The 53314-nt window shown below is 70.1% G+C and carries 59 protein-coding genes and 6 pseudogenes (1 of these 65 cut by a window edge); 26 read left to right on the forward strand and 39 right to left on the reverse strand.

The genetic code is table 11. The features are described from left to right. Window positions 1-766 precede the first annotated feature (766 nt). Entirely contained in the window at window positions 767-1810 is a 1044-nt protein-coding gene (locus tag ACWD5D_RS25065; RefSeq protein WP_451374982.1) for a LacI family DNA-binding transcriptional regulator, read from the reverse strand. Between the two features lie 398 nt (window positions 1811-2208). Here ACWD5D_RS25065 and ACWD5D_RS25070 point away from each other — a divergent pair, with 398 nt between their 5' ends. The 5 genes from ACWD5D_RS25070 to ACWD5D_RS25090 all read left to right on the forward strand — a co-directional run bounded on the left by ACWD5D_RS25070 (window position 2209) and on the right by ACWD5D_RS25090 (window position 7475). After that, window positions 2209-3432 carry an ABC transporter substrate-binding protein gene (locus ACWD5D_RS25070; protein ID WP_451374983.1) on the forward strand — a complete coding sequence of 408 codons (1224 nt, stop codon included), beginning with the start codon at window positions 2209-2211 and terminating at the stop codon, window positions 3430-3432. Further along, window positions 3432-4430, forward strand: coding sequence for a carbohydrate ABC transporter permease (locus tag ACWD5D_RS25075; protein ID WP_451374984.1), 999 nt, complete (start codon window positions 3432-3434; stop codon window positions 4428-4430). Before ACWD5D_RS25070 ends, ACWD5D_RS25075 begins: the two co-directional genes overlap by 1 nt. Beyond that, entirely contained in the window at window positions 4430-5254 is an 825-nt protein-coding gene (locus tag ACWD5D_RS25080) for a carbohydrate ABC transporter permease (RefSeq protein WP_451374985.1), read from the forward strand. Before ACWD5D_RS25075 ends, ACWD5D_RS25080 begins: the two co-directional genes overlap by 1 nt. A 71-nt stretch (window positions 5255-5325) precedes the next feature. Continuing rightward, complete coding sequence (locus ACWD5D_RS25085; protein WP_451374986.1) at window positions 5326-6306, forward strand: glycosyl hydrolase family 32; 981 nt, start codon at window positions 5326-5328, stop codon at window positions 6304-6306. Beyond that, a complete protein-coding gene (locus ACWD5D_RS25090) occupies window positions 6303-7475 on the forward strand; it encodes a serine hydrolase domain-containing protein (protein ID WP_451374987.1) in 1173 nt (390 codons plus the stop codon). The genes ACWD5D_RS25085 and ACWD5D_RS25090 overlap by 4 nt, the downstream gene beginning before the upstream one ends. Before the next feature lie 285 nt (window positions 7476-7760). Here ACWD5D_RS25090 and ACWD5D_RS25095 read toward each other — a convergent pair. The 3 genes and pseudogenes from ACWD5D_RS25095 to ACWD5D_RS25105 form a co-directional block, all read right to left on the reverse strand. Then, window positions 7761-8239: pseudogene (locus ACWD5D_RS25095) on the reverse strand (universal stress protein); the annotation flags it as partial. Between the two features lie 246 nt (window positions 8240-8485). Beyond that, window positions 8486-8989, reverse strand: coding sequence for a hypothetical protein (locus ACWD5D_RS25100; RefSeq protein ID WP_451375084.1), 504 nt, complete (start codon window positions 8987-8989; stop codon window positions 8486-8488). A 276-nt stretch (window positions 8990-9265) separates the two neighbouring features. Further along, window positions 9266-9397 (reverse strand): annotated as a pseudogene (locus tag ACWD5D_RS25105) (IS5/IS1182 family transposase); the annotation flags it as partial. Window positions 9398-9832: 435 nt separating this feature from the next. On the opposite strand from ACWD5D_RS25105, the gene ACWD5D_RS25110 reads away from it, so the two are divergent. Next, window positions 9833-10435, forward strand: a complete 603-nt coding sequence (locus ACWD5D_RS25110; protein ID WP_451374988.1) for a cysteine hydrolase family protein — start codon at window positions 9833-9835, stop codon at window positions 10433-10435. A gap of 10 nt (window positions 10436-10445) precedes the next feature. Further along, window positions 10446-11354, forward strand: coding sequence for a GlxA family transcriptional regulator (locus tag ACWD5D_RS25115; RefSeq protein WP_451374989.1), 909 nt, complete (start codon window positions 10446-10448; stop codon window positions 11352-11354). A gap of 131 nt (window positions 11355-11485) precedes the next feature. Here ACWD5D_RS25115 and ACWD5D_RS25120 read toward each other — a convergent pair whose 3' ends face one another. Continuing rightward, entirely contained in the window at window positions 11486-11617 is a 132-nt protein-coding gene (locus ACWD5D_RS25120; RefSeq protein ID WP_451374990.1) for a hypothetical protein, read from the reverse strand. A 479-nt stretch (window positions 11618-12096) separates the two neighbouring features. Between ACWD5D_RS25120 and ACWD5D_RS25125 the strand changes: the two are divergent. Then, window positions 12097-12343: pseudogene (locus ACWD5D_RS25125) on the forward strand (ABC transporter permease); the annotation flags it as partial. Window positions 12344-12472: 129 nt separating this feature from the next. On the opposite strand, the gene ACWD5D_RS25130 reads toward ACWD5D_RS25125, so the two are convergent. Together ACWD5D_RS25130 and ACWD5D_RS25135 are read right to left on the reverse strand one after the other, a co-directional pair. Next, the gene (locus tag ACWD5D_RS25130; protein WP_451374991.1) at window positions 12473-13243 is read right to left on the reverse strand and encodes an alpha/beta fold hydrolase; all 771 of its coding nucleotides are present in this window, start codon (window positions 13241-13243) and stop codon (window positions 12473-12475) included. Beyond that, on the reverse strand, window positions 13240-13929 hold the full coding sequence (locus tag ACWD5D_RS25135) for a flavin reductase family protein (protein WP_451374992.1): 690 nt from the start codon (window positions 13927-13929) through the stop codon (window positions 13240-13242). The genes ACWD5D_RS25130 and ACWD5D_RS25135 overlap by 4 nt, the downstream gene beginning before the upstream one ends. A gap of 124 nt (window positions 13930-14053) precedes the next feature. On the opposite strand from ACWD5D_RS25135, the gene ACWD5D_RS25140 reads away from it, so the two are divergent. The 3 genes and pseudogenes from ACWD5D_RS25140 to ACWD5D_RS25150 all read left to right on the forward strand — a co-directional run. Continuing rightward, window positions 14054-14602 (forward strand): TetR/AcrR family transcriptional regulator, encoded by a 549-nt coding sequence (locus tag ACWD5D_RS25140; protein WP_451374993.1) that lies wholly within the window; start codon window positions 14054-14056, stop codon window positions 14600-14602. 24 nt (window positions 14603-14626) lie between these two features. Continuing rightward, the gene (locus ACWD5D_RS25145) at window positions 14627-14980 is read left to right on the forward strand and encodes a hypothetical protein (protein ID WP_451374994.1); all 354 of its coding nucleotides are present in this window, start codon (window positions 14627-14629) and stop codon (window positions 14978-14980) included. Between the two features lie 53 nt (window positions 14981-15033). Then, a pseudogene (locus ACWD5D_RS25150) lies at window positions 15034-15285 on the forward strand (NF041680 family putative transposase); the annotation flags it as partial. Between the two features lie 192 nt (window positions 15286-15477). Here the strand turns inward: ACWD5D_RS25150 and ACWD5D_RS25155 are convergent. Both ACWD5D_RS25155 and ACWD5D_RS25160 read right to left on the reverse strand, forming a co-directional pair. Then, complete coding sequence (locus tag ACWD5D_RS25155; protein ID WP_451374995.1) at window positions 15478-15930, reverse strand: DUF4442 domain-containing protein; 453 nt, start codon at window positions 15928-15930, stop codon at window positions 15478-15480. Window positions 15931-16074: 144 nt separating this feature from the next. Then, window positions 16075-16245, reverse strand: coding sequence for a DUF4442 domain-containing protein (locus ACWD5D_RS25160; protein ID WP_451374996.1), 171 nt, complete (start codon window positions 16243-16245; stop codon window positions 16075-16077). An 80-nt stretch (window positions 16246-16325) separates the two neighbouring features. Between ACWD5D_RS25160 and ACWD5D_RS25165 the strand changes: the two genes are divergently transcribed. From ACWD5D_RS25165 to ACWD5D_RS25175, 3 genes are all read left to right on the forward strand, one after another. Next, complete coding sequence (locus ACWD5D_RS25165; RefSeq protein WP_451374997.1) at window positions 16326-17279, forward strand: hypothetical protein; 954 nt, start codon at window positions 16326-16328, stop codon at window positions 17277-17279. A 67-nt stretch (window positions 17280-17346) separates the two neighbouring features. Next, on the forward strand, window positions 17347-18357 hold the full coding sequence (locus ACWD5D_RS25170) for a hypothetical protein (protein WP_451374998.1): 1011 nt from the start codon (window positions 17347-17349) through the stop codon (window positions 18355-18357). 66 nt (window positions 18358-18423) lie between these two features. Continuing rightward, entirely contained in the window at window positions 18424-19746 is a 1323-nt protein-coding gene (locus ACWD5D_RS25175; protein ID WP_451374999.1) for an MFS transporter, read from the forward strand. On the opposite strand, the gene ACWD5D_RS25180 is transcribed toward ACWD5D_RS25175, so the two are convergent. Continuing rightward, window positions 19708-20553, reverse strand: a complete 846-nt coding sequence (locus ACWD5D_RS25180) for a spermidine synthase (protein WP_451375000.1) — start codon at window positions 20551-20553, stop codon at window positions 19708-19710. The two genes, ACWD5D_RS25175 and ACWD5D_RS25180, sit on opposite strands and share 39 nt — an antisense overlap. Before the next feature lie 122 nt (window positions 20554-20675). After that, window positions 20676-21854: an elongation factor Tu gene (gene tuf / locus ACWD5D_RS25185; protein WP_451375001.1), complete on the reverse strand. Its 1179-nt coding sequence runs from the start codon at window positions 21852-21854 to the stop codon at window positions 20676-20678. 498 nt (window positions 21855-22352) lie between these two features. Here tuf and ACWD5D_RS25190 point away from each other — a divergent pair, with 498 nt between their 5' ends. Both ACWD5D_RS25190 and ACWD5D_RS25195 read left to right on the forward strand, forming a co-directional pair. After that, window positions 22353-23504, forward strand: a complete 1152-nt coding sequence (locus tag ACWD5D_RS25190) for a glutathione-independent formaldehyde dehydrogenase (RefSeq protein ID WP_451375002.1) — start codon at window positions 22353-22355, stop codon at window positions 23502-23504. Window positions 23505-23701: 197 nt separating this feature from the next. Continuing rightward, window positions 23702-24490 carry a TVP38/TMEM64 family protein gene (locus tag ACWD5D_RS25195; RefSeq protein ID WP_451375003.1) on the forward strand — a complete coding sequence of 263 codons (789 nt, stop codon included), beginning with the start codon at window positions 23702-23704 and terminating at the stop codon, window positions 24488-24490. A 48-nt stretch (window positions 24491-24538) separates the two neighbouring features. Here ACWD5D_RS25195 and ACWD5D_RS25200 read toward each other — a convergent pair. Further along, window positions 24539-24664, reverse strand: a pseudogene (locus ACWD5D_RS25200) (steroid 3-ketoacyl-CoA thiolase); the annotation flags it as partial. 128 nt (window positions 24665-24792) lie between these two features. On the opposite strand from ACWD5D_RS25200, the gene ACWD5D_RS25205 reads away from it, so the two are divergent. Then, entirely contained in the window at window positions 24793-25668 is an 876-nt protein-coding gene (locus ACWD5D_RS25205; RefSeq protein ID WP_451375004.1) for an undecaprenyl-diphosphate phosphatase, read from the forward strand. Window positions 25669-25896: 228 nt separating this feature from the next. Beyond that, window positions 25897-25995 carry a hypothetical protein gene (locus ACWD5D_RS25210; protein WP_451375083.1) on the forward strand — a complete coding sequence of 33 codons (99 nt, stop codon included), beginning with the start codon at window positions 25897-25899 and terminating at the stop codon, window positions 25993-25995. Window positions 25996-26059: 64 nt separating this feature from the next. On the opposite strand, the gene ACWD5D_RS25215 is transcribed toward ACWD5D_RS25210, so the two are convergent. From ACWD5D_RS25215 to ACWD5D_RS25245, 7 genes are all read right to left on the reverse strand, one after another. Then, on the reverse strand, window positions 26060-26488 hold the full coding sequence (locus ACWD5D_RS25215; RefSeq protein WP_451375005.1) for a hypothetical protein: 429 nt from the start codon (window positions 26486-26488) through the stop codon (window positions 26060-26062). Between the two features lie 11 nt (window positions 26489-26499). Continuing rightward, window positions 26500-27420 (reverse strand): JmjC domain-containing protein, encoded by a 921-nt coding sequence (locus ACWD5D_RS25220; protein WP_451375006.1) that lies wholly within the window; start codon window positions 27418-27420, stop codon window positions 26500-26502. A gap of 89 nt (window positions 27421-27509) precedes the next feature. Then, window positions 27510-27788, reverse strand: coding sequence for a hypothetical protein (locus tag ACWD5D_RS25225; protein WP_451375007.1), 279 nt, complete (start codon window positions 27786-27788; stop codon window positions 27510-27512). Between the two features lie 240 nt (window positions 27789-28028). Then, window positions 28029-28220 carry a hypothetical protein gene (locus ACWD5D_RS25230; RefSeq protein ID WP_451375008.1) on the reverse strand — a complete coding sequence of 64 codons (192 nt, stop codon included), beginning with the start codon at window positions 28218-28220 and terminating at the stop codon, window positions 28029-28031. Continuing rightward, complete coding sequence (locus ACWD5D_RS25235; RefSeq protein WP_451375009.1) at window positions 28217-28384, reverse strand: hypothetical protein; 168 nt, start codon at window positions 28382-28384, stop codon at window positions 28217-28219. The genes ACWD5D_RS25230 and ACWD5D_RS25235 overlap by 4 nt, the downstream gene beginning before the upstream one ends. After that, the gene (locus ACWD5D_RS25240; protein ID WP_451375010.1) at window positions 28381-28704 is read right to left on the reverse strand and encodes a hypothetical protein; all 324 of its coding nucleotides are present in this window, start codon (window positions 28702-28704) and stop codon (window positions 28381-28383) included. The genes ACWD5D_RS25235 and ACWD5D_RS25240 overlap by 4 nt, the downstream gene beginning before the upstream one ends. Further along, window positions 28701-29096, reverse strand: coding sequence for a hypothetical protein (locus tag ACWD5D_RS25245; protein WP_451375011.1), 396 nt, complete (start codon window positions 29094-29096; stop codon window positions 28701-28703). Before ACWD5D_RS25245 ends, ACWD5D_RS25240 begins: the two co-directional genes overlap by 4 nt. A 192-nt stretch (window positions 29097-29288) precedes the next feature. Here ACWD5D_RS25245 and ACWD5D_RS25250 point away from each other — a divergent pair, with 192 nt between their 5' ends. Next, window positions 29289-30518 (forward strand): helix-turn-helix transcriptional regulator, encoded by a 1230-nt coding sequence (locus tag ACWD5D_RS25250; RefSeq protein WP_451375012.1) that lies wholly within the window; start codon window positions 29289-29291, stop codon window positions 30516-30518. Here the strand turns inward: ACWD5D_RS25250 and ACWD5D_RS25255 are convergent. The 3 genes from ACWD5D_RS25255 to ACWD5D_RS25265 form a co-directional block, all read right to left on the reverse strand. Beyond that, window positions 30499-31161: an HAD family hydrolase gene (locus ACWD5D_RS25255; RefSeq protein ID WP_451375013.1), complete on the reverse strand. Its 663-nt coding sequence runs from the start codon at window positions 31159-31161 to the stop codon at window positions 30499-30501. The two genes, ACWD5D_RS25250 and ACWD5D_RS25255, sit on opposite strands and share 20 nt — an antisense overlap. 304 nt (window positions 31162-31465) lie before the next feature. Then, entirely contained in the window at window positions 31466-31672 is a 207-nt protein-coding gene (locus ACWD5D_RS25260; RefSeq protein ID WP_451375014.1) for a hypothetical protein, read from the reverse strand. Window positions 31673-31689: 17 nt separating this feature from the next. Next, window positions 31690-32550: an endolysin gene (locus ACWD5D_RS25265; protein ID WP_451375015.1), complete on the reverse strand. Its 861-nt coding sequence runs from the start codon at window positions 32548-32550 to the stop codon at window positions 31690-31692. Between the two features lie 271 nt (window positions 32551-32821). Here ACWD5D_RS25265 and ACWD5D_RS25270 point away from each other — a divergent pair, with 271 nt between their 5' ends. Beyond that, complete coding sequence (locus ACWD5D_RS25270; protein WP_451375016.1) at window positions 32822-33001, forward strand: hypothetical protein; 180 nt, start codon at window positions 32822-32824, stop codon at window positions 32999-33001. A 107-nt stretch (window positions 33002-33108) separates the two neighbouring features. Here ACWD5D_RS25270 and ACWD5D_RS25275 read toward each other — a convergent pair whose 3' ends face one another. The 4 genes and pseudogenes from ACWD5D_RS25275 to ACWD5D_RS25290 all read right to left on the reverse strand — a co-directional run. Further along, window positions 33109-34290 (reverse strand): acyl-CoA dehydrogenase family protein, encoded by a 1182-nt coding sequence (locus ACWD5D_RS25275; RefSeq protein WP_451375017.1) that lies wholly within the window; start codon window positions 34288-34290, stop codon window positions 33109-33111. Between the two features lie 165 nt (window positions 34291-34455). Further along, window positions 34456-35721, reverse strand: a complete 1266-nt coding sequence (locus ACWD5D_RS25280) for a CaiB/BaiF CoA transferase family protein (RefSeq protein ID WP_451375018.1) — start codon at window positions 35719-35721, stop codon at window positions 34456-34458. A 361-nt stretch (window positions 35722-36082) separates the two neighbouring features. After that, entirely contained in the window at window positions 36083-36982 is a 900-nt protein-coding gene (locus tag ACWD5D_RS25285) for a LysR substrate-binding domain-containing protein (RefSeq protein WP_451375019.1), read from the reverse strand. A 62-nt stretch (window positions 36983-37044) separates the two neighbouring features. Continuing rightward, window positions 37045-37290: pseudogene (locus ACWD5D_RS25290) on the reverse strand (DUF4291 family protein); the annotation flags it as partial. Between the two features lie 98 nt (window positions 37291-37388). Here ACWD5D_RS25290 and ACWD5D_RS25295 point away from each other — a divergent pair. After that, a complete protein-coding gene (locus ACWD5D_RS25295; protein WP_451375020.1) occupies window positions 37389-37898 on the forward strand; it encodes a nuclear transport factor 2 family protein in 510 nt (169 codons plus the stop codon). A gap of 80 nt (window positions 37899-37978) precedes the next feature. Continuing rightward, complete coding sequence (gene lnt, locus ACWD5D_RS25300) at window positions 37979-39544, forward strand: apolipoprotein N-acyltransferase (protein WP_451375021.1); 1566 nt, start codon at window positions 37979-37981, stop codon at window positions 39542-39544. Here lnt and ACWD5D_RS25305 read toward each other — a convergent pair. Both ACWD5D_RS25305 and ACWD5D_RS25310 read right to left on the reverse strand, forming a co-directional pair. Continuing rightward, window positions 39462-40373 carry a Gfo/Idh/MocA family protein gene (locus ACWD5D_RS25305; RefSeq protein WP_451375022.1) on the reverse strand — a complete coding sequence of 304 codons (912 nt, stop codon included), beginning with the start codon at window positions 40371-40373 and terminating at the stop codon, window positions 39462-39464. The genes lnt and ACWD5D_RS25305 overlap by 83 nt on opposite strands. Before the next feature lie 11 nt (window positions 40374-40384). Next, a complete protein-coding gene (locus ACWD5D_RS25310) occupies window positions 40385-41560 on the reverse strand; it encodes an FAD-dependent monooxygenase (protein ID WP_451375023.1) in 1176 nt (391 codons plus the stop codon). 84 nt (window positions 41561-41644) lie between these two features. On the opposite strand from ACWD5D_RS25310, the gene ACWD5D_RS25315 reads away from it, so the two are divergent. The 3 genes from ACWD5D_RS25315 to ACWD5D_RS25325 all read left to right on the forward strand — a co-directional run bounded on the left by ACWD5D_RS25315 (window position 41645) and on the right by ACWD5D_RS25325 (window position 43419). Next, window positions 41645-42253, forward strand: coding sequence for a TetR/AcrR family transcriptional regulator (locus tag ACWD5D_RS25315; protein WP_451375024.1), 609 nt, complete (start codon window positions 41645-41647; stop codon window positions 42251-42253). Window positions 42254-42297: 44 nt separating this feature from the next. After that, entirely contained in the window at window positions 42298-42810 is a 513-nt protein-coding gene (locus tag ACWD5D_RS25320; RefSeq protein WP_451375025.1) for a DinB family protein, read from the forward strand. 123 nt (window positions 42811-42933) lie between these two features. After that, window positions 42934-43419, forward strand: coding sequence for a hypothetical protein (locus tag ACWD5D_RS25325; RefSeq protein ID WP_451375026.1), 486 nt, complete (start codon window positions 42934-42936; stop codon window positions 43417-43419). Between the two features lie 151 nt (window positions 43420-43570). On the opposite strand, the gene ACWD5D_RS25330 is transcribed toward ACWD5D_RS25325, so the two are convergent. From ACWD5D_RS25330 to ACWD5D_RS25380, 11 genes are all read right to left on the reverse strand, one after another. Beyond that, complete coding sequence (locus ACWD5D_RS25330; protein WP_451375027.1) at window positions 43571-44092, reverse strand: hypothetical protein; 522 nt, start codon at window positions 44090-44092, stop codon at window positions 43571-43573. Window positions 44093-44320: 228 nt separating this feature from the next. Further along, window positions 44321-45004: a uracil-DNA glycosylase gene (gene ung, locus ACWD5D_RS25335; protein WP_451375028.1), complete on the reverse strand. Its 684-nt coding sequence runs from the start codon at window positions 45002-45004 to the stop codon at window positions 44321-44323. Between the two features lie 96 nt (window positions 45005-45100). Further along, a complete protein-coding gene (locus ACWD5D_RS25340; protein WP_451375029.1) occupies window positions 45101-46678 on the reverse strand; it encodes an ABC transporter substrate-binding protein in 1578 nt (525 codons plus the stop codon). A gap of 219 nt (window positions 46679-46897) precedes the next feature. Continuing rightward, a complete protein-coding gene (locus tag ACWD5D_RS25345; protein ID WP_451375030.1) occupies window positions 46898-47659 on the reverse strand; it encodes an SDR family oxidoreductase in 762 nt (253 codons plus the stop codon). 29 nt (window positions 47660-47688) lie between these two features. Next, window positions 47689-48450 (reverse strand): 3-oxoacyl-ACP reductase FabG, encoded by a 762-nt coding sequence (gene fabG, locus ACWD5D_RS25350; protein ID WP_451375031.1) that lies wholly within the window; start codon window positions 48448-48450, stop codon window positions 47689-47691. A 141-nt stretch (window positions 48451-48591) separates the two neighbouring features. Next, on the reverse strand, window positions 48592-49041 hold the full coding sequence (locus ACWD5D_RS25355; protein WP_451375032.1) for a DUF3037 domain-containing protein: 450 nt from the start codon (window positions 49039-49041) through the stop codon (window positions 48592-48594). Next, entirely contained in the window at window positions 49038-49802 is a 765-nt protein-coding gene (locus tag ACWD5D_RS25360; protein ID WP_451375033.1) for a HipA family kinase, read from the reverse strand. Before ACWD5D_RS25360 ends, ACWD5D_RS25355 begins: the two co-directional genes overlap by 4 nt. Before the next feature lie 186 nt (window positions 49803-49988). Then, window positions 49989-50477, reverse strand: a complete 489-nt coding sequence (locus ACWD5D_RS25365) for a DUF3224 domain-containing protein (protein WP_451375034.1) — start codon at window positions 50475-50477, stop codon at window positions 49989-49991. Between the two features lie 8 nt (window positions 50478-50485). Continuing rightward, the gene (locus tag ACWD5D_RS25370) at window positions 50486-50827 is read right to left on the reverse strand and encodes a hypothetical protein (RefSeq protein WP_451375035.1); all 342 of its coding nucleotides are present in this window, start codon (window positions 50825-50827) and stop codon (window positions 50486-50488) included. Window positions 50828-50888: 61 nt separating this feature from the next. Beyond that, window positions 50889-51566 (reverse strand): helix-turn-helix transcriptional regulator, encoded by a 678-nt coding sequence (locus tag ACWD5D_RS25375; protein ID WP_451375036.1) that lies wholly within the window; start codon window positions 51564-51566, stop codon window positions 50889-50891. 180 nt (window positions 51567-51746) lie between these two features. Beyond that, complete coding sequence (locus ACWD5D_RS25380) at window positions 51747-52001, reverse strand: hypothetical protein (protein WP_451375037.1); 255 nt, start codon at window positions 51999-52001, stop codon at window positions 51747-51749. A gap of 486 nt (window positions 52002-52487) precedes the next feature. On the opposite strand from ACWD5D_RS25380, the gene ACWD5D_RS25385 reads away from it, so the two are divergent. Further along, window positions 52488-53314, forward strand: the 5' portion of a protein-coding gene (locus ACWD5D_RS25385; RefSeq protein ID WP_451375038.1) for a hypothetical protein. The gene runs 64 nt beyond the window's last position; 827 of the gene's 891 nt are visible here — the first part of the coding sequence; it begins with the start codon at window positions 52488-52490; its stop codon lies beyond the right edge, outside the window.

Below are 53314 nucleotides of genomic sequence, written 5' to 3' on the forward strand. Positions count from 1 at the left end.
GTCAACGATACGACGTTGCTGCTCGGTCTCGACGGGGTGTCCGTCGCGAGGATCGAGTCACTGCCCGACGGGACGCGTCGGGTGCACCTGATCACCGCAGACGAGGCGGCGCGGGCCTGCCCGTCCTGCGGGGTCCTCGCCTCCCGGGTGAAGGGGCCGGCGGTGACCCGGCCGCGTGCGCGTCACCAGCTGATCAGTGAGCCTGCTGTTGTGCGGGTCATAGGTGTTGGTGATCCAGGCTTCGTTGGAGCCCGTGCCGATGGTCTCCTGCTGGACCCGGTCGAAGGCGTCGTAGGCCGTGGTCTGGGCGTAGCCGGAGGTGCTGCCCAGTCTGTAGGGCAGATCGAGAGCGCCGGAGTAGGCGTGGGTGACGGTCTCGGAGGGCAGGCCGTCGGCCCGCGGGGTAGATGTCGCGGAACGGCAGACCGGTGGTCGTGGTGTAGGTGTGGCGGAAGGTGCAGCTGGTGCCGAGTGTGCTGGGCGTCGTAGGTGAAGCTGATGGTCTTGTTGCGGGAGTCGGTGGCCTGGGTGAGGTTTCCGGCGTTGTCGTACTACAGGGTGGTGTGGCGGGCGCTGCAGGCCGGTGCGCAGCGCCTCCCCAGACCGTGCGCTGTACAAGCACCCGCTCGCGGGGCGGCTGACCGGCCGCCACTGCCCGGCACTTCGGCAGCGGCCGGTTCACTGCTCCGCCGCACCTGATCCGTAGCGCCGATGGCCAAGGGGCCACCGGGAGAGACTCGCAGCCGGCACTCGAACGAGCTGGCTCTCAGGCAGTCGCATGATCGAGCGGATGGGCCCGGACCGATGACCGCTCGATCACCGGCATGGGAATCAGGCGGCTGCCGGACGGTGCGCCGGGGGAGAGGAGGATTTCGACGGAGGCACGGCCCATGGCCTCGTGTGGCAGTCCGACAGTTGTGAGGCCGGGCCGGAGGTAGGAGGCGAGTTCGTCGTTGTCGAACGAGACCACGGAGATATCTTTCGGGACGGTCAGACCGTGATCGGCCAGGGCCTGGTACGCGCCGAACGCGAGGCGGTCGTTCATGCACAGCAGGGCTCGGATGTCGTTCCGGCGTTCGAGGAGCGCGTGGGTGACGTCGTAGCCGTGGTGGGGCTCCCAGTCCCAGCACGACTCCTCGGTGGCGAACTGCAGCCCTTGTCTGGCCATCTCCGCGCGGATGCCGGAAATCCGCTGCTCGACGGTGGTGGACCGGAAGAGCCCCTTCTCGGCCTCCGCGTTGTGCCCGATGAGGGCAATTCCTTCACGGTGGCCGGCGGCAGCGAGAAGTCTGACTGCTGAGGCACCTCCGGCGTGTTCGTCGGGAAGCACGGAGACGGGGTGCCTCTTGTTCGTGGCGTTGAGCATGACGACGCGAGTGGTCGACGGGATCTCGGGCACGAACAGTTCCCGGGCGCGCATGACAGCGAAGATGATTCCGTCCACCTGACGGTCAAGTACAGCGCCAATCGCCTCCGACTCACGTGCTGGGTCGCCTCCGGTCTCCAGCACGAGCATGACATGCCCCGCCCGCTGCGCGGCGTCCAGTGCTCCTCGGATCAGGCCGCTCGCGAAGCGGGTGGTGGCGACGACGTCGGAGATGAACCCGATGGTGAGGCTCTTGTCGGTTCGCAGGCTGCGCGCCGCGACGTTCGGCCGGTATCCGAGTTCGGCGGCCGCCTCGTGGACCCGGGCATGCGCGTCGGCGGAGAGCCGGGAGTCGGGCCTGCCGTTGAGGATCATCGACGCGGCGGTCGGGGACAGCCCGGCACGGCGGGCGACATCGGCGAGCGTGACGCGCTTGGGCGGCATGACTTCCTCTCGTGCGGGGCGACGGGACGGCGTGCGTGCCGGTCCCAAGACAATCACAACGTCCTGACCTCTGACTCCTTGACAGGGGGCATCCGGCATCCCAATATGAGCAGCGCTAAATGCTTTTAGCAGACAGTTTAGCCCGTTTGGCGGGGGTGTCGAACCCCGACCAGTGGCGGCACCCGCTTGTGGTGCGCAGAGGCATCTTCCACGAAGCACGCTCAGACCACGGAGTCTTGTACATGGCACACAAGTCGATCCGCCCCGGTGAGGGACGCAGAGCCGTATCACTCATGAGCCGGAGGCGGGCTGTCGCGGCCGCGGTCGCCGTCAGCGGGTTTGTCCTGGCCGGGTGTGCGCCGGGATCCCCGGAAGCGAGCCCGACCGCATCGGGCAAGGTGAGCCTGAAGCTCCCCTCCGACAAGATCACGATCAAGATCCAGGACGAAGCGGGCTTCCCCGTCACCGACAACCTGGCCGACGAATTCACCAAGCAGCACCCGAACGTCACCTTCAAGGTCGTCCGGGACAGCTTCGCCAACCTCACCGCCAACGCGCCACGCCTCCTGGCCAGCGCCGACGCGCCCGACCTCATCCGGCTTCCCACCATGGGGGACACCGTCAAGGACGGGCTCCTGACCAACCTCGACCCGTACTTCAAGGGCTACGGGTGGGACAAGTTCTCCGCCGGCCAGCTGGCCGCGTCCCGGATGAGCGCCGAGGGAGTCAGGGGCGAGGGCTCTCTGTACCAGATGGGCCTGGGATACAGCGTCACGGGCATCTACGTGAACCAGAAGTACGCCAAGCAGCTGGGGCTCTCCGGTGCGCCGTCGACCCTCGCGGAGCTGGAGCAGTGGATGGCCAAGGCCAAGGCGGCCAAGATCCTTCCCGTGCAGATCGGAATGCAGGACGGCGTGGGAACGTTCGCGCTCCAGTCGCTGATCAACCAGTACGGGGACAAGGCGGACCTGGTGAACTGGATGTTCAACAAGCCCGGTGCCACCTTCGATACCGAGGCCAGCCTCAAGGGCGCCACGACCTTCAAGAAGTGGGCCGACGCAGGGTACTTCCCCTCCGACGTGAACGCGATCAACTACACGACGATGGTGTCCAACTTCCAGGCGGGCAAGGGTCTGTTGATGTTCGACGGAAACTGGGACGCCGCGAAGACCGACAAGGCGATGGGGGAAGGCGCGGCCCGGTTCGTCCTGGTGCCTCCGGCTACCGCCGGTGGTGCGCACGTGGCGATGGGCGCTGCGAACTCCTTCGCCATCCCGGCCAAAGCGAAGCATGCCGACGCGGCGGCGTTCTTCCTGGACTGGATCCACACCGACCCCAAGGCCCGTCAGATCGTGGTCGACGTCACGGGCGCCTCCCCGGGTGGAGATCCCTCGCAGAAGCTGCCCAAGGTGAAGGACGGTTCGCTGATCGCGCAGGCCCTCACGGCGTCGGCGAAGGTCGGATCCGATGACGGGTTCGTCGACTTCATGGCCAACACCACGGCGGGCATCTACGCGGGCGCCTTCCAGCCGGACGAGCAGAAGTTGCTGACCCGGCGCATGGAACCCAAGGCTTTCGTGGCGGCGATCCAGGAGTACTACGCCAAGGAGTTGGCGGGCTGATGGTCAACGATGTCTGTAAGCATGAGGACCCGAAGCCGACCGCGGCACTGCGGCAACCCGACATGGGCGCTCATGCTGCGGGCGTCGGAAGGTCCTCCGGTCAGGCCGGCCGGCCCTCCGTACGAAGGGCGGCCCGCCACCGGAGCGTCATCGGCTGGCTCTTCGTCCTGCCGGCACTGGCGTTCTTCTGCGCCTTCGTGGTCTACCCGTTGATCACCGCCGTGCAGTACTCGTTCTACCGCTGGAACGGCATCGGCGCGTCGACCTGGGTCGGCGTCGACAACTACGTCCGGGTCTTCACCGATCCGGAGCTGTTGATCTCGATCGTCAACGCGCTGGTCCTCATCGTCTTCTTCACGGTGATCCCGGTTGCCAGCGGCCTGGCCCTGGCGACCCTGATCCGCACGATGCGGCCCGGTCCCTTCGCCACGGTCGCCCGCACGGTGCTGTTCCTTCCGCAGATCATCCCGCTGGTGGCCGCAGGTATCGCCTGGTCGTGGATGTACGCGCAGACCGGCACGATCAACACCATTCTCGACTCCGTCGGCCTGGGCTTCCTCTCACGGTCCTGGCTGGCGGGCTTCGGGACCGCTCTGCCCGCCGTCGGCCTCATCGGCTCCTGGGTACTGACCGGCCTGTGCACCATCCTGCTGCTCACCGGCATCGGAAAGATCGCCACCTCCCTCTACGAGGCGGCACGGCTCGACGGGGCGGGCTGGTGGCGAGAATTCGCGACGGTCACCCTTCCCGGGCTGCGGCAGGAGATCGTGGTGCTGGTCACCATCACTGTCATCGCCGCGCTGAGCAGCTTCGACATCATCTACACCACCACCAAGGGCGGTCCGGGAACCAGCACGCTCGTCCCCGGCATCTCGATCTTCCGCCTCGCCTTCACCCAGAGCGAAGTCGGCCTGGCGTCCGCCTTCGGCATCATCCTCCTCGCACTCGTCCTCCTGGCGGTGCTGCCGATCCAACTGCTGGGAAGGGAACGCGACTGATGGTCGTCAACAAGACGGAAGCGGTCATCGGACGCATCGTCCTCGTCCTCGTACTGATCCTCACTCTGCTGCCGCTCGCCGGGATGCTCTCCGGAGCCCTGCAGCCCGCGGATCGCATCCCTGACGGATTCTCCTGGCCCAGCGATCCCCAGTGGGGCAACTTCGTCGTCGCCTTCCAGACCGCGCATGTCTGGGAACTCCTCGGCTCCAGCACCCTGATCATCCTCGGCGTCGTGCCGCTCAGCCTGCTCCTGTCGACGCTGGCCGGCTACGCCCTGGGCAACCTGCGCATTCCCGGCGGGAGATTCGTGTTCGTCCTGCTCCTGCTGGGGCTGACCATTCCCTTCGAAGCGATCATCATCCCGATCTACTACGAGATCAGCGCCATGGGACTGCTCAACACCCAGTGGGCGATCATCCTTCCGCTGATCGGGCTCTACATGCCCTTCAGCGTCGTCTGGATGCGTGCGCACTTCGTCGGCGTCCCCACCGAACTCTCCGAAGCGGCCCGGATCGACGGGGCGAGCACCTTCCAGGAGATCCGCCGCATCCAGATTCCACTGGCCATGCCCGCCCTCTCCGCCCTGGCCATCCTGCTGTTCCTGTGGACCTGGAACCAGTTCCTCCTCCCTCTGGTCCTGGTCGACGATCCCGACAAACGCACCATGGCCGGAGCCCTGGGAGCGTTCCAGGGGCAGTACCTCAACCAGCTCCCCCTGCTGTTCGCGGGCGCGCTGATCATCATGCTGCCGACGATCGTGATCTACGTCATCTTCCAGCGCCAGTTCATCAAGGCGCTTCTCCAGGGCGCGGTCAAAGGCTGAAGCGCACCTCCTCCATCCCTCCCATCGATCCGGCCTGCTCACGACGACAGCCGCAGCCACAAGGACAATGCATGGCATTTCGCCTCGACCACGCCTGGGTGTGGGACTTCTGGTTCGCCGATGACGGCGACACCTTCCACCTGTTCTACCTCCACGCACCCAAGAACCTGGGCGACCCGGAGCTGCGCCACCGCAACGCCCGGATCGGGCACGCCACCTCCGTCGACCTGGTCGACTGGCAGGACCACGGACGGGTCTTCGGCCCCGGACAACCCGGCACTTTCGACGAGACCGCCACGTGGACGGGCAGCGTGCTCCGCGGACCCGACGGCGTCTGGCGGATGTTCTACACCGGAGCCCGCTTCCTCGACGCCGGGGGCAACGTCGAAACCATCGGCGTGGCCACCTCCCCGGACCTGCACACCTGGACGAAACAGCCCGGGCCGCTCATCGAGGCGGACGGGCGCTGGTACGAGAGGCTGGGAGACTCCAGCTGGCCGGAGGAGGCATGGCGCGATCCCTGGGTCTTCCCGGACCCGGCCGGTCACGGCTGGCACATGCTCATCACGGCCCGGGCCAACCACGGTGCTGACGACGACCGGGGCGTGATCGGGCACGCGACATCACCGGATCTTCAGGCATGGACCGTCCGGCCACCGCTCAGCCGCGTGGGCGCCGGCTTCGCCCACCTGGAGGTCCCCCAGATCATGACCGTCGACGGCGAGTCCGTACTGCTGTTGTCCTGCGACACTCCACGACTGTCCGCCGCACGGCGCAAAGCCGGCCAGGTCGGAGGTGTCTGGAGCGTTCCAGCCGCTGCGGTCCTGGGCCCGTACCCGGTGGAGGACGCCACGTTGGTCGTCGAGGAATCCCTCTACAGCGGGCGCCTCATCGAAGACCGAACCGGCAGAACCGTGATGCTCGCCTTCGACAACTCCACTGTCGACGACAGGTTCGCCGGCTCGATATCCGACCCCATCCACGTGAGCTGGTCACCGGAGCGGCACGGCATCGCCCCCTTGGCCCTCCAGAGCAAAGGCACCCCGGAATGAGCACCCGCATCGAGGGCAGCACCGCCCCAGGCTTCGCGCCCCTCGCGGAAGCCTTCTCCACCGCTTTCACCGGCCATGACGCCATGGGCGCGGCACTTTGTGTCCGGGTGGCCGGCGAGACAGTCGTTGACCTGTGGGGCGGGATTGCCGACCCGCGCGACCGCTCGCCCTGGACGAAGGACACCACCAGCGTCATCTTCTCCTGCACCAAGGGCCTTGTCTCCATCCTCGCGGCGCGTCTCGTGCAGGACGGCCTTCTCGACTACCAGACTCCCGTCGCGACCTACTGGCCCGAGTTCGCCACCGAAGGGAAAGAAAAGATCACGGTCGCCGATCTTCTCGCCCACCGGGCCGGGCTCTCGGCACCACGCGATCTCCTGAACGTCGAGGACGTCATCGACTGGGATGTCGTCACGGATCGCCTGGCAGCCCAGCAACCACTGTGGACCACCGGCCAGGGGCACGCGTATCACGCCCTCACCCACGGCTGGCTCGCCGGTGAGGTCATCCGCCGGATCACCGGCAAAACGGTCGGCCAGTACTTCGACGAGCTCATCGCCGCACCGCTGCAGGCCGACGCGTGGATCGGCATCCCCCGCGGGGCGCGGCACAAGGTCGCCCATCTGCGGGCCGGAACGAGCCTCACCGCGCTCGTTGCTCAACAGGCAGCGGCGCGCGTTGCCGGCGAGATCGACTGGACCGAGCGGGCCATGACCCTCGGAAACGCGTTCCCGCCGGAACTCGTCGACGCCACCGGCGGTTTCAACGACCCCCGTGTCCAAGCGGCGGAGCTGCCGGGAGCGGGCGGCATCGCATCCGCCCGGGCGCTGGCCTCGATCTGGTCATCCACCGTGGTGGAGACCGACGGAGTGCGGCTGCTGGATGCCGGCACGGTCACTGACGCCACGCGACCGCAGACCGAAGGCCCCCCGATATTCGGCGGACAACCCCCTTTCCCGCGGTGGGGCATGGGATTCCAGCTCCCCTCCCTCGCCCGCGAATTCCTCGGGCCCGCCTCCTTCGGACACGACGGCGCCGGCGGGCAGGTCGCCTTTGCCGACGCGACACACCAGGTCGGATTCGCCTTCCTGACCAACCTCATGGAAGCGGGACCGGACCACCGCGCCACCGCGATCGTGGACGAACTCCGCCGCATCCTCCGCAAGTAACGCTGGGGTGGAGGCTGGGGTCCGGCCCAGGGGTGTTGCGGTTTCGTCGAGATGGGGCAATTGCCCGGGGTGCGTTGCCAGCGCGCAGTTGTGCGGCACGGGAAACGTGGTGCGACCACACCATCCCCAACCCGTCCAGCTGCTTCACCCGCCCCGGATCGAGATGCCTCGCCTTGTGGAACCTCCGCTGCTCCGCGGGCCATGTCCCGAGCGGAAGTCCGGCCGGGCCCAGTCATCGGGGATGACGTAGCCGTACGGCATCCGCAGCGCTCCGCGCCGTGTCTTTCAGCGACCGGGGCGGCGGCCTGGAGACTGCGGCGGGTGTGGTGGCGGTGGCGGGATGGTGGTCGTGCTGGGTGCGGTCTCCGGCCAGACCAGTAGGACGGGGCAGGGGGCGTGGTCGACGATGAAGCGGCTGGTGGGACCGAGGCTGCGGGGTTCGAGGTGGGTGCGGTCGCCGTCGCGGGCGAGGATGAGAAGGTCGGCGCCTTCTGCGGCGGCCACGACTTCTCGTTCGACGCTGCCCGAGCGTTCTTGCCGGGTGCACGGGCGTCCCAGCTGCTCGGCCGCACTGGCCAGGAGCTGTTCGGCAAAGGCGGCGGCCAGGTGTTCCACGGCGGTGCCGGGGCGCGGTCGGGGCGTGCGCGGCCCAGCAGCCCGGCGTAGGCGCCGTGCGCGGCGCCCGGCACCTCGTGGCCGGTGACGTGCAGCAGCACCAGGTCAGCGTTGGCAGGCGTGTGGGTGCGGGCGGCGTCGACGCAGGCGCTGCACGCCGCCGGCGCCCTGGACCGGTCGAGGGCGGTGCTCGACGGCTCTCACGTGCGGGCCATGAAGGGCGGCCCAAAACCGGACCGAGCCCGGTCGACCGTGCCCGAGCAGGCTCCAAAGATGCTGCACTGGTTCCGCCGATTACCCATCCACTGGGAGATACGCGACGACACCCACGAAGCGTTCCTCAGCCTGGCCTGCAGCATCATCTGCTGGCGACGACTGAGGAACCTCGCACTTTGTTAGGAGTTCTCAGCCGCCGGCGACTGCGGCAGCTCCCGGACCAGGCGCTTGATCATGTTGCGCCCCTCGGTCACTTGCAGCCTCGGGTGCTCGAAGGCCAAAACGCCCACCCCGGCCATGCCGATCTGCACGCGAAGCGCCTGCGCAGCGCCGGGGATCAGTTCCGGCTCACCGACCCAGGCGACTTGATCGAGCGCGAAGGAATGCAGCATTTTGCCGGGTTTGCCCACCATGACCCCACCGACCGAGAAAACGAGCAGCCGCTGGTCGGTCAACGCGATGATGACCCGGCCGGGCAGCCGGAGCGGCACATCCGGCGCCGCCGCCCGTCCGCGCGAGGTGATCACGGCCATCGTGGCCGCACCGGCCGACCCGGCGAGACCGGCCGCGCCGCCGATCATCGTCGTGCGGACCCCGCCGACCCGGAAGGCCAGTACCCCGTAGAGCACCCGCTCACCAGGCAACTTCGCGTCCGTGAGCCTGAGTTCGACCTTCTCTGTCATCGTTCTCGCCATGGGATTGCCTCCCCCTCGCTTGGTCAACGGAGCAAATCTACGGGCACCAGGCCGACGTGTCTGAACAGCAGCAGCCGATGGTGCGCGCCGGCAATCGGGCCACCCGCCACGGCGACGATCAGGGCCGACGCGGTGGACCCTTCCTCGCCCGGCTATCGCGTGCCGAAGAACTTCCGCAATCCCCGGGGCGATGTCCACTGCAGGTGTTCGAGCGCGGCGGTCGTGAAAGCGTCCTCGTCGCATGCCACCCCCGTACGCGGCATGGATGCCCGACAGCACTTTCCGGTCGTCTAGACGCTTGCGCCCTGGATGATCCGGACGGCGCGGCAGCAACGGCTCGATCCGCGCCCACAGCTCATCGGACACGATCCACGGAAGCTGCTCACCCTTTCTCACATGAAGACTAACGCTCCATCAGACGCCAACATGTCAAGGCAAGAAGCGTCATTACGTTAGGAGTTCTTAGGGTGTCAGCCGCGGCCATGCACGGCTCGATCCTGTCCTTGCACGAGTGCCGGACCTTCTCGTCCTGCTCGGGGCTGTCCAGGGTGAAACTCCGGCCGTCGATCCGTTTCTTCAGAATCTCGCGGGTGTCGAGCCTGGGGGTGTCGAGGGGATGGGGCTCGGTGTCGAGGTGGACGACGCGTTGTGCGAGGTCGAGGTCGGTGGTGCGAAGGCGCAGGAGACCGAGGGCCGGGGACTGGGCCGCCGTCTGATGGCCGAGTTCCTCTGTCGAGCGAGGCGACCGCAGGTATCGGCTGACCGGATCGGTCCGCTTCGGGACCCGATGCGGCCTGTCGCCGCCCCGTCCGCACGGCTGAGGCTTGGGACATGACCCGAGCACTGATCGTCATCGATGTCCAGGAGTCCTTCCGCGCCCGTCCGCTGTGGGAAGCGATCTCCGACCCGAAGATCGCCGACAAGGTGAACCGACTGGTCCGGCTGGCCCGCCGGGCCGGGGACCTGGTGGTGTGGGTACTGCACTCCGAGCCCGGGAGCGGCGGTGCCTTCGACCCGGCCCTCGGCCACGTCCGGCTGCTGGAGGAGCTGGAGCGGCGGGAGGACGGCGAGCTGCTGATCCACAAGACCTCGCACAACGCCTTCACCACCACCAACCTGCAGCAACTCCTCACCGAGCACGGGGTCCGTGAACTCACCCTTTGTGGTATCCGCACCGAGCAGTGCGTGGAGACCACCGCACGCGTCGCGAGCGACCTCGGCTACGTGGTCACCTTCGTCGTCGACGCGACCGCCACCAACCCGATCCCGCACCGCGACGCCCCCGCCGACCAGAGCGTCGCCGAACTACTCGCCGACCCCCGTACCCTGCCCGCCGACGAGGTCGTCCGGCGCACCGAATACGCCCTCGCCGGCCGCTTCGCCACCATCGCGACGGTCGACGAGGTGGAGGCCGCGGCGGATCTTCGGGCATGATGACCGAATAGTGAGCCACGTCGTCTTCTTCCTGGTGCCCGGAGTCCACCTGCTGGACCTGGCCGGCCCCGCGCAGGTCTTCTCCACCGCAGCCGACTTCGGGCACCCCTACACCCTCACCTATGTCGCCGAGCGGCAGCAGGTCCCCACCGCCCAAGGGCTGCCTCTGGTGGCCGGGCCCGACTGGCCCGAACTCGGGCCCGAGGACCTGATCGTGGTCCCCGGCTGGCGGGCCGTCACCCTTGCCGACTCGCCTGACATTGGCGACGCCTCCCTGAAGGTCCTGCGGGACCACCACACCAGGGGCGGGACGGTGGCCAGCGTCTGCGCCGGCGCGGAGGCACTCGGGCGGGCCGGCCTGCTCAAGGGCCGCCGCTGCACCACCCACCACGACGTGCAGGACGAGCTTGCCCTGCGCCACCCCGGAGCGGTCGTCGTCCGCGACGTTCTGTTCACTGCCGACGACCGGGTGATCACCTCGGCCGGCATCGCCAGCGGCATCGACCTGGCCTTGCACCTCGTCGCCGGCCGGCACGGGCCTGCCGTCGCCGCCCAGGTCGCCCGGGACATGGTCGTCTACGCCCGCCGCAACGGCCACGAGCCGCAGTCCAGCGCGATGTTCCGGCACCGGTCCCACCTCGACGACACCGTGCACCGCGTCCAGGACCTCATCGACACCCGCTTCGACCAACAGCTACCGCTGCCCAGCCTGGCCTCGGCCGTCGGCGTCAGCGAACGCACCCTCACCCGGCTCTTCAACCGCGCCACCGGCCTCACCCCGCTGCGCTACCAGCAGACCCTGCGCCTGGAACGCGCCGAGCACCTCATCAGCCACGGCGCCACGGTCGACGCCGCCGCCCGCTCGGTCGGCTTCGAGGACGCGCGCATGCTGCGCCGCCTGCGCGCCCGCGCGGCCTGACGACGGCCAGCAGAGCCGACCCGTGTCGGTGCGGGCCAGCGGCGCGCTTTTCCTGGACTGATTCGCTGGCCAGCGCGTCTTTCCTGGGCCAGCCTTCCTACGGGTGATGAGGCCGAGTCGGCTCCGCGAACTCAGTCGTGACGGGCGAGGTTGACCGCGGGGATGAGCGGGATCACGGCCAGGACAGGGATAAGCACCAGGTCAGAGAACACACCGAGGAGCAGCCCGCCCAGCATCACGCCGACGATCGAGCCGCTGGCCATCACCAGGGTGGAGCGGTGGTGGCGCGCGGCACCTCGAAGCTGCCGTCACGGTTGTAGCGGGCAACGGCCAGCAACATGGTCGGTAGCGACACCAGCACGGACAGGTTTCCCGCCGTCTTGATGCCACGCTGAACAGCAGCACGATCGTCGGGATCAAGCAGCTCCCCCCGGCCACGCCCTTGATCGCCGCGACCACCCCGATGCCGAACCCGGCTACGTCCCCGGTGGGCAGCTGCGCCGACAGCGGCGGCGCGAGTGTTTTAGGGCAGTGATGTGCGTGACCAGCAGGGCCGTGGCCATGAGCACCATCAGCCCAGCCAGCACCCTGTAGAGAGTAGAGCCGCGCATCCGCACCGCCCAGGACGCTTAACCCCAGGCACCCGCCAGGCTCCTGGCCGGCAGGTTGACCGCGACAGACCAGTGAGCGGCCACCTTGGCGGCCGACAACCGCTGTCAGACAGGCGGGCAGCGCGACCATCGGGACCCGGCGGCGCACGCTGAGCCTGTCGGTGCTGTGGCAGACGGCGATCCCGGTCGCTCTGGGCCTGCTGCTGGCGTCGGCGGTGGGGGTGGCCCTGGGTGCGTTCCTGCTGAAGATGGCCGACGCCACGGTGAACGGGGGTGAGCGTACTGAGCATGGCCTGCATCGGCGCGGGCGTCGTACTGCTGGTGACGCTGCTCAGCCTGCCTCCGCTGCTGCGGCTGGACGGACTGCGCACCGAGTAGCAGACGGCCACCCGCATTCATGGACCGTACTCCTTCACCAGCCGCCGGGCCTGGGCGAAGGCACTGGCCTTCACTGGCTTGCGGCAGCGCTCCTTGAAGACCTCCGCGACCACCGTGCGGCGCTCGCGGCTACGTCAGGAAGCGGCGGATCAGCTCGCCGGTCTCCTCGGGGCGTTCGAGATACAGCATGTGGCCCGCATCGAGTTCCGCCACCGTCAGGCGCTCGCCCAGTGTCGCCCGGCACGCCCGGACGTACTCCGCGGAGACGAAGCCGGATCGCCCGGCGATGACGAGGAGTGTGGGCACGGTGGCGGGCGGAGTGACGGCCGGTCCCGCCATCTCGGAACATGCCGTCACGACGGCTGCGGGCTCGAAACGCCACTGCCACCGCCCATCGCCACGTCGTACGAGGTGCTCGGCGACCTCCTCTTCCACGGCCGCGGCGGAGGCGGCCGGCCAGGCCGACCTCCGCTCCGCGCGCGCTTGTTCCGGGTCCGCGAAGAAGCCGGAGCTCAGCGTCCGGCGGGCCTGATCGTGCATCCGCCCGGCGGGCAGGCTGACCGAGGGGTCGAGCAGGACGATCCGGCCGACGCGTTCGGGGGCCGCGTGGGCCAGGCGCAGCGCGATCAGCCCGCCGTACGAGTGCGCGAGCAGCTCCACACGGTCGAGGTGATGGGCGTCCAGCACGGCGAGCATGTCCGCTACATGGGCTTCGGTGTTCCACGGCGGGGCGTGGTCGGAGCGTCCATGGCCGCGCAGGTCCGGCGCGATGACCGAGAAGTCGTACAAGGACGTCTCGGCGATGCGCTGCCAGCGAGCGCCGTGCCCCCTGATCCCGTGCAGCGCGAGCAGTGCGGGTCCTTCGGCTGCACCGTAGTGACGGACGTACAGCGCCGTCACGCGTGTCCGCCTTCGTCGATGCCGGGTGCTTGGGTCATCTGCTGACGTGGTGTGGCGGAGCGGTAGGAGTGGCCGAGTTCCGGGCCGAGGCCGAAGTAGTGCCGGAAGCTGTAGATGAGCGGGCTCCACACGGCCGGGTCGATGTGATCGGTACCGGGGACGACTATTCGGGGGTCGGCGTGCACCTTCAGCACGTGGGCCTCGACGATGAGGAACTCACCGGAGGCGTCCGGCCGGATGTGCTCGGCTCGTGCCTCCAGCTGGAGTGGGCATCCGTCAACTCTCGGCGGCCGGACCGTATGGGACGGGCGGCTGCTCAGCCCCGCCGCGCTGAACTTGTCCTTCTCGAAGCGGCAACCGTCGTGCTTGGTCGGGGGGACCGGATGGCGGCCGGTGAGCGGAGCCAGACGCTCCACGGCCTGCCACTGACCGGGGGCGGCGATGTTGATCACGAGTTCGGGGCGGGCGGTGAGGTTGTGCGCGGTCTGGCCGTCCGGGCCCAGGCCGAGCACGATCACCTGTCCCAGTGCCCATGCGGAGGAAATCGGCGCGAGGTTGACGGAGGCGTCCGGGTTCTCGGTGGACAGGAGTACCACGGGAGTGCCGAAGTACAGAACGCTCGGCGCTATGGAGACACAGGGGTCGGTGCCGGAACCGGGCCGGACGAGGGGCTCAACGATCTTCATGATCGAAGCGTAGGGGCGGATAACTTCGGCACCCGCCGAACCGTTCCCGTCCCGTGAGACCCGGAACAGAGTAAAGGAACGATCGTTCTTGACTGGTCATTCCTAAACTGTGTACGGTCATTCCATGGGACGACCGAGAGGATTCAACGAGGCTGACGTAGTCCGGTCGGCGGCGAAACTCTTCGCAACCCGGACCTACGACGGCACATCCGTCGACGACCTGGTGTCACACCTCGGTGTACACCGCAACAGCCTGTACAAGACGTTCGGCAGCAAACGCGGGCTCTACCTGGCCGCGCTGAAGTGGTCCCTGGACCACGAGGTCACCGGGCTGGCCGAGCGCGTCGCCGAAGCGGGCGGCCACGCGGAAGTGACGCAGGAGGCCCTGGCCGACGCGGTCACCGGAACAGAACTCGACCTGGTCCTGCTGGCAGCGGTCGAGCGGGCACCGGTGGACGCCGAGGTGGCACGACTGGTCGGCAAGGCGTTCACCGTGCTGGACAGGGCAGTCGGTGACGCGGGCCGCGCGGCCGGGAACGGTGACGCCCGCGCCGCTCCCGCAGCGGCCACCGCACTGCTCATCGGGCTGCGCACACGGGCCAGGTCCGCCACGACCGACGAGGGCATCATCCGAGCCGGCGTCGACCTGGCACAGCGCCTCGGCCGACCCTGACACTCTCACAGCAAAGGAAGCACCATGGCACACATCAGCATCGACGACGGCAACCTGATCGTGGAGATCGAGGGGCTGGACAAACTCTGGGCGCTCAAGAGCCGCCTGACCATTCCGCTGGCCCACGTGCGCGGCGCCACGGCTGACCCCGGAATCGTCAAGGAGCCCAAGGGGCTCCGTTCCCCGGGCACCCATGTCCCGGGCGTCGTCACCGCCGGCACCTTCCACGTCGACGGCGAACGGGTCTTCTGGGACCTCCGCGACCCGGCGAAGGCGGTGGTCATCCAACTGGCCGACGAGCGCTACGCCCGCCTCGTGATCCAGGTTTCCGATCCCCGCGCGACGGTGGCACTCGTTGAAGACGCCCTGCACAACTGACCCCGCCGTGCGCGGCGGCGACGGGGTCGGCGGCCGCGGTGAACGTCCCGGCCAGTGAACCCCTTGTCGAGGACCTCCGCCGCCCCTGGGAACGGCCCGCCGAGCCCCGTCGGCTCACCCCCGCCCGGGTCCGCCGCGGGTTCCGCCACCTCCGCGTGAACACCGCCCGTCCCGCCGGTGTGCCCCAACCCTCCCGGCCCGGGCCGGGACGCCCACCCGGCTCGAAGAATCGCAGGCCAGCCCCACGCTACGAGCCCGGGAAGACCGTGAAACGAGCCGAAACCTCACCGAACACGTCCGCTTGAAACAGCAGCGAGGTGCCCTCCGGCCGCCTCGCGGTCCTGGGATGCACTGAGGATGTGTGCAGCGATCACGTTGCTTGCAGCGCCCCGAGAAGCGGAGTTCACGCTGGCGACTCGGCCTGCAGCTGAAACGGTCCGGGACCGAAGCGTCGGCCCGACCTGACAGAAGTTCCCAGTCAGCTCCTCCGTGGCCCCTCAGCCGTTCAGCCGCAAGGTCCACACCACCGTCATCTCGCCCGTGACAGCCCCGTCCTCGCGCTGAATGGCGATACCGACAGGAAACTCCGGTCGCTCGCCCGCGTCGAGTTCGGCAATGACCTCGGCCGCCGGGCGGCCCAGCGTCGCCGTGGCCGTTACCGGGCCCATGGCCAGCTTCTTGTAGTCGATCTCGGCCCGAACCGCGAGCGGCACCGCACGCGAGAGTTGATCGCCAAAGGCTGTGAGAACGATGGCACCGCTGGCGGACTCGGCCAACGTGAACATGGCGCCCGCATGGGGGCCGCCAACGTGATTGTGGTAGCCCGGCTGGTCCGGGAGCCGGAGCACGGCGCGCTCCGGGGTGACCTCGATGAACTCCAGGTTCAGGGTGCGCACCATCGGGACCGCGGCGGCCAGCATTTCGCCCATCGAGGCGGTGTCAACTGTCATGAGCGAGATGTTACTGATGGGTAGTGGAGCTGGCCAGCCCTGCCTACGCCCCGCGTTCGGCTCGAAAGAAGCCTCTCGGGTCACGCACCCTCTCCGTCGCCGGGAGCGGCAGCTCGACGCGGAACACCGGCGTGTGGGTATCGGTCATCCCGCCCCGGCGTGCGGCCCGCCCACGTGGTTGTGGTAGTCGCCCTGGTCCGGCAGGGACACCACGGCCTTGTCCGCGGCGGTCTCCACGAACTCCAGGTTCAGGGTCCGGGCCATCGGCACGGTGGCGGCGAGCATCTCGCCGATCGACATCTGGTCTGCGCTCATGCCGTCATGTTACTCGTGGGTAGCAAGGCCTGACCAGTGCCCCGCACACCAGAGCGATCATCGCTGTATCGTTGCGGCCCATGTGGCCAGGGGAACAGCCGCCGGGAAGCGGCCAGCAGCACAATCCGTACCTGCAGCCCGGCCACGGTGGGCCCGGCGCCTACGCCGGTCAACAGCCGCCCGCCCCTTGGCCGCAGCCCCCGGCCGGGCCTGCGGCACCGCAGCCGGGCGGCGGTCGCACCAAGGTGGTGGCGGTCGTCGCGGCGGCGGCCGTGGTCGTCGCGGCGTGCGTGACCGGGATCCTGGTGCTGGGTGGCAAGAACGACGACGAGGCCCGCCCCGGCCCCGCCACCTCCTCGCCCACCGCCTCCTCCTCCACCACGACCACCCCTTCCGTCACGGACAACCCGCGCGCGGCGGACCGCGCCCCGAAGCCGACGGTCGACGGCTGGAAGGTCGTGGCGAACCCGGTCACCGGCATCGCCTTCGACGTCCCCGCCGAGTGGCAGGTGCGCTCCAAGTCCTGGATCACCTACGTCACCGAGGACTCCGATCCCGACGAGAAGGTGCTGGTCGGGATGAAGGCGCCCGCCGTCCTGAAGGCGAAGTGGTGCGCCATGGACGAGGACAAGGACGGCACGACCGACTACACCTCGCTGGCGAACGGGGGCACGCGCGGGAACAAGGGCGCCAAGAGCACCGACGAGGTCGCCCGCGAGGACTCGGCGAACTGGGTCTACGGCTGGTTCACGCAGCCGGACCACGACAAGGTCACGACCGGCCCGGTCACCTCGTACACCACCGCCTCCGGTCTCACCGGCAGCGTCGCCACCTCCCGCTCGTCCGGGGTCGGGACGAAGCACAAGTGCGACTCCGACGGCAAGGCGACCACGTTCGCCTTCAAGGACAACGACGGCGCCATACTGTCGTGGTCGTTCGTCGGCGCCAAGGGGGTCTCCGAGGAGGTCCAGGACGCGACGGTCCGTGCGATCATGCGCACGGTGCGCCTGTACGCCGAGCCCGCGGACTCGTGATTTCGGTACGTCCCTGACGAGGGGTGGTGACCGAAACGTTTCTCGGGGCGCATTAGGGTTACTCGCCATGTGGCCAGGAGAACAGCCGCCCGGGGGCGCGCAGAACCCGCAGAACAACCCGTATCAGCAACCGGGTTACCAGCAGCCGAATCCGTATCAGCAGCCGGGGTACCAGCAGTATCCGCAGGCGAACCCGTACGGGCAGCAGCCGCAGTGGGGAGCGCCCGCCCCGGTCGGTACGCCTCAGCCGGGGCAGCCCCCGCAGGGCGGAGGCAACCGGACGAAGGTGATCGCCATCGTCGCGGCCTCGGCCGTCGTCGTCGCCGCGGGCGTGACCGGATTCCTGATCCTCGGCAACGGCGGCTCCAAGGACGACAAGGCCGACAACGGCAAGGGCGGGAGCACGACCAGCCACTCGCCCACGGCCGACCCGTCGGTGTCCGCGAGCGACGACAACCCGCGCGGCGGCGACGGCGAGAAGCCGGTGATCGCGGGCTGGAAGGTCGTCATCAACCCTCGCTTCGGCACCGCCTTCGACGTCCCGGCGGACTGGGAGGTCGAGTCGGCGGACACCTCCCGCTTCATGGAGGACCACTCCGACAAGGACAAGCTGATCACCTCCGTCGCCTCTCCGGCCCTGTACAAGTCGAAGTGGTGCACGGACGACACCGACCACGACGGCAAGTCCAGCAACAACGCCCTGGCCACCGCCGGCACCCGCGGCGAGAACGGTGCCAAGAACCCGGCCGACGCCGCGGTCGCTCGTGTGCCCTGGTACGTCTACGGCGGCTACACGCAGCCCGACAAGAAGAGCATCACCTTCGACAAGAAGGCGACGCCGTACACGACCAAGTCGGGTGTCCAGGGCGCCTACGCCTGGGCCCGCTCGAGCGGCACCCCGCAGAAGGGCAAGTGCGCGAGCGACGGCAAGGCCATCTCGTTCGCGTTCAAGAACTCTGCCGACGACATCGTGTCGTTCGACCTCTACGGCTCCAAGGGCGTGAGCGAGGAGCTCGACAACGCGACGATCATGAAGATCCTCAGCTCGGTCCGGCTGCACGGCGAACCGACGGACTGACCCGAGGGGCGGCGGACGGCCGGGAATTCGATTGGCAAGCGGGCGGCGAGCGGCGATAGTCGCCCGGTGACTTCCGCCGCCGACTCCCCCGACCCCTCCGCCGGCCCCTCCGCCGCCCGCCCCGGCAGGCCCGCCTGGGCGGGCCGCAACTACACGCTGCTGACCTCGGCGGCCGTCATCGCGAGTCTCGGTGCCAACGGCTCGCTGATCGCGGCCGCGTTCGCCGTCCTGGAGGCCGGCGGGGACGGCGGGGACGTGGGACTGGTCGCCGCGTCCCGCACGCTGACGCTGGTGGTGTTCCTGCTCATCGGCGGCGCGGTCGCGGACCGGGTGCCCCGGCACCGGGTGATGGTCGCCGCCAACGCCCTCAACTGCGTCTCCCAGGCGGCGTTCGCGCTGCTCGTGCTGGCCGGCGAGCCCCGGCTGTGGCAGATGATGCTGCTCGCCGCGCTCGGCGGCACCGGGCAGGCGTTCTTCGGTCCGGCGGCCGAGGGCATGCTGATGTCGTCGGTGCGGGGCGAGCAGGCGGGCCGGGCGTTCGCGTTCTTCCGCATGGCCACCCAGGGCGCGGCCCTCGGCGGCGCGGCCCTGGGCGGCGCGCTCGTCGCGGCGGTCGGCCCCGGCTGGGTCCTCGCCTTCGACGCGGCGGCCTTCGCCCTCTCCGGAGCGCTCCGCTCGTTCCTGGACGTCAGCCACATCCCGCCGCGTGCGCCGGGTGAGGGCATGCTCGCCGATCTCCGGGAGGGCTGGCGGGAGTTCACCGGTCGGCCCTGGCTGTGGGGCATCGTCCTGCAGTTCTCGGTCGCCAACGCGGTGGTGGCCGCCGCCGACGCCGTCTACGGCCCGCTCGTGGCCCGGGACAGTCTCGGCGGCGCGGGACCATGGGGCCTGGCGCTGGCCGCGTTCGGCGCGGGGACGGTGGGCGGCGCCCTGCTGATGACCCGCTGGAAACCCCGCCGCCTGCTCCTCGCCGGCACCCTCTGCGTCTTCCCGCTGGCCCTGCCCTCGGCCGCACTGGCCGTGCCGGTGCCGGTGGGCGTGCTGTACGGGATGATGTTCGTCGCCGGGACGACGGTGGAGGTGTTCGGGGTCTCCTGGATGACCGCGCTGCATCAGGAGATACCGGAGGACAGGCTCTCCCGTGTCTCGGCGTACGACTGGTTCGGTTCGGTGTCGCTCGTGCCTCTCGCCACGGCCCTGGCCGGCCCCGCGGAGGCGGGCTTCGGCCGCACCGCCGCCCTGTGGGGCTGCGCGACCCTGGTCGTCCTGGTCACGGCACTGGTGCTCCTCATCCCCGACGTGCGCACCCTCACCCGCCGCACCGCGCCGGTCGCCGTGTCCGGGCCGGCGTCAGCCGATGCCGAACGCCCCGTCGGGGGGCTCGGGTGAGGGGACGGCGTCCGTGTCGTCGACCGGGCGGGCCGAACCGATGAACTGCCGTAGCGCGGGGCCGTGTTCGACCCGTGCGGGGAAGGCGTCGGCCGCGGTGCGCCGGGCCAGGGCGGCCGTGTCGAGCGGGCGGTGCGAGGCCACGAGGACGGCGTTGCCGAACCGCCGGCCGCGCAGCACGCCCGGTTCGGCGATCAGCGCCAGCTCCTCGAACAGGGCGGCGAGATTGGCCAGTTGGGACCGGAGGAAGCCGAACGGCGCCGCATCCGCCAGGTTGGCCAGGTAGACGCCGTCCGGACGCAGGACGCGCTCGGCCTCCCGGGCGTACGCGAGCGAGGTGAGGTGGGCCGGCACGCGGGACCCGCCGAACACGTCGGCGATCAGCACGTCGGCCGAGTCGTCCGGCGCCGCCTCGAGCCAGGCGCGGGCATCGGCGGCGTGCAGCGCGACGCCCGCGCCCTTCGGCAACGGCAGATACTCGACGACCAGCTCCAGCAGCCCCTTGTCGGCCTCCACGACGTCCTGGCGGGACCCGGGGCGGGTAGCGGTCACGTAGCGGGGCAGGGTCAGTGCCCCTCCGCCGAGGTGCAGCACGTCCAGCGGCCGGCCCACCTCGGCCACGGAGTCCAGCGCGTACCCGAGCCGCCGCGCGTACTCGAACTCCAGGTACGCGGGATCGTCCAGATCGACGTACGACTGCGGCGCCCCGTCGACGGTGAGCAGCCAGGCCCGCTCCCGGTCGACGTCGGGCATCAGCTTGGCGGTGCCGTGATCAACGGTCCGGGTGACGGGTATGGCTTCGCTCACGAACCCATTGTCACCGGTACGGGAAGACACCGGACGCGGGGAGCTCCCCAGGGGCACAGGGGACTGCGCGACCCGCCACAACGGCCCCGCAGTCCCCCGCACCCCCTACGGCCCCGGAACCCTCAGCCCACCGAGCTGATGGTCCCCGCGCCCACCGTCCTGCCGCCCTCACGGATGGCGAACCCGAGCCCCGGCTCCAGCGGCACCTCCCGTCCCAGCTCGACCGTCATCTCGACCGTCTCCCCGGGCCGCACGACCGCCACCGCCCCGAGGTCGACGTCCCCCACGACATCGGCCGTACGGATGTAGAACTGCGGCCGGTAGCCCGTGGACAACGGTGTCGTCCGACCGCCCTCACGCCCGGACAGCACATACACCCGCGCCGTGAAGCGCCGGCTCGGCACGACACTGCCCGGCGCGGCCACCACATGCCCCCGCCGCACCGCGTCCCGCGGCACGCCCCGCAGCAGCACGGCCACGTTGTCGCCGGCCTGCGCCTCCTGCATCGGCTTGCCGAAGGTCTCGAGGCCGGTGACCACGCTCTCCACGTCGGCGCCGAGCACCGAGACCCGGTCGCCCACGCGGAGGGTCCCGCGCTCCACGGCGCCGGTGACGACGGTGCCGCGTCCGGTGATGGTGAGCACGTTCTCCACGGGCAACAGGAACGGCGCGTCCAGGTACCGCTCGGGCATGGGCACGTACGTGTCCACCGCGTCCAGCAGCGCCTCGATCGACGCCGTCCAGCGCGGGTCGCCCTCCAGGGCCTTCAGGCCGGAGACCCGGACGACGGGCACCGCGTCGCCGGGGTACCCCTGCGCGGTGAGCAGGTCGCGGACCTCCAGCTCGACCAGGTCGGTCAGCTCCTCGTCGCCGGCGTCGGCCTTGTTGAGGGCGACGACGATGTGGTCGACTCCCACCTGCCGGGCGAGCAGCACGTGTTCGGCGGTCTGCGGCATGATGCCGTCGAGCGCGGAGACGACGAGGATCGCCCCGTCGAGCTGCGCGGCACCGGTGACCATGTTCTTGACGTAGTCGGCGTGGCCGGGCATGTCGACGTGGGCGTAGTGCCGGGTGTCGGTCTCGTACTCGACGTGCGCGATGTTGATGGTGATGCCGCGGGCGGCCTCCTCCGGGGCGCGGTCGATGCGGTCGAACGAAACGTACCGGGTGGTGCTGCCGCCGCCGCGCTCGGCCAGGACCTTGGTGATGGCGGCGGTCAGGGTGGTCTTGCCGTGGTCGACGTGGCCCATCGTGCCGATGTTCAGATGCGGCTTGGTGCGTACGTATGCCGTCTTGGACATGGCTGTACCTCGAAGTCTCTCCGGTTCGTGCGGAAATGCGGGCCCCAGGGATTTGCCGACCCTCCCCCTGCGGGGTCCGCCGGACGATCCGGAGAGGGTCAGCTTCGGGCGCCGTCGACAGCGGCCAGGAGAATCAGGACGGCAGCCTTCGGCGCATCCGCGACTGCGGATGCTGCGAGGAGGAAGGCGTGCCGGAACATGACGCAGATCCTCGCCGACGCGCGGCCCCGCGTCGAATGGTTTTCCGTCCGCCCCCGTTTCCCGTGTGCCCCTGTGCCCCTGTGCCCCGTGTGCCGCACGTGCCGTACGGCGGGCGCGTCGCGAGGAGGTTGCGGGCGCTGCCGTACGGGCGTTACCTGGAAGTACCGGCGGTGAAGCGAGCGCATGTGGGGCCGCGGACATGTCCGAGGCCCGCGTGTCCTGGGCGTCCTGCGGCAGTGACCCTCCGTCCCTCCCTCGCCGCCGCCTTGTCCGGCGCTCGACGCGGAGGTGACAGAGGTGAGAGCCGTCGTCTACGAAGAGCCCTTCAGCGTGGTGGTGAGGGAAGTCCAGGACCCCGGGATCCAACACCCGAACGACGTGCTCGTACGGGTCACGTCGTCCGCGATATGCGGCTCGGACCTACACATGTACGAGGGCCGCACGGCGGCCCAGTCGGGCATCGTCTTCGGACACGAGAACCTCGGCATCATCGAGGAGGTCGGCAGCGGCGTGACCTCCCTGTCCGTGGGTGACCGGGTCGTGATGCCCTTCAATGTCGCCTGCGGCTTCTGCAAGAACTGCCTGGCCGAAAAGACCGGTTTCTGCCTGACGGTGAACCCCGGCTTCGCGGGCGGAGCCTACGGCTATGTGGCGATGGGCCCCTACACGGGCGGCCAGGCCGAGCTGCTGCGCGTGCCCTTCGCCGACTTCAACTGCCTGAAGCTGCCCTCGGGCACGGAGTTCGAGTCCGACTTCGTGCTGCTCGCCGACATCTTCCCGACCGGCTACCACGGATGCGAACTCGCCCAGGTCTCCCCCGGCGAGAGCGTGGCCGTCTTCGGTGCGGGACCCGTGGGTCTCATGGCGGCCTACTCCGCGCTGCTGCGCGGGGCGTCGAAGGTGTTCTCGGTCGACCGGGTGCCCGAGCGGCTCGCCAAGGCCGCGGAGATCGGGGCGATCCCGATCGACTTCACCAAGGGCGACCCGGCGGAGCAGATCAAGGAGCAGACGAACGGAGAGGGAACCGACAAGGGCGTGGACGCCGTCGGCTACCAGGCCCAGGCCCACGACGCCAGCCACGAGGAACCCGCCATCGTCCTCAACCAACTGGTCGAGACGGTACGGCCGACCGGCCTGCTCGGCATACCCGGCCTGTATGTGCCCGCCGACCCCGGCGGCCCCGACGAGCACGCCAAACACGGCCAGCTCCTGGTCTCCATCGGCAGGATGTTCGAGAAGGGCCAGCAGATGGGCACAGGTCAGTGCAACGTCAAGCGGTACAACCGCCAGCTGCGCGACCTGATCATCGCCGGACGCGCCCGGCCGAGCTTCGTGGTCTCCCACGAGATGCCGCTGGAGGAGGCGCCGCTGGCGTACGAGAAGTTCGACAAGCGGATCGAGGGCTACACCAAGGTGGTGCTGCACCCCGGCCACGCCCTCGCGGCGTGAGACACGGGTCCGGGCGCGCATCGGCGTCCGGACCCCTTTCGTCCGCAGGAGACCGCTCCGTCCACAGAAGATCGCTCCGTCCATAGAAGATCGCTTCGTCCGCAGACGATCGCTCGTAAGCGGGAGACCGCTCGGCTGTGACGCCGCTGAGACACACCTGTCGGCGATCACACGCGTTCGTCGGTTAGGGTCACCGGATGCTCGATGCCAACCGTTCTGGCACCGCCACGGCCTCTCCCCGGGCCGCCGCCACGGAGCTTGCCGTCGCCGTACCGGCTGACGCGCCCGCCCCGCCCACGTCCCGCGCGGGCCTCGCCGCCCGCTGCACACGTGCGTTGACGTCCCCGTACGCGCGACTGGCGCTGCTGCTCGCGCTGCTCGCGGGCGGCGGTGCGAGCGTGCTGCTGTTCGAGCCGCAGCGGCTCCTGACCCACGGCTGGCCGCCACAGCTCGGCGGGGCCGCGGCGGCCATGGTGTTCGCGGCGGCGTACGGAGTGTGCACGGTCGCGTTCGTGCCGCGCCCGCTGCTCAACCTGGCGGCCGGCGCGCTGTTCGGCTCCCAGGTGGGACTGGGTACGGCGCTGACGGGTACGGTGCTGGGCGCCGGCGTGGCCTTCGGGCTCGGCCGGATCCTCGGGCAGGACGCGCTGCGCCCGCTGCTGCGCGGCCGGTGGCTGAAGGCGGCCGACGGGCAGCTCAGCCGGCACGGGTTCCGGTCGATGCTGGCGGCGCGGCTGTTCCCGGGCGTGCCGTTCTGGGCGGCGAACTACTGCGCCGCCGTCTCCCGGATGCGCTGGTATCCGTTCCTGGTGGCCACGGCGCTCGGCTCGATCCCGAACACGGCCGCGTACGCGGTCGCCGGCGCCCGTGCCTCCGCGCCGACCTCCCCCGCCTTCCTGATCGCGATGGCCGCGATCGCCCTGCCGGCGCTCGCGGGCACCGTGGTGGCCTGGCGCAAGCGCCACCACCTGCGCGGCAGCCGCTGATCACATCCGTGTGACCACACCCGCGCCGTCGTACCCGTGATCCGTCAGGAACGCCTCGTTGATCTCGAAGAGGTCGATGTCGTCGAGGGTCAGTCCGGCCCGGCGCAGGACCTTCTCGGTCGCCGGGATCACGCCGGTGAGCATGAGCAGCGGGTCGGAGCCGGTGACGGTGAAGCCTTCCCGCGCCCTTTCGGGGCGCTATCCTGCCCGACCCCTGTGACCGCCGCGTCACCGGCGCCCGCTAGGCTGCCTTCGTCACATGATCACCCTTTCTCCCCTCAGCACTTGGACGTCGTACCTCCATGTCTTGGTTTGAATCCCTCGTCCTCGGACTCGTCCAGGGGCTGACGGAGTTCCTCCCCGTCTCCTCCAGCGCGCATCTGCGGCTGACCGCGGCCTTCTCGGGCTGGGAAGACCCCGGCGCGGCCTTCACCGCGATCACCCAGATCGGCACGGAGGCGGCGGTGCTGATCTACTTCCGCAAGGACATCGGGCGGATCATCTCGGCGTGGTTCCGGTCGCTGTTCGACAAGGCGATGCGCCAGGACCACGACGCGCAGATGGGCTGGCTGGTGATCGTCGGCTCGATCCCGATCGGCGTGCTCGGTGTGACGCTCAAGGACCAGATCGAGGGACCGTTCCGCGATCTGCGGATCACGGCCACCATGCTCATCGTCGTCGGCGTGGTGATCGGCATCGCCGACCGCATGGCGGCCCGCGACGAGACCGGCCGCCGGCACCGCGCGCCCAAGCAGCGCAAGACCCTCGAGAACCTGAGCGTGAAGGACGGCCTGATCTTCGGCCTCTGCCAGGCCTGCGCCCTCGTCCCGGGCGTCTCCCGCTCCGGCGCCACCATCAGCGGCGGCCTCTTCATGGGCTACCGGCGCGAGGCCGCGGCCCGCTACTCCTTCCTGCTGGCCATCCCGGCCGTGCTCGCGTCCGGCGTGTTCGAGGTCAAGGACTCGCTGGACGGCGGCGAAGTGGCGTGGGGCCCGACCCTGTTCGCCACGGTGATCGCCTTCGCGTCGGGATACGCGGTCATCGCCTGGTTCATGAAGTGGATCTCCAACAAGAGCTTCATGCCGTTCGTCTGGTACCGCGTGGCCCTCGGCATCATCATCATCGCCCTGGTCAGCGCGGGCGTGCTCAGCCCGCACGCGGCCGAGTCGGCGGGGTGATGACGGGTGTTGGTCGCTAGTTGCCGCTAATGAATCTTCTCGCTGGATTGCGGAAACTTGCGGTCGCATTCACCTTCAAACCTTGATCGTCTCCCAGTCGACTCCCACTCTCCCATCCGGACAGCCGAAGGCCCCCGCAATGCGGGGGCCTTCGGTTTGCCGTCACTGGTCGGGAAGACCAGAGCGGGGGCGCCACCTGGGGGGTGGGGACCAGTCCCCCGCTAGACCATCAGCCGGTGGGAGAACGCACACACGGTCCTTGACCTCACCGACCTGCTGCTCGTCGCCGACGCCCTCGACGTGCCCCTCGCCGACCTCGTCCGCTGACACAGCGAGGCCCCGCCCATCCGCCACGGGGGTGAGACAGACGAACGGGGGCCGGCCTGCGGGGCTATGCGCAGCCCCTGCTCTTCTCGGTGTCGGTGCAGGCGACCAGCACGCGGGTCACGAACTGCCCGCTTGTGGACCAGTAGCCGTACCACACGTCCCTGTTGGCCTGTTCCCGTAGCCGGGCCCGCGAGTACTCCAGTCGTACGGAGACGGGGAACGAGTCTGCGTCTACCGGGACGTGCTCGCTCAGTTCCTTTTCGAGCCAGGCGACGGCCTCGTCGATCTCGGATTCCGTGAAAGTGTGGGTCGGCAGCGCCGACTCTGGGATCGGGTTCCCCGAAGGTGTTCGCATACCCGGCCGTCGGTCCAGCCAGTGGGCGAGTTCGACGGGTGGGAAGGAAGGCGGCGCGAGGCCCTTGCTGACCTCGCTGCCGGTGTAGCCCTTACCGGTGTAAGCGAAGGCGTGCCAGTGCACAGGTGCGGCGGTCACGGGCGCAGACCTTAGCGCAGGCGCGGGGCCGGGGACGGGGATTCCGCCAGGGCGGCGCGGCGTAGCGTGCCGGCCGTCTCCTCCGTGTCCATGGCCATCAGGGCGCCGATGAGGATATGGCGGACGTCTTCGACAATCGCCTCGGGCTTGTCGAGGAGGTGGGCGGGCGTGATGCCGTCGCGGGCCTCAGGGTCGTCGAGGAGATGGCGGGTGAGGACGCCGGCGAGCTCCTCGGCAGCCCAGTGCAGGGTGCGCTGTTTGAGAGCGAAGGTCAGGTGCAGGCTGGGTTCGTCGCCGTTGCGGTTGTGCGGGGAGTGCACCCAGCCCCTCGGGAGCCAGAACACGTCCCCGGGCTTCAGGATGACCTCCTGGACGGGGGCAGTGTTGGCGAGGTACTCGCGCTCGTCGGGGGTGAAGCCCCGGCGGCGGAAGTTGGCGTACTCCTCGACGGGGTGTTCGACGAACGGTCGGTGCAGGGGCCAGAGCTTGGTGCCGTGGATCTGGATGACGAGGGTGACGTAGGGGTCGAAGTGATACCTGAGTCCGTGCTGCTTGGGTGGAGTCAGGTACGCATTGAAGTGGGTCTCGTATCCGGTCTCCCGGGCGACCTCGCGGCGCAGGATGGACAGCGAGGGCTTGATGGTCTGTAGGCGGCGGATCGACAGGGAGCAGCCTTCGTCGAGGTAGCGGCGCACGGCGCCGGGGTTGGGCATGTCGGGGGTGGCGCTGTACTCGCGGTCGTCCACGGTCTCGCCGTCGCGGATGAGGCGGACGTTGCGGTTTGGGAGGCAGTCGTGGTCGATGAGGGCGTCGACCTCGGCCATGGTGAGCAGGGAGTCGAAGGCGCTGGCCCCGTGGTGGTAGATGCGGGGTTCGGTGGGCCAGTCGCTGAGGAGGTCGGCGGTGTCGGGGACCAGGTCGGCCAGCGGCATGGTGGGCTCCTGTTCGGGAGGAGTGGCGGATGGCTGGTGCCCAGGGCTGTCGTGCGGCCCTGGGCACCATGGAGCGTGCTGGTGCTGGTTCAGAGGGTGTTGGCGATCTCCGGGATGCTCGCCAGCTGCTGGTAGAGGCCGCGCAGCTCGTCGAGGGTGCCGCGCAACTCGCGGCCGGTGTCCTCCGGCTTGTTGCCGTTGATGGAGTAGCCGCCACCGACCAACTCGGCGACGCCGAGGCAGCTCTCCATGTCGGTGTTGCTGCCGTCGGTGTTACACATGTAGCTGTGCGGGCCGACGAGGGGCTGGTTGTAGATGCCCTTCCGGCTGTTGGCGGGGTCCTCGGGGACGTTGCTGTCGTTCGTCATGGGCGGGTTCTCTCCTTGAATGCGCGATCCGTTCCGGGGCCCTACTGAGTCCCTGGGAGGCTGTACGCCTCCCTGCCTGTGCCGGAATCTGTGCGGCTTCGGCACCGGCAGGGAGTAGTGCACGTGCGTGGCCTGCCGCCGGGACGGGGTGGCCCGGCGGCAGGTTGCGGTCCGCCCGTCTCTTGCCGTCCGGGCGGGCCGCGCTCGGCGTCGACCCTCGCTGGGACGCCGAGAGTCTGGTCAGTTCCAGCGGACGCTGAACACGTCTGTGGGGTCTGTCTTGGGCCCGTAGTAGGTGCCGTGCTGTCCCGTGTGGCCCGGCTTGCGGGTGCAGAACGTGTTGGTCTTCGGGCGATCGTGTCCGCAGTAGCCGACCGCCCGGACGGCAGCAGCTTCCGCGGCTGGGTCCGCCGTGTACTTTCCTCGGCTCACCGCGCACCCCCCACCTGCGACAGGCGCCTGGTGTGGGTGAGTGTGGGCTGGCAGCGGTCCTCGTGGATGCGCACGGTGGCCCCGGGGCCGCTCGGTGAGATGTGGTCGATGGTCACGTACCGCTCGCCGGGGCAGATCGGTTCGTTGCAGCGTGCGCAGATCATCGGCGCGCCCTCCGTACCGCGCGCACCAGGCCGAGGCCGATGGGGCATTGGGTGTGGTCGTCGACGCACTGCTCGCAGGTCTGGGTGTGCTGCATCAGCGTGTCCATGGCCTGCTGCTGTGCGCACGGTTTGCAGGCGCGCGGGAACCACTGGACAGGTTCGCCGAGACGCCTGAAGGTGCGTGGGCCGAGATCCACGGCCGTGCCGGGGGTGACAGCGACGCCGTCCCACACGCACGTTATGCCGCGAGTCTGCGCCTGGGAGAGGCTGTTGTAAGCGGGGAGCGGCAGGGCAGCAAGCGGGTGCGCGGTGGTGGTCATCCGGTCTGCTCCTCTCCGAGGCGCGGCCCGAACGCGTCCTCGATCGCGGCCTTCAGGGCGTCCGGGTCGGTGCGCCATCCGTCGTCCCCAGGGCACATTCGCCAGTGCGGGCCCGGCCCCTCGGTGCGCCGCGGCGGCGGGATCGTCACCGTGGCGCCAGCGCCGAGCGCGCGGGTGTTCTCCACGTTCCAGACGGCGGAGGTTCCTGCGGGGGTGAAGAAGTAGACGACGCCTGCCGCAGTGATGGGGTCTTCGACGACGGCGCCGCAGCGGGTGCCGAGGAGGGCCATGGCGGCGAGGCCGACGCTGCGGGGGACGCGGATGGCGTCCCATTCGTTTCCGGCGTCGTGCAGGGTGGCTCCTGCGGCGGACGGTAGGCGTTGGGGCGGCATCAGGTCTCCTCGGCGCCCAGGGGACGGTTGGGGTGCACATAAGACTGGCCGCTAACGGGGCGTCAGCCGAGGACTTGCAGAGGACTCTTCACGACACCAAAGAGGACTTTCGATAGGTCTACAGGGTGACAGCTAGCCAACTGGAGGGCCTTGCAGGACACTTGCCCTAGTGTTCGTCCACGGAGGTGCGTAGTGTCCACGCCCGCAGGGAACGCCCGTCTCAAGGCGGCGCGGATCGCAGCTGGTTACCCGTCACAGCAGGATCTCGCCGACGCCCTCGGTGTCGGCGTCCGCCAGGTCCGCCGGTGGGAATCCAGCACGCCGCCGTGGCCACATCCGGACCAGGGCCAGGCTCTCACACGCCTCCTCGGCCAGGACCTCGATTCACTCGGCTTCACCCCACCCGGTGGCACCCCTGTCGACCGGTCCAGGCGCACCGTCCTCGCGGCCACGGCTGCCGCCGTTGGGCTCGCCGCCGTGCCCACCCAGGCAACCGCTGCTATGCAGCCCGTCACGGCGGCCGACGACTACGAGGCAGTCACCCGCTCGCACCGCCGCCTGTACTGGTCCGTCGCCCCCGCCACCTTGCATCCGGCGGCGCTCGCGCACGCCACCCTTGGCTGCGCCCTACTCCCGGAGACCGCCGGGCAGACCCGTGTCCGGGTTGCCGCAGCCCTCGCGGAGACCTGGTTGCTCGCCGGCAGGATCGAGTTCTTCGACATGCGGGAGCCCGAGCGGGCCGGGCACACGCTGCTGCGCGCGCTACAGGCCGCGGGCGAAGCGGACGATGCACTTCTCGGCAGCGGCATCCTGGCGCACACCGCGTTCATCCCCGCCTGGGTAGGTGATCGTGAAGCAGTCGTCGAACGGATGGTCGCCGCCCGCACCTACGCTCGCCGCGGCCCGGCGTCTGCTGAGCTGCTGGCGTGGCTGGATGCTGTGGAGGCGGAGTGCGAGACACGGTGCGGCAACACTCGCACGGCGCTGCACCTGATCGGGCACGCCGAGGACGTCCTCGCCCGCGGCAGCGAACACGAGTCGCCTGAGTGGCTGGACTGGTTCAGCGCGGTACGGCTCGCCGCGTTCAAGGGCAACACGCAGTTGAAGGCCGGGCACCTGCCGCAGGCCCGGACCACGCTCCTCGGCGTCCTTGACGCTCTCGACCCGTCCGAGGAGAAGCAGACCACGGTCATCCTCGGCGACCTCGCCGCCGTCGAGGCAGCAGCAGGCAACCCAGAGGCTGCCTGCGAGTACGCGGTCCGTGCCCTGGATCAGCTGGAGCGGACCTGGTACGCGATGGGCATGGACCGGGTGCGGGAGGTGCGGCGCGCGTTGGCGCCGCACCAGAACGAACGGTGCGTCCGCGATCTCGACGACCGCCTGTATGGGTGGTCGACGACAGTCAGTGCCCTTGCCCGTTGAAGTCGCGGATCAGCCCGGACAGTTCGAGGAGGCTCTCCACACGGAACGTGGGGAGCTTCTTCGCTTCCTCGCTGTTCCACTGGATCGTCGCCCACGGGCCCCGGCGCACGAGCGCGGTGTGCATACCCGCGTCGACGGCGGGGCGGATGTCGTTGTCGACGCGGTCGCCGACGTACAGCATCTCTTCCACCTCGGCCGGAACGACCTCGGCGACGCGGTCGAAGAACGCAAGATCGGGCTTGCTCGCGCCCCAGTCGTCGGACGTACCGATCAGGTCGACGTCCTCAGAGAACAGCCCGCGCAAGATCTTCCCTGCGCGGACCGTTTGGTTTCCGGCGATGCCCAGCCACAGGCCGTCCGCACGGAGAGCGGCGAGCGCATCCCGGACGTCGGGGTACAGGTCGGCCTCGCCGAAGTGCTCGGGCTTGCCAGCGGCAGCGCGCTTCTCCCGCTCCTCGTACAGGTCGAAGCCCGGCCGGAACTCCTGGAAGGTCTCGCGGTAGTCGCGGCCCTGGGCGATGACCGCGCCGAACATGGCATGGAAGGTGTGACGTGGCACGCCGAGCCAATCGGCCCAGGTGCCGTACTCGGTGGTCTCGTCTACGAGGCACTCGCCGACGTCGAAGATCACAGCGCGAATCATGGTGCCAGCGTATCGGCGTGCCCGTAGGCTTGGACCATGTCCCCCTCACCTGAGCCTTCGGGCCTTGTGCGGTCTGCTGCGGTCGTGAACGAGGACATCCGTCGGCTGGCCCGGGGCGCGTGGGGTCGCCCGTTCACCGACGCCGAGCGCGCCCTGTACGGGATGCTTCTCGCCGAGTGGGCCGCCGCCGACCGCACCTAGACCAGCGCGGCCTAGGCGTACTGGCGGCGCTCCCCCGACCCGACAAGGCCCGCGACAGCCGCCAGGACCGCGCCGAGGATGGTGCCGTCCAAATTGGGGTCTCCTACTGGGCGGAAGCGTCGGCCGCAGGCTTCGGCGCGGTCTGCCGGTTCGGGACCGCCCACGTCACGCCGTAGGCGCCGAGGACGGCGAGGGCGATGGTGATGCCCTCCACGGCGGTCACCTGGCCGTCCTGTACCGCCGTTGCAGCAGCTGCGGCACCGGCGGCCAGCCCGCCGACGACCGCCTTCCACACCTTCGAGATCTTCATTGGTGCGTCCTTCCGGTTCAGGCGACGACGTCGAAGCCATGCTTCGCGCCGAGCTTCTTCAGCGAGGTCATGCCGGGGATGCCGTCGGCGGCCGCGCCCGTGTAGCCGAGGTGCTGTTGCCAGCGCGCGTACGCGCTCTTCGTCAGCGTGCCGTACGAGCCGTCCACGTACGCGGCGGCGAGCAGCTTCTCCGCCGTCAACGCCCGCTCCACAACAAGAACTTCCGTCTTGTACGTGGTGTGGCCCTGCGGTGCCGCCGGATCCCGCTTCGCGGCCGCCACCACGTGCGCGAGCGACACCTGCGGCCGCGTCGGGACGGATGTGAACAGGTTCGGCATCGGGCCCGGGTCGACGTGGCTGTTGCCGGGTATCTGGTTGTGCCCGTAGTGCCCCCCGCGATGGAGCCAGGTGTCCAGGGAGACGGTGTCACGGGCGAACGCGGCCGGCGCGCCGCCGGGCCAGGTGTCGGCGATGCCGAGGCCGCGCAGCCACGTCATGATCTGGCCGAGGCCCTTGCAGGGCGTCTCCCGTACGGACGCGTACCGCTTGCCGTTCACGGTTTCGCCCGCGGTGAAGACGATCTCGATCTGTACGCAGTAGACGCCGGTCCGGTTCGTCTTCACCTCGCCGTCGTTCTGCAGCGACAGGGAGCGGGAGTCGGCGGGGAAGAACTGGGCGATCTGCCCGGTGAACGGATCCCACAGCAGGTGCGGCGCCGTGCCGGCGCCGCCGCCGGTGAACCAGCCGAGCTCGTTGGCAAACGTCCAGTCCTTGGCGTTGCTGGTGATGTGCCAGACAGCCCTCGCCGGGCCGCCGTTCATCGCCCCGGCGTTGCCCAGCGAATGCCGGGCCGCCCCGGACATCCACAGGTCGACCATGATCAGCCTTCTCTCTGTCAGCCGTGCGACGACGGTTGTGGCCTTCTCGCCCTCGCGGGCAGTGCCCTGATGATTCCCCCCGTACCGCCTTCCCAGCCAGTCAACCGCAGCCGCATCCCGCATCGGCCGACTCCCCCGTAACCGTTATGAGTTGGCCGCGGTACGGAACCCTGAACGAAGCCGGCCAAGCCGGGGCGGCGGTGGCCGATCCCCTGCGTTCTGGGTAGCCGCCCGGTAGCGCAGTGTCAGCTCTTGCCCCTAGTCTGTGCGCATGTCCCCCGATTCCATGCCCCTTGGTTCCGTGCGGTCCGCCGCCGAGGTCAACGAGCAGATCCGGGCGTTGTGGCTGCGCGCGGGCGGTTCCCTCTCGGCCCAGGAGCGCGCGGAGTACGAGCTGTTGGTGGTCGAATGGGCAGCCGCCATCCGCGGGGAGATCATCGAGGCGGCCTAGCTGTTCTGTCCACGACTACCCGGTCGGTCCGCCCCTATACGGAACTGCCGCCGCCCGACGAGGTGTCGGACGGCGGCAGGAGGTGGCGCCGGCTGGAAGGGGCGGGATCAGCGGAAGGCGGCGTGTCCCGTGAGCGCCTGGCCGAGGGCGAGCGTGTGCATCTCGGTCGTGCCCTCGTAGGTCAGGACCGACTCGAGGTTGTTCATGTGCCGGATCACGGGGAACTCCAGCGAGATGCCGTTGGCGCCGAGGATCGTGCGCGCGGTACGGCAGATATCGATGGCCTCGCGCACGTTGTTCAGCTTGCCGAAGCTGATCTGCGCCGGGTGGACGCCGGGGCCGTCCTTCAACTGGGCCAGGTGCAGCGCGGTCAGGGTGGCCTTGTGCAGTTCCAGGGCCATGTCGACCAACTTCTGCTGGGTCAGCTGGAAGGCGGCGATCGGCTTGCCGAACTGCTCGCGCTCGCCGGCGTACCGGGCGGCCGCCTGCCAGGCCGAGCGGGCCGCGCCGGTGACGCCCCAGACGATGCCGTAGCGGGCCTCGTTCAGGCAGGTCAGCGGGCCGGAGACGCCGCGCGCTTCGGGCATCAGCGCAGCTGCGGGCAGGCGTACGCCGTCCAGGACCAGCTCGCTCGTGACGCTGGCCCGCAGCGACATCTTGTGCTTGATCTCGGGCGCGGAGAAGCCGGGCGTGTCGGTGGGCACGACGAAGCCGCGGATGCCGTCGTCGGTGCGGGCCCACACCACGGCCACCTCGGCGACCGAGCCGTTGGTGATCCACATCTTGCGGCCGTCGAGGATCCAGTCGTCGCCGTCGCGGCGCGCGCGGGTGCGCATCGAGGACGGGTCGGAACCGTGGTCGGGCTCGGTCAGGCCGAAGCAGCCGATGGCCTCGCCCGCGGCCATGCGCGGCAGCCACTCGTTCTTCTGTTCCTCGCTGCCGAAGCGGTGGATCGCGAACATGGCGAGCGAGCCCTGCACGGACACGAAGGACCGCAGCCCCGAGTCGCAGGCCTCCAGCTCACGGCAGGCGATGCCGTACGCGCGTGCCGACATGCCGGCGCAGCCGTAGCCCTCCAGGTGCATGCCGAGCAGGCCCATCTTGCCGAAGTCGCGGGCGAGTTCGCGCAGGGCGGGCAGTTCGCCGCGCTCGAACCAGTCGCCGATGTGCGGCTGGACGCGCTCGTCGAGGTACTGACGGACGGTGTCGCGGACGGACCGCTCCTCGTCGGTGAACAGCTGCTCCAGGCCGAGCGGGTCGACGGGGTCGAGGGGGGACGGCTTGGCCATGGTCAGGCTCCTTGCGAGTCGTTGTCGCGGGTCGGGTCGGTGTTCTGGTTCGGGTCGGTGTTCTGTTTCGGGCCGGAGTTCTGGTTCGGGCCGTTGCGCAGTGCGGGCCGTTGTTCAGTTCGGGCCGTTGTTCAGTTCGGGCCGTTGTTCAGTTCGGGCCGTCGTTCAGTTCGGTTCGGTCCGGCGATCCGGGTGCGGTGTCAGCAGGCCGTCGATCTCGCCCTCGTCGTAGCCGAGTTCGGCGAGGACGTCGCGGCTGTGCTGTCCGAGCGTGGGCGGTGCCGTCCGCACCGGCGGGCGCTCACCGCCGAAGCTCACCGGGAAGGCGACCTGCTCCAGCGGTCCCGCCTCGGGGTGGTCGGCCTTCTGGACCATGCCGAGCGCGGCGGTCTGCTCGCAGGCGTACACCTCGTCGAGGGTGCGGATCGGGGTCACGGGAACGCCCACGTCCTTCAGCCGGGCGCACCAGTGGGCGACGGTGCCGTCGGCGAGCGCGGCCTCGAGTCGCGCGTTCAGGGCGGCGCGGTGCTTGACGCGGGCGCTGTTGGTGGCGAAGCGCGGGTCGTCCGCCCACTCGGCGTGGCCGAGCGCCGCACACAGCTTCCGGAACAGCGCGTCGTTGCCGACGGCGATCACGAAGTGGCCGTCCGACGCCGGGTAGGCCTGGTAGGGCACCAGGCTCGGGTGTCCGGAGCCGAGGCGGCCGGGGCGTTCACCGGTGGCGAAGTAGCCGGTGGCCCAGTTGATGTGCAGGGCGAGCTGCGACTCGTACAGGGAGGTCGTGACGTACTGACCGCGCCCGGTGCGCTCCCGCGCGACGAGCGCCGCGGTGACACCGGCGAGGCCGAACAGGGCGGCTCCCAGGTCCCCCATCGCATACCCGGCCTTCACCGGCGGCCCGTCCGGCTCGCCGGTCAGCGACATCAGCCCCGCCGACGCCTGGGCCACCATGTCGTATCCGGGCTCGTCGCGCAGCGGCCCGGTCTCGCCGAACGCGGAGATGTGCAGGACGACGAGGCGGGGGTAGCGCTCGCTGATCGCGCGGTGGTCGAAGGTGCGGGCGAGGGAGCTGCCGGGTCGGAAGTTCTCGACGAGGACGTCGGCGCGGGCCAGCATCCGGTGCACGGCCTCCTGTCCCTCGGGGGACTTCAGGTCGAGCGTCACGGAGCGCTTGTTGCGGTTGGCGGCCAGGTAGTACGTCGCGTCGGGCCCGTTGAACGGCGGGCCCCAGCCGCGCGTCGGGTCACCGCCCTCGGGGTGCTCGACCTTGATCACATCGGCACCCAGGTCGGCGAGGGACATCGTGACGTACGGGCCGGCGAGGATCTTGGACAGGTCCACGACGCGGATGCCGGCGAGCGGCGCGGCGGGGGCGGGCGGTGTCGTGCCGGCTCCCGGCGCGTGGGACGTCTGGGCGAGCGGTTCAGGCATCGGCGGCCTCCTTGGCGACGGACATCGGTACAGCGCCTCCTTCGGCCAGTTCGGCCAGTTCGGCCAGGTGGTCCAGGGCGAGTCGGGGCACGGCGTCCGGTTCGTCCAGGAGAAGCCGGTACGTGTGCGCCGCGAGCAGCTTGCGTCCGTCCCCGCGCCGAAGGGGGGACGCGCATCACTCTGCCCGGCGCGATTAGGAGGTGTCCAAGACCAATTGATCGCGTCGGCAAGACGTCATCCAGCACAATCGATCGGCGTGAGCCGGAGGCAGCGGCTCGGACCCCGGGACGACGGGGGCGGACCCGGGGTCGGTCCTACGACCAGCAGATCGGACCCGAGGTCGGTCAAGCCCTGGGGTCGGTCAATCGGGCTCAGGGGTCGGCAGGACGCGTTCGGCGACGCGCAGCACCGCCTGGAGTGCAGCCGAGTGGTTGCCCGTGCGCCAGCCCAGCGCGATCGGCAGGACCGGCACGTCGTCGCCCGCCAGGCGGCGGAAGACCACGTGCTCCAAGTGGATGCTGCGCGCCGACTCGACGACGACGGCCACACCGACGCCCGCCCCGACCAGGGCGAGCAGGTTGTACGAGTCGGGCGCCTCCTGGACGATGCGCGGCGCGAACCCCGCGTCGTGGCAGGCCTGCACCGTGGCCTCGCGCACCGCGGACCCGCGCGCGACCGGGAACGTCACGAAGGGCTCCCGCTCCAGCTCGGCGAAGGCGACCTCGGTGCGGTCCGCGAGCGGATGGCTGTCCGGTACCGCGAGCACCAGCCGTTCCCGGCGTACGAGGCGGGCGCTGACGCCCCGGCGTACGGGCAGGGCCACGAAACCGAGGTCCAGGGAGCCTTCGGCGATCCGGCCCAGGGCCTCGCCGGTGTAGGTCTGGCCGACCAGGGCCAGCTCGATGCCCGGGAGTTCGGAGGTGACCGCCCGGGTGAGCACCGGGAGCGCCGCGTAGCTGCTGGCGCCCGCGAAGCCGACGGTGACACGGCCGACCTCGCCCAGGTGGGCGGCCTGGACGGTGCGGCGCACGGCGGAGGCCTCGGCGAGGAGGTGCCGGGCGGGCTCCAGGAGGGCCCGGCCCGCGGGGGTGAGCCGCACGGACCGCGTGGTGCGGTCGAAGAGCCTGACCCCGAGGTCGCGCTCCAGCAGCCTGATCTGCTGGCTGAGCGGCGACTGGGCCATGTGCAGCCGCTCGGCGGCCCGGCCGAAGTGCAGTTCTTCGGCGACGGCGACGAAACCTGTGAGATGACGCAGTTCCACAGGTGGAGACAATGCCATCGGACGACCGCGGTTTCCGTGCCGGGGCATGCCGAGGAGTCCCCGATGCCGACGATCCACTCGTCGGCACACCGTTCGGCCGCCTCACCGGCGAGACCCGGTTGCAGGGACCCGTGCGGCGGCGGGGCGAGGTGCGGATCGCGCTCCGGGTCCCACTGGATGCGGGCCGGGGCCTGCCGCAACTCCCCCTGTGCGCGGTGCCCGGACGCCGAACTCCGGCCCGGGTCCGACTGATTGACCGTCCACGGGGGCAGGTTCGGACACCGGCGGCTCCCCGCACCGTCGAACATCGCCGCACCGCGCACTCACTCGTTTCGCCCACCCCCGAACCGCTGAATAGTCCGGTACGCCTCTTGGCACCCGCCGCCCCATGACCAACACTGTGCCGATGACGCAGCGTGTGGAGCTGGCGACGGTGATGGACCGGCTGGCCGTGGACGAGGTGGTCACCGCGTACGCGATGGCGGTGGACGACGGTGACTGGGCGGCGTATCGCGGGCTGTTCACGGCGCGGGGGCGGGCCGACTACCGTTCCGCCGGCGGTATCGAGGGCGACGCGGAGAGGGTCGCCGGGTGGCTCGCCGAGAGCCTGGAGCTGTTCGGGATGCGGCAGCATCTGATCGTCAACCGCCATGTGCGGTTCGGGATTCTGGACCACGACACCGGGGACACCGCGCGGATCCGCGCGGACTATCTCAACCCCATGCGGTTCGCCGGCGCGGACGACTCGGGCGCGCCGGACCTGGTGTGCGGAGGCCGGTACGACTTCGGGCTGTTGCGCACGCCGGAGGGCTGGCGGCTGACCGCGGTGGTGGCGCACGAGAAGTGGCGCCGGCTGCAGGGCCGTGGCCCGACGGCCGTGTCCGAAGCGACCCGTGGGAGAGACCTGCCGGACTGATCCGACCCCGCACCAGGCCCTCTGTCGGAGATCGCGTCCGGCGCGCACACTGGAGGAAGCCCCGGGTAGGGAGACTCCGTATGAGGATGATCGACCGCTGGCTGACTTCCCCCTGGCTACGCTCCTGTGCCGCCGCCCTCGCGGGTGCCCTGCCCGTCCTGGCGTTCCCGGCGCCCTCGCTCTGGTGGTTCGCGTACGTCGCCCTGGTCCCCTGGATCCTGCTGGCCCGCTCGGCGCCGACCGGGCGGCGGGCGGCGTACGACGGCTGGTGCGGCGGGTTCGGATTCATGGTGGCCGTGCACCACTGGCTGCTGCCGAGCCTGCACGTGTTCATCTTCCTGATAGCCGGGCTGCTGAGCCTGCTCTGGGCACCCTGGGGCTGGCTGGTCCGCCGGTTCCTCGGCGGGGTGCCGTCGCCAGGGCGGGGCGTGGCCGCCCTGCTGGTGCTGCCGTCGGCGTGGCTGGCGGTGGAACTGGTCCGCTCCTGGCAGGGCCTCGGCGGGCCGTGGGGCATGCTCGGCTCCAGCCAGTGGCAGGTGGGTCCGGCGCTGCGGCTGGCGTCGGTGGGCGGGGTGTGGCTGCTGAGCTTCCTGGTGGTGGCCGTCAATGTCGCGGTCGCCATGCTGGTGGCGGTGCGCGAGTTCCGGATCCCGGCCCTCGCCTCGCTCGTCGCCACGGGGGTGGCCGCCTCGGCGGCCTGGTGGTGGGCACCGCGCCCGGATGTCGACGGACGCGTCCGGATCGCGGTCGTACAGCCCGGCGTGATGGACGGTGGCGACCGGCGCTTCGATCGCGAGGAGCAGCTGACCCGGGGGCTGGTCGGGCAGGACGTCGACCTGATCGTCTGGGGCGAGAGCAGCGTCGGCTTCGACCTGGGCGACCGGCCCGACCTGGCGCGGCGGGTCGCGGCGCTGTCCCGGCAGACCGGTGCGGACGTCCTGGTCAACGTGGACGCGCGCCGCTCGGACCGGCCCGGCATCTACAAGAGTTCGGTCCTCATAGAGCCGGACGGACCCACCGGTGCCCGGTACGACAAGATGCGGCTGGTTCCCTTCGGAGAGTACGTCCCGGCCCGCTCCCTGCTCGGCTGGGCCACCTCCGTCGGCAAGGCGGCGGGCGAGGACCGGCGGCGCGGCACCGAGCAGGTCGTGATGGACGTGGGGCACGGGCTGCGCATCGGCCCGATGATCTGCTTCGAGACCGCGTTCCCCGACATGAGCCGGCATCTCGCCGAGGACGGTGCCGACGTCCTCCTCGGCCAGTCCGCGACCTCGACCTTCCAGCACAGCTGGGCCCCCGAGCAGCACGCCTCGCTGGCCGCGCTGCGGGCCGCCGAGACCGGCCGCCCGATGGTGCACTCCACCCTGACCGGCGTCTCCGCCGTCTACGGCCCGTCGGGTCAGCGCCTCGGCCCGTGGCTCGGCACCGGCGCGAGCACCGCCCGGGTGTACGACGTACCGCTCGCGCACGGCGTCACCCCCTACGTCCGCTACGGCGACTGGCCGGTGCACGGAGCGCTGCTGGTGCTGGCCGCGTGGTGCGGGACCGAGGGTGTGCGGGCGCTCAGGCTGCGGCGGAGCGGCCCACGACCGCTCGCACCACCCGCTCGCAGAGTTCGTGAGTCTCCAGCGCGTCCCGGGCACTGAGCACCTTGCCCGCGCGGACGGCGTCGAGGAAGGCGAGCACGGCCTGCTCGATGCCTCGCTGCCGGGCCACCGGCACCCAGTCCCCGCGCCTGCGCAGCGTCGGCTGGCCCTTGTGGTCGATCACCTCGGCGAGGTTGAGCACCTGGCGCTTGGTGTCCTGCCCGGAGACCTCCAGGATCTCCTCGGCCGAGCCGCTGAGCCGGTTCATCACGCCGAGCGCGGTGAAGCCGTCCCCGGCAAGCTGGAGCACGACGTGGTGGAGGAGGCCGTCCTCGCAACGGGCGCGCACGGTGATGTCGTCGACCGGGCCCGGCACGAGGAAGCGCAGGGTGTCGACGACGTGGATGAAATCGTCCAGGATCATCGAGCGCGGTTCTTCGGGCAGCCCGATCCGGTTCTTCTGCAGCAGGATCAGGTCCCGCGGGTGCTCCAGGCACTGCGCGTACGCGGGCGCGTAGCGGCGGTTGAAGCCGACGAAGAGCGAGACGTTCCGCCGCTCGGCGAGGACCACCAGCCGTTCGGAGTCGGCGAGTTCGTAGGCGAGGGGCTTGTCCACGTAGGTGGGCACGCCCGCTTCCAGGAGCCGGGTCACGATCTCCGGGTGGACGGTGGTGGGCGCGTGCACGAACGCCGCGTCGAGGCCGGCGTCCAGCAGCGAGTCCAGGGTGGTGTGCCGGCGCTCTTCGGGCACGTGCAGCGCGTCGGCGACGCGGGTGAGGGTGGCGGGGGTGCGGGTCTGAAGGTGGAGGTCGACTCCGGGCTGTGTGCCGAGCACCGGGAGGTAGGCCTTCTGCGCGATGTCGCCGAGTCCGATGCAGCCGACCTTCACGTGAACTCCCCTTACCGCTCGCCCGCCTGTGCCTCCTCGGAAGCATACGGCGGCCGCCAGTGGGCGATGTCGTCGAATCCGCGCAGGAACAGCGCCGGACCGGCCTTGGACAGTGCGGCGATCGCGGTGTCGCGGACGGCGCAGGACAGGCGGCCACGGGACATGTTGAGGCGGGCCACCCGGACGGCCCGGCGGGTGATCGCGGTCGTGCGCGGGAGCCGGGCGGCGGTGTAGGCGGCCAGGTCGTGGCTGTGGTGGGCGAGGACGACCGCGTCCTCGACGGCCTGGTTGCCGCCCTGGCCGAGGGTCGGGGGCATGGCGTGGGCGGCGTCGCCGAGGAGGGCGACGCGGCCGAGGTGATAGGCGGGCAGCGGCACGTCGATGTGGTGGACGTCGTGCCGGAGCACGTCCTCGGGGCGGGCGGCGGCGATGACGGCGGGGATCGGGGCGTGCCAGTCGCCGTACCGGCGCAGGAGTTCGGCCCTCTCGTCGTCGGGGGCACGCTCCCCGGCGGGGGTCATGGCGGCCGCGTAGGCGTAGACCCGGCCGTCCTTGAGCGGATGGGTGCCCCAGATGCGGCCCCGGCCCCACGTCTCGTGCGAGGCGAACGCGACGCCGGGCACCGGGATCAGGACCCGCCAGGTGGTGAACCCGGAGTACACCGTCCCCGGGTGGGCGGGGAACAGGACGCCGCGCACAAGGGAGTTGATGCCGTCGGCGCCGACCACGAGGTCGGCCTCCAGTTCCTCGTCGCCGGTGGTGACGCGGGCGGGCCGGTGGGTGTCGCCGGGGTCGGCGAGGCGCGCGTCGGCCGCGGTGCGGACGGCGCCGGCCGGGAGCAGCGAGGCGAGGCGGTCGACGAGGGTGCTGCGGGGCAGCAGGACGAGCGGGCCGCCGAACCGGGCCTCGGCGGCCTCGGCGCTGGAGCGGGAGAGCCAGCGCCCGCTCGGGGTGCGCAGGCCTCCGTCGCCCTGCCAGGCGGCCAGGTCGCGGATCTCGTCGCCGACGCCGAGCACGTCCAGGGCGCGCAGGGCGTTGGGGGCGAGCGAGATGGCGGCGCCGACCGGTTCCAGAGATCGGGCCCGCTCCAGCACCGTGACGTCCCAGCCGCGCCGGTGCAGGGCCGCCGCCGCGGCCAGGCCCCCGATCCCGCCGCCGACGACTGTGGCGCGCTCCTGCTGTGCCATGACTCCTCCTGCCTCACGTGCGGAACTACAGCTGTAGTGCAAGCGACCTTACTACAGCCGTAGTGACGCGGGTAGGGTCGCCTCATGCCCGAACGCACCCCGAGCACCCCGATCACCCCGAGCGCCTCCCGCGCCGACCTCGTCGCCGACGCCGCCCTCGCCCTGCTCGCCGAGCGCGGGATGCGCGGCCTGACACACCGGGCCGTCGACGAGGCGGCCGGGCTGCCGCAGGGCTCGACGTCGAACGTGGTGCGCACCCGGCAGGCGCTGCTGGAACTCGCGGTACGGCGGCACGCCGAACGGGAGGCACGGGTGCTCGCGCTGGAGGAGATGCCGGACCCTGCCGGCGGCCCCGACGCGCTGGCCGACGGCCTGGCGCTGGCCGTCCACCGCTCGCTGACCGACGGCCGCGACCTCCTGATCGCCCGCTACGAACTGGCCCTGGAAGCCACCCGCCGCCCCGAACTGCGCGCCTTCTACGACGCGACGGGCGCCGTCTTCAAGGAGCAGCTGGCGGCCCTGCTCACCGCCGTCGGCTCGCCCGCCCCGGACCGGCACGTGCTGTCGTTGGTCGCCTGGGCGGACGGGCTGATGTTCTCGTGCGCGGCCGGCTCGTTCAGCGCGCGGGTGCCGAGCCTGGAGGAGGTCCGCCAAGGCGTGCGGGAGCTGCTGACCGGCCTGCTCGGCTCCTGAAAACCCGCTGGCTGCACCTCCCCTGGTATTGCGAGGATGCGGCCATGACGACCGAACGCCACGAGCCCGCCCAGAACGCCGGGGAACGCGCCATGCTGGAGGGCTGGCTGGACTACCACCGGCAGACCCTCGCCCAGAAGTGCGAAGGGCTCACCGACGAGCAGCTGCGCACGGCCTCCGTGCCGCCGTCCGAGCTGTCCCTCATGGGCCTGGTCCGGCACATGGCCGAGGTGGAGCGGGGCTGGTTCCGCAAGGTGCTGGCGGACGACGACCCCGGCCCGCTCTACTTCAGCGACGCGGACCCGGACGGCGAGTTCCACCTCACCGAGGCCGACACCTGGGCGGAGGCCTACGCCACCTGGCAGGCGGAGATCGGGATCGCCCGGCGCCACGCGGCCGGCTTCGCCCTCGACGACTTCTCCAAAGGCAGCAGCCGGTTCACCGGCGAACCGTTCAACCTCCGCTGGATCTACACCCACATGATCGAGGAGTACGCCCGGCACAACGGCCACGCCGACCTGATCCGCGAGCGGCTCGACGGCAGCACCGGCGACTGAAGCGACTGAACGTCACCTTCGGCCCCCTGGGACCCTCCGTGCGGGGCACGAGATCACTCATGCGGGGCATCAGCGTGCCATATACGGTGCCAACGCAGGTGCCGAACCCGCAGAGTTGGCCGGGTGCATCGAACGACGACCACCGCAGCGCTTCTGGTCACCGTGGCTGTCTCGGCCCTCACCGGCTGTGTGACGGTACAGCGCCCGGCGACACCCGCTCCCCCGCCGGACACCGTGCCCTCGCAGCCGACGGCGCCCCGGCCGGACGGCAGTGCGGAGCCGCGGGTCGTGGAGGCGCCGGCGCAGGAGGCGCTGGAGATGGCCGGCCCGTCCCATCGCCCCCGGCACACCGAGCCGGACGCCCCGCACCGGGAGACGTCGGCCCCGCACCGGCCTCCGGCCCCGACCACGACGCCCCGCTCCCCGCACTCGGAGCACCAGGGTCGCTCCGGTCACCCGGACCAGGCGGGCGAACAGCACGTGGACATCCCGGGAGTCACCCGGCCCGCCCCGAAGGAGCCGGACGTGTGCGCCCTGGGCAGGCAGTTCGGAGGCTGGAGCAAGGACAGCCCGGAGGCGGTGATCTGCGAGCGGCAGTACGGCCGTTGACCGGGCGGCATCGCTGACCGAAGGGCGCCCGACGGGACCCGGACGACATCCGTCGCCCGAGCGGCACCCGTGGACCGGGCGGCACTCGATGTCCGGGCGGCACTCGATGTCCGGACGACACCCGGTGCCCCGGGGGCCGGGCGCGGGGCCGTCACGGGGTGGGCCGCTGTCTCGGTGGACCCCACCCTTCGCCGTCCGGCGTCCCGTCCTCCCGCAGGCGCAGCTCCATCCGGTTGATGGCCGCCCGGACCCCGGCGCCGTAACCGTCGTCGGCGAGCACGCCGCACGCGCGGCGGGCGAGGGTCAGATGGCTGCGGGCGGCGTCGGAGCGGCCCAGTTTCAGATAGTCGGCGGCAAGATTGAGGTAGAGGGAGGGGTAGAAGCCACGGACCGTCGAGGGGTCGGCGCCGGGCCGGCCGTCGGTCAGCTCCTCCGCCGCCGACAACGCCCGTAGGTCCCAGGCCAGTTCGTCCGCCGGGTCGTCCTGGGTGTCGGCCAGATAGTGCGCCAGCGTGCACCGGTGCAAGGGGTCCCCCGCCTCGCCCATCTCCGTCCACAGGTCCAGGAAGCGGCGCCTGGCCTCCTCGCGGTCGCCGCCGTGATGCAACATCACGACCTGCCCGATCCGCGTCAGCACGGCATCCGGGGCCGCCTGATCCTGTCGCTCCGCCACCGCGTCCTCCGGACCGTCGTCGGCCGTCGCCGGCCGTCTCCTCGGCCGTGTGGCCGACCATGTGGCCGGCCGTGTGGTTGGCCGTCTCCTCGGCCGTGTCACCGGCCGTCTGCATCGACGCTAGCCGCAGGCACCGGCAAACCCGGGCAGGCGGCCCCGTACGGCTCGACCGCCGTGCCCGGTCGGCGGGGCGCGGACCGGGTCCGTGCCCGCGCCGCTGACGCCCGGTCAGCCCAGGTTCGGGATGCGCCAGTCGATCGCCTGGTGGCCCTGCCGCTCGACGGCCTCGTCGATCTGCGTGAACGGGCGGGAGCCGAAGAACTTCTTCGCCGACAGCGGCGAGGGGTGCGCGCCCTTGACGACGGTGTGCCGGCTCTCGTCGATCAGCGGGAGCTTCTTCTGCGCGTAGTTGCCCCACAGCACGAAGACCGCCGGGTCGGGCCGGGAGACCACCGCGCGGATCACCGCGTCCGTGAACTTCTCCCAGCCCTTGCCCTTGTGCGAGTTGGCCTCGCCGGCCCGGACGGTGAGCACCGCGTTGAGCAGCAGCACGCCCTGCTGGGCCCACGGCATCAGATAGCCGTTGTCGGGGACCGGCAGGCCCAGCTCCTCCTGCATCTCCTTGTAGATGTTCCGCAGGGAGGGCGGGGTCTTCACACCCGGGCGGACGGAGAAGCACAGGCCGTGGCCCTGGCCCTCGCCGTGGTACGGGTCCTGGCCGAGGATCAGGACCTTGACCTGCTCGTACGGCGTCGCCTCCAGCGCGGCGAAGACCTGCTCGCGCGGCGGGTAGACGGGACCCTTCGCCCGCTCCTCCTCGACGAACTCCATCAGCTCCTTGAAGTAGGGCTGCTGCAGCTCGTCACCCAGAACCCCGCGCCAGGACTCGGGCAGCATGGCGATGTCGGTCACGTCAACGTCCTCACGATGTCGATCAACTACGGCGTGGATCACTTCCAGGTCTCAGAACCTACAGGCGACCACTGACAACCGGTGCCGCGAGGCCGCTCACCAGCTGGTCTTGCGGTGCAGCGTCCACATCATCATGATCGTCGAGGGGTCGAGGGCCTGCTCGCCGCCGGAGATGTCGTCGCTGGCCGCCACGTACTGCCGGCCCTGCCACAGCGGGATCAGCCGGGCGTCGTCCACCAGGATCTGCTGGGCCTCCTCCAGGTCCTTCACCACCTTGCCGCGGTCGCTCTCCGCACGCGAACGGGGCAGCAGCACCGAGGTGATCTGCTTGGCGGGGTACGGCGTGCCGAGGGCGTTGCGGTCACCGACGAACGGCGCGATGAAGTTGTCGGCGTCCGGGAAGTCGGGGAACCAGCCGCGGCCGAACACCGGGTACTCGCCCTTCTGGTAGCCGATCACGTAGGTCTTCCAGGGACGGCTCTTGAGGGTGATCGTGAACAGTCCCGAGTCCTCCAGCTGCCGCTTCAGCTCCTGGAACATGCGGGCCGTCTCGGAGCCGTAGCGGTCCGTGGTGTACCAGAGGGTGAGCGGGACGCGCTGGTGGATGCCCGCGTCCTCGAGGACCTTGCGGGCCTTGGGGACGCTCGGGTCGCCGAAGTGGTCGAAGAACGGCGTGGCGTGGCCGGTCAGGCCCTTGGGGACCATCGAGTACAGGGGGTCCACCGTGTCCTTGTAGACCTTGTGCGCGATCGCGCCGCGGTCGACGATCTGGGCGAGGGCCTCGCGCACGGCGGGCTGCTTGGCCCAGGGGTCCTTCGGGTTGAACACCAGGTAGCTGATGTCCGTGCCGGCGCCGTCGACCAGTTGCAGGTCCGTGTCGCCCTTCCGCTGGAGGGCGAGGATGTCGTCGGCGGCCAGGCCTCGGTAGGTGACGTCGATCCGCTTCTCGCGCAGCGCCTTGACCATGGCGGCGGAGTCCTGGAAGTAGCGGATCGTCACGGCGTCGTTCTGCCGGTCGGCGAAGCCCTGGTAGTGGTCGTTGCGGACCAGGACGGCCTTCTGGCCCTCCTCGTACGACTTCAGCCGGTAGGGGCCGGAGCCGTCCACCGCGGCGTCCTTGCGCAGGGAGTCGGCGGGGTAGTACTTGGGATCGACGATCGACATGGCCGGGGTGGCCAGCACGAAGGGGAAGGTCGCGTCCGACTTGTTGAGGTGGAAGACGACCTCGCGGTCGCCGCTCGCCTCCACCCGGTCCAGGCTGCCGAGCAGCCCGGCGGGGCCGCTGGGGGCGTTGATGGTGCGGATGCGGTCGATGGAGTGCTGGACGGCCTTCGCGTCCAGCGGGTCGCCGTTGGCGAACGTCATCCCGTCACGCAGGCGGCAGCTGTAGGTGCGGCTGCCGGAGTCGGTGAAACGGCAGCTCTCGGCGGCGTCGGGCTGGGGGGTGGTGGCGCCGTTCGGGTAGGCGACCAGCGTCTGGTAGATGTTGCGGAACAGCTCCCAGGAACCGTCCCAGGCGGCGGCCGGGTCCAGCGTGCTCGGGGCGCTGGTCGTCCCCACGACGATGGGCCCCTTGCTGTTCGGGTCGCCGCCCGAGAGCAGACTGCAGCCGGCCACCACGGATATGGACGCGACCGCCGCGATGCTCCGCAGGAATCGGTTCCGGTTGAACACGCGCACGCTCCTCGATCTGCCACACCAAGGCAAGGGTCGGCAGACGATACCGCAGCGTTCTGGCTCCTGAACCTCCCCTGGAACAAGCGTTCTTGATCGATGGGGCGATGACTACGTTGTCATCCCTCAGTGAGTACCCCGAAACGCGTTTCGGGCGCCGTTCCGCTGGGAAACGGCGCCCGAACGAGACGACCGGTCAGGACGACCGGAGGCGAGGGGTCACTCCACGCCGGCGTTGAGGAACTTGCCGCCGTCCACGACGAGCGTCTGGCCGGTGACCCAGTCGGACTGCGCGGAGGTGAGGAACGCCGCGGCCCCGCCGATGTCGGAGGGCACGCCGAGCCGGCCGAGCGGATAGCCCGCCACCACCTCCGCCTCGCGGCCCTCGTACAGGGCCTCGGCGAACTTGGTCTTCACGACGGCCGGGGCGATCGCGTTGACCCGCACCCTGGGCGCGAACTCGTGCGCCAGCTGCTGGGTCAGGTTGATCATCGCGGCCTTGCTGATGCCGTAGGCGCCGATGAACGGCGAGGGCGCGACGCCCGCGATCGAGGCGATGTTGACGATCGCGCCGCCGTTGTCCTTCTGCCAGGCGTGCCAGGTCTTCTGGGCGAGGCCGAGCGCCGAGACCACGTTGGTCTCGAACACCTTGCGGGCCACGTTCAGGTCGAGGTCTGCGATCGGGCCGAAGACCGGGTTGGTGCCCGCGTTGTTGATCAGGAAGTCGACGCGGCCGAAGGCCTCCATGGCGTGCTCGACGACCTCGGTCTGGTGGTCGAGGTCATGGGCCTTGCCGGCGACGGCGACGACGCGCTCGGCGCCGAGCCGCTCGACGGCCTCCTTGAGCGCCTCCTCGTTGCGGCCGGTGATGACCACGCGGTCACCTCGGGCGACCAGCGCCTCGGCGATGCCGTAGCCGATGCCGCGGCTCGCGCCGGTGACGAGCGCGACCTTGCCGGAAAGCTCCGGGAGTTCAGTCATGTCCGTGTTCCCCAATGTCCCGGAGTCCGTCAGCTCAGCGGTCCGCCGGCGACGTACAGCACCTGGCCGGAGACGAATCCGGCCGCCTCACCCGTGAAGAAGGCGATGGCGTTGGCGATGTCCTCGGGCTCACCGACGCGCTGCACCGGGATCGCGCCCGCGGCGGCCTTCTTGAAGTCCTCGAAGCCCATGCCGACGCGGTCGGCGGTGGCCTTGGTCATCTCGGTGGCGATGAAGCCCGGGGCGACCGCGTTGGCGGTGATGCCGAACTTGCCCAGCTCGATGGCGAGGGTCTTGGTGAAGCCCTGCAGACCGGCCTTGGCGGCGGAGTAGTTGGCCTGGCCGCGGTTGCCGAGCGCCGAGGACGAGGAGAGGTTGACGACCCGGCCGAAGCCCGCGTCGACCATGTGCTTCTGGACGGCCTTGGTCATCAGGAACGAGCCCCGCAGGTGCACGTTCAGGACGGTGTCCCAGTCGGAGGCACTCATCTTGAACAGCAGGTTGTCGCGGAGCACACCGGCGTTGTTGACCAGGATGGTCGGGGCGCCCAGCTCCTCGACGACCCGGGCGACGGCCGCCTCGACCTGCGCCTCGTCGGAGACGTCCGCGCCGACCGCGATGCCCTTGCCACCGGCCGCGGTGATCTTCTCGACGGTGTCCTTGCAGGCCGCCTCGTCCAGGTCGATCACGGCGACGGCACGCCCCTCGGCGGCCAGGCGTACGGCGGTGGCGGCGCCGATGCCGCGCGCCGCGCCGGTGACGATCGCGACCCGCTGTTCGGTGGTGGACATGCTGCTTCTCCTCGCCCTTGAGAAAACCCTTGTGGCCCCGGAGGACCCTGGTGCGGTGAGCGACCGCTTAGTACCTCGGTACCCGTGACGCTAGAAGCCTTGGCACTCGGTGTCAACGGGACACCGGCGTGGTGTGATCCATTACCTCACCAGGAGGTCGACAAGACGCTCCGTCTCGGCCGCCGGGTCGGTGGTCAGTCCGGTGTGCACGGGGCCGGGCTGGACGATCGTCGAGCGGGGCGCGATCACCCAGCGGTAGCGGCGTCCGGGGTCGTCGTCGGCCGCCTGTCCGGCCTCCTCCCCGCCCGCGCAGTGCCGCTCGATCGCACCCAGCGCGGCCCGCACCCCGGCCACGTCGGCCTCCGGGTCGAGGGCGAGCAGCCGGGCCTCGTCGAGGTGGGTGCGGGCGCCGACGTAGGCCTGGGCGCGGCAGTAGACGACCACGCCCGCGTTGATGCACTCGCCGCGCTCGACGCGGGGCACGACACGCAGCAGGGCGTACTCGAACACGTCGCGGTCGCCGCCCTGGCCCGCCCGGGTGATGTGGCGCTCGGTGACGTGACCGGCCATGTGGATGTGGGTCTCGCTCACTTGCCCTCCTCCAGGCCGGTGATGCGCTCGGCGATGACGGCCGCGCGGGCGAGCAGGGGCCGCGCGTAGGCCCTGCGCAGGTCGTCCGGGGTGTCGAAGCCGGGCTCGCCGTCCAGCCAGACGTCCGGGATCTCGGCGGTGACCTCGGCGAGGAGGTCCTCGGTGATCCGGGGGGCCAGTTCGGCCGCGGCGGCCTTGACGTCCGGGGCGTAGCGGGCGAGGGCGTGGTCGGAGGCGTCGTAGGCACGGCCCGCCGAGGCCTCGGCGGAAGGCCAGTTGTGATGCCAGATCATCGTGGCGCCGTGGTCGATCAGCCACAGCTCGCCGCGGTGCACGAGGAGGTTGGGGTTGCGCCAGGAGCGGTCGACGTTGTTGATCAGCGCGTCGAACCAGACGATCCGCCCGGCATCCTCGGGATCGGCCGGGAAGGCGAGCGGGTCGTAGCCGAGGGCGCCGGAGAGGAAGTCCATGCCGAGGTTGGTGCCGCCGCTGGACCGCAGCAGCTCCTGCACCTGCTCCTCGGGCTCGCCGAGCCCCAGGACGGAGTCCAGCCGAACGGTGACCAGGCGGGGCATCCGGAATCCGAGCCGGCGGGCGAGTTCGCCGCAGACGACCTCGGCGACCAGTGTCTTGCGGCCCTGCCCGGCGCCGGTGAACTTCATGACGTAGGTCCCGAAGTCGTCGGCCTCGACGAGCCCCGGCATCGAGCCGCCCTCACGCAGTGGCGTGATGTAGCGGGTCGCTGTCACTTCTGTAAGCATTCGCCCAGGCTATCCACACCGGCGTAGGACACCGTGCTCGCCCGCCCCTGCGGAGAATCACTCCGTGGGACGTCCCGTCCGATCAAGCCAGTCAGGCACCGGCGATACGGCGGCGCATCCTGCCTCTCGCGCATGCGGACAACCGTACGCAGCCCCTCGGGCCCAGGGACAGCAGGGCGACGGGACTCAGCAGTCGAACACTCCCCGGAAGTCCCCGAAGTTCTCCCACGTCGGGCTGGTTGTCGCGGTGTTCGTTCCGCGCCCATGCGCGTCGGCCATGTCGCCGGTGCCCGACCCACGGACGATCTCCCAGGTTCCGCCACCCGCTGTGCTGCCCCGTCCGATCCAGGTGAACGACCCCGATCCGCACGCCTCGGCCCAGCCGGTCAGCGTCTCCGTCCCGACGTAGCGGTACCGACCCGGCGTGGCCTCCGGGTACAGGCAGTAGTCGTAGGTCGTCGTACCTTGCCAGACATCGCCCGACTGCGTCCCGAACGTGGCACTCCCGTGGATCGCCGTACCACCCGGAGCACAGACCATGTCCAGGGAAGGGACGATTTCTGTGCCCGGGTCGTAGTAGTGACTCAGGATCCGCGAATCCGCCGCGCTGCTGTACGGCGCGGCGAGCACAGACACCGTCAGTGCGAGCGCCACCACGCAGGCCGCTTTGGTCATGTTCCAATTCACTTGGCATTACCACTTTCTGAGGATCGATCAAGGAGTTGCGGGGAGACCCGAAAGAGCTCGTACGCGGCGACAGTCCTGAATCCCATGCGCTCGTACACGGGAAAGCCGGACGGGCTGGCCTGAAGGGTGCCGACGCTCAGTCCGCGTTCCCGTCCCGCTTCGAGTGCCGCCACCGTGAGTGCCGTGCCGTTGGTTCTCGGCAGTTGTGACGACATAGACGCCGGCCACGCCATGCGCTTCGAACTGTAGGCCAGTTGGCCGTCGACGCGCTCGGCCGACCCCCAGCCGAGCCAGTAGTCCCGGCAATTGGCGACCAGCGATTCGATGTCCACGTCCATGGCCCTCTTCGCGCCTCGACTGTTCCTCGGCTCTGTCGTGTCCCATCCTCGAAAGGGCCGTTCAGAGAATGCCCGTCCGGACCGCACGCGCCACGGCCTGCGTCCTGTTCTTACAGTTCAGCTGCTTCACGGTCTCGTGGATGATTCCCTTGATCGTCCGCTCCGAGTAGCTCATCTTCTCGGATATCTCAAGCGTGTTCATCCCTTCGGACAGCATGCGGAGCACCTCGATCTCCCGCGGCGCGAGCCCGTCCTTCCTCGACAACTGCGCAAGCTTCTGCTGCCGTTGCTGATGCCCCAGTTCGGCGATCAGATGACCCACCAGTTCATTCGGAAAACGACTGCGTCCGGAGCTCGCCTCGACGGTCGCTTCGAGAAGTTGTTCAAGGCTTGACCTGCTTCGGTAGAGAAAGCTGGTCAGCCCGTATTCCACTGCGAGGGTGAGCTGCTGCTCGTTGACACGGTCGGCCATCACTACGACCGGGACCGGCGCGCCGCCGGCGCACGCGGCATCCTGCCTGAGAACCCTGAGCCAGTCGTCGTTCAGGCAGTGGAGCAGCATGACCGACACGTCCGCATCGGGAAGTCCATGCTGGGGAACTATGTCCACGCCAGAATGCGACTGCAGGTAGGCACCGGTCGCGTGTTCCAGAAAGGCGTCGCTCGCCCTCAGGACAACCCGGATCGGAGCCGCCAGCGTGGTTCCCGTTCCATCCGTCTGAGTCACAGTCACAGTCACTTCAGCAATCCCCAGATAGAACCGACGTGTACACCTCGACACGCACCCCGGGCCGCCGCCTGGACGGCGGGGCCTGCTGGTGGGCTTCGAGCTATATCGGCACAGTACGGCGACTGCCGGTGACGCATCTTCGGTCAAATGACCCAGTAGGATTTCAGACTACTTGTCTCTTTTTGTATGTTAGGTACCTGTTTTAGTCGTCAAGGTGACTCGTCGGCACCCAGGTCCGGGCCCGATGCCTTCCCGTCCATCCACCACCAGAATGGGGGCGGTGGTGCGTTCGTTGCCGTCGGTGGTGCGGGCGCTGCCGTTCTGCCAGGTCGTAGAGCCGCCCGGGAAGAAGAAGCTGCAGACCAGAAAGCCGAGCGCCACCGCGACGCTGATACCCACGCCCATGCCGGTACGGAGGTCGGGGCTCTCACGCCGTGTCTGCATGGGGCTACATTGCCTCGCCGGAAGCATTGTCGGCATGCCAGCACGGTGGACGGTGACCGTTCGGGCTGTCATCTTCGCCCAAGTTGACCTGACGGTAAGGCGATCCGTGGCGCGCCCGCGGTCAACCTGACCATGGTGTCCGCCGGCGGTCCGCACATGTAGGTCACGCACGTCTCCGAACCGGGCGGCCGCCCAGCCTCACCCGGAGCTCCCATTGTGCGGCCGAGACTCAGGGTGGCGCGGAGGGGCACATGAGCGGACGGCATGACACATCGCTGTCGAGGGGCACGCCCAGCACGAACAGGAAGCATCACATGCCCTTTCGCGCCGGCGTGGCCCCTCGCGTGTGCCCTGGGCCGCATGGCGTTCCTACAGTCCTTGAAACAGCCACTGCCGCAGCGCTCTTGCCGACTCCTCCATCCTCCGCGCTCAGGGAGATGCGACGACATGAACGTGTCGAAGAGACCCCCCGACAAAGTACCGGGCATGCGCTCGCTGATCGTTCCGTCCGGCCCCGGGACCTACCCCGAGGTCCGAGGGCACCCGGTCCCGCGCGCCGCTGCCCGGATCGTCTCCAACGGCGGGCGCGGTATAGCCCGGGACCGGCTCCGGCTCTTGAGCCAGTACGGCACGCGACTCCGCCGGACCATGTCGGAGGTGGAAGGGACACTCCGGAAGGAGTGGACCTGTGGGGATGGCCCTCGCGCCGACGACATCGGCGCTCTCGCCGACCTGGCAGCGGTCCGCCTCTACCTGGCGGAGGAGTGGGCATGGCTGGATCCGGCACTGCTCGAGGGAAAGCCCGGTGCGCACATGCCCCTCGCTCGCTGCGTTGCCTCCGGCCTGCGCAGGTTGCCCGCCTACCGAGGTCCCGCGATCGTGCGCACCGGTGTGGCCGACAGCCTGGTGAGGTGGTACCGCGACAACCCCGTGGTCGTCGACCAGGGTTTCTGGAACGCGACGTCGTCCCCGGTGGCGCTGGGCGCGGGTGGTCCTGGGTATCTCGTGTGGTCGCTCACCGGACGCCGTACGGACTCCGTCGATCCGTACACCCCGGAAAGGGTGGTGTTTGTTCCCGGCACTCGTTTCAAGGTCCTCGAAGTGCTCGACGGCCGAGGGCCCCGCATGCTGCTGCGCGAGATGTTCCCCCAGGAGCCCGCTGAGATGCTTCCGGTCAGTGCCGACGTCCGCAACACCGCGTGGCTGGACGGGACTACGGTGGAACAGCTGACGCGGGCGGCTGCCCGGACGGCCGGACTGATCTTCGCCGAGATCCCGGGCCCGCGGAACCGTCCCCCCGGGGCTGCCCAGCA

The sequence above is a fragment of the Streptomyces sp. NPDC002520 genome (assembly GCF_053595235.1).

Excerpts from the sequence above, each read along its gene's own strand:
- ACWD5D_RS25165 (WP_451374997.1), top strand. The coding sequence starts at position 16,326 with ATGTGGCCAGGGGAACAGCCGCCGGGAAGCGGCCAGCAGCACAATCCG.
- ACWD5D_RS25090 (WP_451374987.1), top strand. The coding sequence starts at position 6,303 with ATGAGCACCCGCATCGAGGGCAGCACCGCCCCAGGCTTCGCGCCCCTC.
- ACWD5D_RS25140 (WP_451374993.1), top strand. The coding sequence starts at position 14,054 with ATGGGACGACCGAGAGGATTCAACGAGGCTGACGTAGTCCGGTCGGCG.
- ACWD5D_RS25260 (WP_451375014.1), bottom strand. The coding sequence starts at position 31,672 with ATGAAGATCTCGAAGGTGTGGAAGGCGGTCGTCGGCGGGCTGGCCGCC.
- ACWD5D_RS25220 (WP_451375006.1), bottom strand. The coding sequence starts at position 27,420 with ATGCCGCTGGCCGACCTGGTCCCCGACACCGCCGACCTCCTCAGCGAC.
- lnt (WP_451375021.1), top strand. The coding sequence starts at position 37,979 with ATGAGGATGATCGACCGCTGGCTGACTTCCCCCTGGCTACGCTCCTGT.
- ACWD5D_RS25075 (WP_451374984.1), top strand. The coding sequence starts at position 3,432 with ATGGTCAACGATGTCTGTAAGCATGAGGACCCGAAGCCGACCGCGGCA.
- ACWD5D_RS25275 (WP_451375017.1), bottom strand. The coding sequence starts at position 34,290 with ATGGCCAAGCCGTCCCCCCTCGACCCCGTCGACCCGCTCGGCCTGGAG.
- ACWD5D_RS25065 (WP_451374982.1), bottom strand. The coding sequence starts at position 1,810 with ATGCCGCCCAAGCGCGTCACGCTCGCCGATGTCGCCCGCCGTGCCGGG.
- ACWD5D_RS25255 (WP_451375013.1), bottom strand. The coding sequence starts at position 31,161 with ATGATTCGCGCTGTGATCTTCGACGTCGGCGAGTGCCTCGTAGACGAG.
- ACWD5D_RS25345 (WP_451375030.1), bottom strand. The coding sequence starts at position 47,659 with ATGACTGAACTCCCGGAGCTTTCCGGCAAGGTCGCGCTCGTCACCGGC.
- tuf (WP_451375001.1), bottom strand. The coding sequence starts at position 21,854 with ATGTCCAAGACGGCATACGTACGCACCAAGCCGCATCTGAACATCGGC.
- ACWD5D_RS25195 (WP_451375003.1), top strand. The coding sequence starts at position 23,702 with ATGCTCGATGCCAACCGTTCTGGCACCGCCACGGCCTCTCCCCGGGCC.
- ACWD5D_RS25135 (WP_451374992.1), bottom strand. The coding sequence starts at position 13,929 with ATGAAGATCGTTGAGCCCCTCGTCCGGCCCGGTTCCGGCACCGACCCC.
- ACWD5D_RS25160 (WP_451374996.1), bottom strand. The coding sequence starts at position 16,245 with ATGAGCGCAGACCAGATGTCGATCGGCGAGATGCTCGCCGCCACCGTG.
- ACWD5D_RS25365 (WP_451375034.1), bottom strand. The coding sequence starts at position 50,477 with ATGACCAAAGCGGCCTGCGTGGTGGCGCTCGCACTGACGGTGTCTGTG.
- ACWD5D_RS25080 (WP_451374985.1), top strand. The coding sequence starts at position 4,430 with ATGGTCGTCAACAAGACGGAAGCGGTCATCGGACGCATCGTCCTCGTC.
- ACWD5D_RS25370 (WP_451375035.1), bottom strand. The coding sequence starts at position 50,827 with ATGGACGTGGACATCGAATCGCTGGTCGCCAATTGCCGGGACTACTGG.
- ACWD5D_RS25145 (WP_451374994.1), top strand. The coding sequence starts at position 14,627 with ATGGCACACATCAGCATCGACGACGGCAACCTGATCGTGGAGATCGAG.
- ACWD5D_RS25380 (WP_451375037.1), bottom strand. The coding sequence starts at position 52,001 with ATGCAGACACGGCGTGAGAGCCCCGACCTCCGTACCGGCATGGGCGTG.
- ACWD5D_RS25245 (WP_451375011.1), bottom strand. The coding sequence starts at position 29,096 with ATGCCGCCCCAACGCCTACCGTCCGCCGCAGGAGCCACCCTGCACGAC.
- ACWD5D_RS25315 (WP_451375024.1), top strand. The coding sequence starts at position 41,645 with ATGCCCGAACGCACCCCGAGCACCCCGATCACCCCGAGCGCCTCCCGC.
- ACWD5D_RS25240 (WP_451375010.1), bottom strand. The coding sequence starts at position 28,704 with ATGACCACCACCGCGCACCCGCTTGCTGCCCTGCCGCTCCCCGCTTAC.
- ACWD5D_RS25320 (WP_451375025.1), top strand. The coding sequence starts at position 42,298 with ATGACGACCGAACGCCACGAGCCCGCCCAGAACGCCGGGGAACGCGCC.
- ACWD5D_RS25360 (WP_451375033.1), bottom strand. The coding sequence starts at position 49,802 with ATGCTTACAGAAGTGACAGCGACCCGCTACATCACGCCACTGCGTGAG.
- fabG (WP_451375031.1), bottom strand. The coding sequence starts at position 48,450 with ATGTCCACCACCGAACAGCGGGTCGCGATCGTCACCGGCGCGGCGCGC.
- ACWD5D_RS25100 (WP_451375084.1), bottom strand. The coding sequence starts at position 8,989 with ATGACAGAGAAGGTCGAACTCAGGCTCACGGACGCGAAGTTGCCTGGT.
- ACWD5D_RS25155 (WP_451374995.1), bottom strand. The coding sequence starts at position 15,930 with ATGACAGTTGACACCGCCTCGATGGGCGAAATGCTGGCCGCCGCGGTC.
- ACWD5D_RS25085 (WP_451374986.1), top strand. The coding sequence starts at position 5,326 with ATGGCATTTCGCCTCGACCACGCCTGGGTGTGGGACTTCTGGTTCGCC.
- ACWD5D_RS25225 (WP_451375007.1), bottom strand. The coding sequence starts at position 27,788 with ATGACGAACGACAGCAACGTCCCCGAGGACCCCGCCAACAGCCGGAAG.
- ACWD5D_RS25120 (WP_451374990.1), bottom strand. The coding sequence starts at position 11,617 with ATGGCCAGCGGCTCGATCGTCGGCGTGATGCTGGGCGGGCTGCTCCTC.
- ACWD5D_RS25295 (WP_451375020.1), top strand. The coding sequence starts at position 37,389 with ATGACGCAGCGTGTGGAGCTGGCGACGGTGATGGACCGGCTGGCCGTG.
- ACWD5D_RS25235 (WP_451375009.1), bottom strand. The coding sequence starts at position 28,384 with ATGATCTGCGCACGCTGCAACGAACCGATCTGCCCCGGCGAGCGGTAC.
- ACWD5D_RS25110 (WP_451374988.1), top strand. The coding sequence starts at position 9,833 with ATGACCCGAGCACTGATCGTCATCGATGTCCAGGAGTCCTTCCGCGCC.
- ACWD5D_RS25280 (WP_451375018.1), bottom strand. The coding sequence starts at position 35,721 with ATGCCTGAACCGCTCGCCCAGACGTCCCACGCGCCGGGAGCCGGCACG.
- ACWD5D_RS25310 (WP_451375023.1), bottom strand. The coding sequence starts at position 41,560 with ATGGCACAGCAGGAGCGCGCCACAGTCGTCGGCGGCGGGATCGGGGGC.
- ACWD5D_RS25170 (WP_451374998.1), top strand. The coding sequence starts at position 17,347 with ATGTGGCCAGGAGAACAGCCGCCCGGGGGCGCGCAGAACCCGCAGAAC.
- ACWD5D_RS25265 (WP_451375015.1), bottom strand. The coding sequence starts at position 32,550 with ATGGTCGACCTGTGGATGTCCGGGGCGGCCCGGCATTCGCTGGGCAAC.
- ACWD5D_RS25270 (WP_451375016.1), top strand. The coding sequence starts at position 32,822 with ATGTCCCCCGATTCCATGCCCCTTGGTTCCGTGCGGTCCGCCGCCGAG.
- ACWD5D_RS25205 (WP_451375004.1), top strand. The coding sequence starts at position 24,793 with ATGTCTTGGTTTGAATCCCTCGTCCTCGGACTCGTCCAGGGGCTGACG.